Here is a 42913-nt window from a genome sequence, read left to right on the forward strand (position 1 = left end):
GCAGACCACCGCCGCCGGAAGCACCAGAGCGAGCGCCAGCAGCTCCAGCGCTGCGACCTGAGCCGGCGTCGCAGGCGCGACCGGAGCATCGAGCCGAGCGTCGGGCTTGAGCGCGAGAAGGGCGACGCGGGCGGCATCGAGATGCGGCAGCGCGACGGCGCCCGCCAAGGCGCGTGGCGACCCCATCCGATTCAGCCGAGGCGCCGCGAGCACAAGGCTGGCATCGACCGCATGGGCCCTCTCGAGCACTCCGGCCATTGCCGGATCGAATGCCTCGGCTGCGACGACCAACGCGCGAACGTCGCCCGCCGCGATCACAACGGCGCGAGCGGAGCGAACCTCCGCGATGGCGCGCTCCACGGAAAGCCGCCCGGCGTCTTGCGCAAACCCAAGACCCTCAACGATGGACGCCATATTGACCTCTCACAGCGGGAAACACGGGCCGCTCGGCGGCATGAACGATCTGTCGTATCGGCAGGAGCGTAACAAACGGCATGATGACGCGTTCCTGATCGAGCCGTCTCCTTACGCCGGGCGAGGACCGATGGATGACATGACCCTGCGGCCCCGGTCGCACAAGCGAGTGAGTGGATCGCCGGTGAACGACAAGGGAAAGCAGGCGGACTTCCGCCCGTACGTCATCGCCCAGCTCGGCCAGTCCCTGGACGGCCGCATCGCCACCACGTCGGGCGATTCGAAATATATCAACGGCCCGCACGCCCTCGATCATCTGCACGCCCTGCGCGCGTCGGTAGACGCGGTTGTGGTCGGCGTGGGAACGGTCTGCGCCGATGATCCCCTGCTCACGGTGCGCCGCATTGCCGGTACCAGTCCGGCGCGGGTGGTGATTGATCCATCGGGCCGCGTCGATCCCAAGGCGCGCTGCTTTACGAACGACGGCGTTCGCCGGCTGGTCCTGCGGCGGAGCGGGATCGCCACCCCAGTCCCCGCGGGGGTAGAAGTCGTCACGATCGAGAGCGGCCCGGCTTTCGATCCTTCCATCGTCCTTGCCACCCTCGCGCAGCAAGGATTTGCACGTATTCTCGTGGAAGGCGGGCCCACCACGCTGTCGGTTTTCCTCGAAGCGGGACTGATCGACCAGCTTCACGTTTTCGTGTCGCCCGTCATCCTCGGCGCCGGTCGCATCGGCTTGTCCCGCAAGGCGTGCGACACTCTGGCCCAAGCGCTGCGCCCCAAGGCGCAGGTGCATGTTTTTGCCGACGGAGACGTCCTGTTCCGGTGCGATCTGCGGGAAAGCGCCCGCGGTGCCGGTTCGCGCGACGCGCCGTCGCCCGTGGAGGCCAGCCCCGCCGATGACCAGCCCCTCGAATCCTGCGCCCTACGCGCCGCCGGCTAGGCGGATCCACTGGATCATGGCGGTCCTGGTGATCCTGGTGATCCCGCTGGGGTTCGCCATGATGAACATGGATTCCGGCCCCACCCAGGATCGCCTGTTCGACCTCCACAGGTCCATCGGCTTCACCATTTTGTGCCTCGCCGTGCTGCGGGTCGTGGTGCGCATCCTCAATCCGCCTCCCGCACCGCCGGAAGGCATGCCGAAGTCTCTGTGGATCGTCGCGAACACGGTCCACTACGCGCTCTATGTCCTGATCTTCGTGATGCCCGTTCTGGGCTGGCTTGCGTCCAACGCCTTCGGCAGCGCGGTCAGCATCTTCGGGCTCTTCACGCTGCCCAACATCGTCGCAAAGAATGATGCCCTGGCCGATCTCTTCGGTGACTGGCACGCGCGCCTCGGCTTCCTCATGACGGGGCTCGTCGTCCTGCACGCGGGCGCCGGGCTGTGGCATGGCGTGGTCCGCCGCGACGGCGTGCTCTCACGCATGTGGCCGGGTCTGTCGCGTTGATCCTACGGCTTGCGGGCGCGGCCGGCGGCGACGTCCAGGAAACCGCTTGGTTTCGGGTCCCCGTTGCCGTTGACATGCCGGCGAAGCACTCCTACCACTTAACTAGCCGGCCGGTTTGCAATGCATGAGACGGTCCCTCGCGGGACCGTTCATAGGGGATCAAATCGCATGGCCCTACGCGTGTCCGGAAAGAATATCGATGTAGGCGAAGCTCTTCGCCAGCGTCTGACCGAGCGGGTCTCGGAAGTCCTCGGCAAATATTTCGACGGTGGATGGTCAGGACACGTCACCGTCACGAGGGACGGCTCCGGCTACCGATCCGAATGTATGCTCCATCTCGATTCCGGCGTGAACCTCCAGGCGCATGGCAATGCGCAGGACCCGAACGCCTGCGCCGATGTTGCGGTGGAGAAGATCGAGAAGCGCCTGCGCCGCTACAAGCAGCGCCTCAAGGATCGTCACGGGCATGGCAACGGCAATGGTGCCGAACATGCCGCCCAGAGCTACATCCTCAGCGCCGCGCCGGAGACGGAGACCGAGGAGGAACTCGCCGGCTGGAGTCCGACCGTGGTGGCCGAGCAGGTCACGCGCCTGCGCACCCTCTCGGTTGCCGACGCGGTTGTGGAGCTCGACATCACCGGCGCGCCGGTCGTGGTCTTCCGTCATGCCGGCCATGGCCGGGTGAGCGTCGTCTATCGTCGACCTGATGGTCACGTGGGGTGGATCGATCCGGGTTCCGAGGAACTGCACTAGAAGTCGCGACGGGGAGCCTGTTCGCAGGCTCCCCGCGTTGCGTATCGAAGACTGAGGGCCGCCCCGGGATCAGCGGCCGTCTCGGATGAAGGCAATGCCGGGGGGCATGTCCTGAACGCTTTGCCGGTGCGCCCAAGGGGGCGGCCTGGAGCGCGTCGGATTTGCATCGACCCGTACCAACGAACCTCTGCGCTCCCGCTCCCGGCTTGAGCCCGAAGCGGGTTAACGCTAGATGGAGGCCGCAGTGACGACCTCCGGGAGGGGTAGCCCTCCGCGTTTTGAATGGGGACGGGGCAATGCAACGGCGCTTTGGGGGCGCCGCCGGCCTTGACCGTTCCTCGCGTCCGCCGCTTTACCGAGCCTCGGCCGCTCGCCCCAGGGACCTGATCGATGCCGCTCGCCGACCTCCTTGCCCCGGACGCAGTGTTTCCGATGCTACGGGCGAGCAGCAAGAAACAGGCCCTGCAGGAGCTTTCCCATCACGCGGGCCAGCTGATGGGCCGTGACCAGCGGGACATCTTCGATACCCTGCTGCAGCGCGAACGCCTCGGCTCGACGGGCGTCGGCAATGGTATCGCCATCCCACATGGCAAGCTGCCCGGCCTCACCAAGCTATTCGGCCTGTTTGCCCGGCTGGAGAAGCCCATCGATTTCGAATCGCTGGATGGTGCGCCGGTCGACCTCGTGTTCCTGCTCCTGGCTCCTGAAGCGGCCGGTGCAGATCATCTCAAGGCGCTTGCGCGGGTCGCCCGCATGCTGCGCGATCCCGATGTTGTGGAAAAGCTCCGGGCGACGCGGGACGCCGGCGCGATGCACGCGCTGCTCACAGCCGCCTCGGCCTCCAACGCCGCCTGACCAAGCGGGGTCGCAAACAAAAACCGGGCCCTTGCAGGCCCGGCTGGAAAACTTTGCGAGTATGCGCCGCTTCACCCCGACGCTGCGCGTCAGTGAACGCTGACGGTCACCAATTCGTGCTGCATGGCATTTGCCAGCGCGGCCTCGCGGCTGTCGGTGAGCATGATTGGGGTGCCATCTGCTGCGTGCAGCGTGAACAAGGTCATGCCGGCAGCGATCTGCGGCGCCTGCGGGAACAGGGACGGCACATCTTCCGACTTGATGCTGCGCACGTAGGCGATCTCACCGCCGCCGAGGACAGCCAAAGCCTCAGGCGTGATATTCTCCAGGGCCTCGTTTTCGATATCGTGGGTCATCGATCTACTCCTTTACTCCTGGCAAATCCGGCATCCCTCCCCTTCAGGAGCGGGAGACGATGTCGATTCGCTTGGCGTGGCGGGCCGGCTCGGGGCGAACCAGATCCACGGACAGGAGGCCGTGCTTCAATTCGGCACCCAGCACGTTCATGCCCTCTGCGAGCACGAAGGTGCGCTGGAATTGCCGGGCGGCGATGCCCCGGTGCAAGAAAATCCGGCCCTGCACATCCTCGACCTGACGGCCGCGAATGGTCAGCTCCTTCTCCTCCAGCACAACCTCAAGCTGCTCCGCCGTGAACCCCGCTACCGCCAGAGTAATCCTGAGGCGCAGCGGCTCACTGGCGGCTTCGATCCTCTCCACATTGTAGGGAGGATACCCGTCCGCGCTCTTGGCCACCCGGTCGAGCGCCCGCTCGACCTCGTCGAACCCCAGGAGAAAGGGGGACGACAGGGAAGACATCCGCGACATCGGCCAAAGCCCTCGTCAAGCGACTTTGCATTGCCGGGCATGCACCTATCCGGCCATGCCCGCCGGGACCCTTGCGGCATCCCGACCAGCCGCATATGGGGACCGCCGACTGCCCCCGCAAGGCTCGATGCCGATTCCGACTCAGGCGGCGCGGCGCGGGCCCACGGTTTGCCGTGGCGCGAAGCTGTCGGCGTCGGCCGCATGCCACTCGGCGGCATAGGGCGTCTCGTCCGGCGCATCCAGAAGGGCGCCGGATTCGAGGAAGGTGTAGATTCGGTCGAGCGCCTTCACCTCGATGGGGCTGACCCGGTGCCAGACATGATGGGGCAACAGCTCGCGCGGATGCTCCAACCCTGCGGCGGCAACCAGTTCCGCCAGCGCATGGACGCTGTGGCGGTGGAAGCTCGCCACCCGCTCCGCCTTCTCGTCCACCACAAGTCCCCGCTGCAGGTGGGGGTCGTTGGTTGTGACGCCCGTCGGGCAGGTGCCGGTGTGGCAGCGCATGGACATGACGCAGCCGAGCGAGAACATGAAGGCCCGAGCCGCGTTGCACCAATCCGCGCCGATCGCCATGTTCGCCGCCATCGAGAAGCCGGACGTCACCTTGCCCGACGCGGCCAGGCGCACCTCCTGCCGAAGCCCGGTGCCGACCAGCGCATTCCGCATGAGGATCAGGCCTTCGCGGAGCGGCATCCCCAGATGGTCGGCCAGTTCGTGAGGTGCCGCACCCGTACCGCCTTCGGCGCCGTCGACCACGACGAAATCCGGCTGGATGCCGGTCTTCACCATGGCCTTGGCGAGGGCGAACACCTCGCTCGGGTGGCCGACGCACAACTTGATGCCCACCGGCTTGCCGCCGGATAGCTCCCGCAGTTGCGCGACGAATTCCATCATCTGCGCCGGCGTCGAAAAGGCGGAGTGACGCGATGGCGAGATGCAGTCCTCGCCCAGCGGAATCCCGCGGATTTCGGCGATCTCCGGCGTCACCTTGGCGGCCGGCAGCACGCCGCCATGGCCGGGCTTGGCGCCCTGCGAGAGCTTGATTTCCACCATCTTGACCTGATCGTCCGTGGCGCGCTCGGCGAAACGCTCAGGCGAGAAGGTGCCGTCGCGGTTGCGGGCGCCGAAATAGCCGGAGCCCAGCTCCCACACGATGTCGCCGCCGTGGATGCGGTGATAGGGCGAGAGTCCGCCCTCGCCGGTGTCGTGATAGCAGCCGGCGGTCTTCGCACCGAGATTCAGGGCCTCGATGGCGTTGCGTCCCAGCGAGCCGAAGCTCATGGCGGAGACGTTGAGAACCGAGGCAGAGTAAGGCTTTGCGCAGGCGCTCCCGCCCACCGTCACCCGGAACGGCTCGTGCGCCACCGGCGCGGGCGCGAGGGAGTGGGTCATCCACTCGTATTCAGCCGCGTAGGTGTCGAGCTCGGTGCCGAAGGGCTGACGGTCCTCCTCGTTCTTGGCGCGGGCGTAGATGATGGACCGATCCTCGCGGTTGTAGGGCCGCTCGGACTGGTCGTCCTCCATCAGATACTGCCGCAGATAGGGCCGCAGGGCCTCGAAGATCCAGCGCACCGAGCCGATCACCGGATAGTTGCGCAGCAGCGAGTGCTCGGATTGGGTGACGTCGAAAATCCCAACCAGAACAAGGGGAAAGAGCACGCAGAAGACGATGAGCCAAGCCTGATGCGAAGCGAAAGAGAGGAGGAGGCTGATGAGCGCGATCACCGTCACGGCGATGAACACGCTCCACCGCTTCAGCAACGCACGGGTGCTCGAGGACATGAACAATCCATCCGCGCCACCCTCCGGCTGCGGGGATGATTTGTATTCGGGCTTGGTGGCGACGGGCATGGGCGGTCTCCTTCGCCGCCAAGCTAGTCGATTTGGTGCCGGAGGGGAGCACCGGTGCGAATTAAAAGGCGCATCAAATCAAAGGCATGAGTGTGCAGTGCGGCATTAGCCGGCCGGCTCTCCGCCGCACCGCACCCATCTCAGGCCGGGGCGCCGGCGCGGCTGGCGAAGGTCTCGGTGAGGGCGCGCAGGCGCACGATCTGGTCCGGCAGCTCGCGCCAGTAGCGGCGGTTCAGCTCCAGGTTCACGATGGTGCCGGCCGGGAAGGCGCAGCGGCGGGCGACGAGGTTCCAGTCGATGCCGCCCCAGCCGAGGGGCAGATGCAGGTCGCCCTCGCCGAGGCCGGCCCGCTCGGCTTCGTCGATGGCCCAGCTTTCCTGAGGCCTGCCAAAGCTTTCGTGGACATGGACATGGCGGGCGTAGGGGGCCAAAGCTGCGATCTCGGCGGCGAAATCCACCCGGGCGTCGGTGGACCGCAGGAGGGCGTGGCTGACGTCCAGCGTGGCGCGGACGTGGGGGTGATCGATGGCGTCCAACTCCCCGGCGAGGCGCGAGGGCAGCGCCGTCTCGCGCATGGCTTCGTAGCGGAAGATGTTTTCCACGCAAAGGGTTACACCCGCCGCGCCGGCCTTGTCGCCGGCCCGCAGCAGGGCGTTGCGCTGGCGCTCATAGGCCACCGCCACATCATCCTCTCCCCGCACGCAACCGGTGTGGAGGACGAGGTGGGGGGCACCTAGTGAGCCGGCTATGGAGATCATGGCGTCCAAGAGGGCCTCGTGGCGGGGGAGGCGCTCCTTGGGGGACATGAGGTTGATGGCCAGCGGCCCGTGGACCGTGTAGCCGAAGGGGCGGTCGCGGGTGGCGGCGACCAGCCGGTCGAGGCGGTCCCCCCGCACCCGTCCGTCCACCACCAGCGTCCAGGCGAAGGCGGGAAGCTCAACGAAATCAACGCCCAAGCCCTCGGCCTCGTCGAGGGCGGCGGGGAGGTCGTCGAACTCCGGCGACGTGGTGCGGATGGAATAGCCGATGCCGCGGATGGCGGGGAAAGGCGTGCGCGCGTCCATGAATTTATCCCCCTCGCGATTTTTCGAGGGACACTAGCGCAGCCACATGAGGGGGCTGTGACGGCCAGCTGACACCCGGCGTGTCAGCGGCGATATCGGTGCCGTTCGGGAGGGGTTCAGGCGGGGTATCGGTGCCGTTCGGCGCTGTCAGTCCCGAACACCCCCTCCGTTACCATCAAGTTCCCCCTCCACGCTGGCGACGGCCCGCCCATCCTCCGAACCGAAGACGGTGGCGAGGAAGGCATCGAGCCAGCTCACCACCGCGCCGTCGTGCAGCGCCCATCCGGCGAGGTGGGCGTCCCCCGGCTGGGCGCCCTTCCGGGTGAAGCGGTGGGCGCCGCGCTCGATCCAGGTGACCATCATTTCCCGCGTCACCTCGGGATGGAATTGCACCCCGAAGGACGCCCCCGCCCGGAAGGCCTGGTTGGGGAAGACGGTGCCGGTGGCGAGCAGGTCCGCGCCGGGGGGCACGTCGAAGCCCTCGGTGTGCCAGTGGTAGACATGGCCCGGCCACGGCATCAAGGCGGCGCCGGCCGCGGTGGCCTGGAGCGGGTAATAGCCCATCTCGCAGATGCCCTCGGCATGGGGTGCCACCTGCCCGCCCAGCGCCCGGGCGAGGATCTGCGCGCCGAGGCAGATGCCGAGGCTGGGGAGGTTGGCGGCCAGCGCCCGCTCCGTCAGCCGGGTCTCGGCGCGGATGAAGTCGCTGTCGTCATTGGCGCTCATGGGGCCGCCGAAGACGAGGAGGCCCGCATGGTCCGCGAACGTCTCGGGCAGGGGATCGCCCAGCGCCGGGCGGCGGATGTCGAGCGTGAAGCCGCGCGCCTTCAGGCGCTCGCCCACACGGCCCGGGGTGGAGCGCTCCTGATGGAGCACCACCAGCAGGGTTCCCGCACCCAGTTCCGGAGGTTGGCCCACGGCGGCGCCCTCAGGCCGGCGTCTCGCCGCCTTCGCTCTCCTCGCGCACCTCGCGGCGGATGCGGATGCGGTCGCGGGAGCCGACGTTCAGAAGCTCGGCGGCGCGCCAGACGAGGTTGTCCTCGAATTCGGACAGGCCGCCGTCCGCATAGGCCACCTCGAACATCATCTCGACCACCCGCAGCCGCCCCTCGTCGTCCAGCGCCCGGTTGAGCACGCTGGTGAAGGCGTAGAGGTCCACCGCCTCGGCGTCCTTGGCGATGGCCAGCTCCACCAGCTGCTCGGTCTCGCTCTCGTCGAGGGCGAAGCGGCCGGCGAGGATGGTCTTGAGCACGGCCTGCTCTTCCGGGGTCACCGCCCCGTCGATGGACATGACATGGACCAGCAGTGCCGCAGCGGCGAGGCGATAGTCGCTCTCGTCGAAGGCGGCGGCCTCGCGATGGCCTCCGGTGATGTCGGAGATGAAGTCGGAGAGGGTGCGGAACATGCCTCTGGGTCCTAGGGCTCGGGGCGGGGCTCGGGGCTCGGGCTCCTTTCGCCTGTGCCATGCCGATTGCGGCGGTGCAAGGGAGGAGACTGGGCCGACTGGCAGAACGCCCCTCACGACCCCGGAAACAGCTCCACGTGGGTCTCCGCCGTGCGGGCGAAATAGACGGCGCGGCGGCCGGGAAAGGAGACGATGTAGCCGGCGCAGCCGGCCGCCGCGGCCTTCTCGCAGAAGCCGCGATAGGTATAGCCGGGGGCCTGCTGCTGGGCCTCGCGGATCGCTGCCGTGAGACGGCCGGCATCGAGGGCGGGGGCGATGGCCGTCCCGGCCTTGTGGGTGGGCAGTTCCAGGGTGTCGCCGCTCGGCAGGTAATAGGTGGCCGTGGCGCGCCGGAGGTCCACCGCGTAGCTCTCGAACCCGGCGGCGATGAGCGTCCCGACGATCTTGGGGAAGTTCGCGGTGTCGCTCTCGGCGGCGGCGAGGCAGGCCCGGGCCACTTCGGTCTGGTCTTCGGTCATCGGAGGTTTCCTCAGCAGGTCATTCCAGGGGAACCGCGGTCATCCGGCCGTGCTCGGCCACCTGGCGCAGCAGGCGGTCCAGCGTCGCCCGCTCGGCCGCCGTCAGGCAGTCGAAGAAGGCGGCATCGTTGGCGTCGGCGAGGGCGGCCAGTTCCGGCACGAGATCGCGGCCGGCCGCGGTGAGGGCCAGCGTCTGGGCGCGGCCATCGCTGGCGCTGGCGGTGCGCACCAGCAGGGCCTTGGCGATCAGCCGGTCGGCGAGGCGGGTGATGGCCCCGCGGGTCATGCCCATCTCCTCGGCGATCCGGCTGGGGGGGAGCGGTTCGCGGCCATGGAGGGTCCGCATCAGGCTCCACTCGGCCACCGTCACGCCCCGCCCGGCGAGACGCGCCGCGAAGGCGTGGGAGACGTGGTTGGACACGCGCCGCAGCCAGAAACCGAGGTGCCGGGTGAGATCGGGAACTGCAGCGGGGGAAGCCATGGGCGCCTCATTGATTGACTAGGAAACTAACTGAAGTTCTGTTTCCTAGTCAACTATCCCTGACCGGCGACACGCAGAAGCATCGCACCCAAGGGAACCGGCCCGGGCGGATCGAGTTGATAGGCCAGCAGAGACAAGACTTAAGCTTCTGAACTTCAACTTGTCTGTGCGCGCTGGCCAGTCTAGCCGGCGCACCTTTTTCAAGTAGAGGACGGCATGGCCTTGGGCGATTGCGCTCATGGCAAGTGCTTCTCTGCACCTTGAACCGGGCCATAGGGCTAGAACACGTTCCTACGAGGAGGATCACATGAAGATGATGCCGATCTACGCTGCGACCGCGGCTGTTCTTCTTTCCACCACCGCCATGGCGCAGACGGCGGCCCCCACCACGACCGCCCCGCAGGCGACCCCGGCCCCCACCGGCACCATGGGCGCCACCAGCGGCGCGGCTGCGGCCACCGGCGCGGCGCCCACCTTCGTCACCCGCCAGATGGCCGACCAGCACATGGCGTCCAACCTCATCGGCAGCGCCGTGCGCGGCCCGGCCGACGAGAATCTCGGCGACATCAACGACCTGCTCATTGACCGCTCGGGCAATGTGGCGGCGGTGGTGATCGGCGTGGGCGGCTTCCTCGGCATCGGCGAGAAGGATGTGGCCGTGCCGTTCCAGTCGGTCGAGGTGACCCGCGCCGACGGCAAGGACCGCCTGGTGCTGCGCAAGACCAAGGACGAGCTGAAGAACGCCCCGACCTTCACCGAGGCGGACAAGGCCCCGACCACCACCGGCACGGTGAACAACAACAACCGCCCGGCGACCACCCCGCCGGCCACGGCTCCGGCTGCCCGCTGATCCCACGCGGCGGCGGGGAGGCCCAGCCCATAGGGCCTCCCCGGTAGCCCTTGGAAATTCAGCGTTCGCCGGCCCTGGCCCCGTGGCCCGGGCCGGCTTCGTCGCGTCCGGCGACGGGGCCGGAGCGAAATGAACAGGGCCAGCGGCGGTTGATCCCGCGGCAGTTGCGGGGGCAATGTGGCGGCCCGATCGCCACAGGGAGCAGGGATGAACCTGTCCAGTCGAGGCCCCGCCGGCCTCTTCCTGAGAATCATCGCGGAGCCGCGGCCCCTCTGGTGGCGCCTCGCCTTCGCCGGCACCGTCGTCGGGACGGCGCTGGCGCTCAGGCTGGGGCTTATCGCCTGGGTGTTTGAATTCCCGCCCTATCTGCTGCAATTGCCCGCGATCATCGTGGTGGCGCTGGTCTGCGGCGTGGAGCTGGGGCTGGCGGCCATCGCGGTGCTGGTGGCGGTCAACGCCGCGCTGGTGCCGGAAGGGCCCACCGGCGGGGTGGCCGTGCCCGCCCTCGCCTCGCTTCTCTCCTTCGCCATCAACGCCCTCGCCGTCTGGGGCATTGCGGGGCTGATCCGCACCATCCTGCGCCGGCTCGATTCCGCCCATGCCGCCCTGCTTTCGGCGGCGACCGAGCAGACCGCCGTGGTGGCGACGCTGGAGGCCCTGCTGGCGCACGCCCCCGTGGGCTTCGCCTTCTTCGACGCGCAGCAGCGCTTCATCCGGGTCAACGAGATGCTGGCGCGGATCGACGGCATCCCTGCCCGCGAGCACGCCGGCCGCTCCCTCACCGACATGCTGCCCCAGCTCGCACCCGCCGTGACGCCCGCGCTGGAGCGCGTACTCGCCACCGGCGAGGTCATCGCCGACGTGGAGCTGGAAGGCGCGACGCCCGCCGCCCCGGGCATCTGGCGGCATTTCCTCGTCAGCTATTTTCCGGTGCGCACGGGCCAGGTCATCAATCTCGTGGGCATGATCGTGGTGGAGATCACCGAGCGCAAACGCGCCGAGAAGGCCATCGCCGCCAGCGAGCAGCGCTATCGCCTGCTGGCCGAGGCGCTGCCGAAGATGGTGTGGACCTCCTCCCCGACCGGCACCGGCGACTATTACAACCGCCGCTGGACCGACTACACCGGCGTCGAGCCCCCGCCCGGCGAGGTGGTGGAATGGCACGCCTTCCTTCATCCGGAGGAGAAGGGCGGGGTGATGGAGGCGTGGAAGGGGAGTCTGGCCAGCGGCAATCCCTTCTCGCGCGAATGCCGGTTCCGCGCCAAGGACGGCAGCTATCGCTGGTTCCTCTGCCGCGCCGTGCCGGTGCGCGACGAGGACGGCCGCGTCGATCGCTGGTACGGCAGCTGCACCGACATCTCGGAGATCGTCGCCGCCCGCGAGGCGCTGTCGCGCACCAACGAGGACCTCGAACGCCTCGCCGCCGCCCGCACCGTTCAGCTCGCCGAGGCCAACACTCTGCTCAAGCAGGAGATGGAGGAGCGCCTGCGGGCCGAATCCCAGCTGCGGCAGGCGCAGAAGATGGAGGCGGTGGGACAGCTCACCGGCGGCATCGCGCACGATTTCAACAATCTGCTCACCATCATCATCGGCAACATCGAGGCCGCCGAGCGCCGGGTGCCCGCCGACCCCAAGGACACCCGCACCCAGGAGATCAAGACCGAGGAGATCCGCCGCTTTCTCGACTATGGCCGGCAAGGCGCGCTCCGCGCCGCCATCCTCACCCAGCGCCTGCTCGCCTTCTCCCGCCGCCAGCCGCTCGATCCCCGCCCCACCGACGCCAACCGCCTCGTCACCGGCATGTCCCACATGCTGCGCAGCGCGCTGGGCGAGCGGGTGATGGTGGAAACCGTGCTGGCCGGCGGCCTGTGGCGCACGGAGATCGACCACAACCAGCTGGAGAACGCCATCCTCAACCTCGCGGTGAACGCCCGCGACGCCATGGTCGAGGGCGGCAAGCTCACCATCGAGACCGCCAACGCCTATCTGGACGAAGCCTATTGCGCCGAGCACGAGGATCTGGAGCCCGGGCAGTATGTGGCCATCTTCGTCAGCGACACCGGCATGGGCATGTCGGACGACGTGCGGGCGCGCGCCTTCGAGCCGTTCTTCACCACCAAGGGGCCGAAGGACGGCACCGGGCTCGGCCTCAGCCAGGTCTACGGCTTCGTGAAGCAGTCCGGCGGCCACGTGATGATCTATTCCGAGCGGGGCGAAGGCACGACGGTGAAGCTCTACCTGCCACGGCTGGAGGAGACGGCCGGCCTGCCCGAGCCCGCCCCCGCGCGCGCCGAGGGCGAGCCCCGCGCCGCGCCGGCCATGGTGCTGATGGTGGAGGACGACGACCAGCTCCGGGCCATGGGTGCGGCCACCCTGCGGGAGGCCGGCCATACGGTGATCGAGGCCGCCGATGCCTCCGCCGCCCTCGACGCCCTGTCACGCGGCAGCCGCCCCGACCTGCTGTTCACCGACGTGCGCCTCGGCGATGGGATGGACGGACGGGGCCTCGCCGACGAGGTAAAACGGCGGGCGCCGCGGACGCGGGTGCTGTTCACCACCGCCTATGCCCGCAACGCGGTGGTCCATCAGGGGCGGCTCGATCCGGGCATGAAGCTCCTGACCAAGCCCTACAGCCAGTCGGAGCTGGTGGCGAAAGTGAATGGAATGCTGGACGAACCCGCCCTCAGGGGGGCCGTCCTCCTGGTGGAGGACGAACCCTTCGTCGCCATGGTGGCGAGCCAGATCCTGGAGGACCAGGGCTTCAAGGTCACCATCGCTTCCCACGGCGAGGCGGCGCTGTCGCATGCCCGCACCGCCAAGGAGGACATCGGCCGCGACGCGCTGGTGCTGGCCATCGTGGACATCGGCCTGCCGGACATGCGCGGCGACGAGGTGGTGCGCCGGCTCGGCGAGATCGCGCCGGAACTGCCGGTCATCATCGCCACCGGCTATGCCACGCAGGATCTGTCCCAGGTGTTCGGCGGCCGCCCGGACGTGGGGGTCATCTCCAAGCCCTATGACGGGGCGACGCTGGTGGCGGCGCTGGAGCGCCTCGGCTTCCGGCCGAAGGACTAGGACCGCTCCCCCGAACGAAAACGGCCGGCGGGAAGATCCCGCCGGCCGTTTTTTTAAGACGGCATCCGAGGCGCCGCGTGATGGGCGCCGCTCAGCGGCGCAGCAGGATCTGGCCGAGGATGACGCCCACGCCCGCGGCGATGGCGCAGGCCTTGATGGGCTGCTCGCGAATGCTCTCGCGCAGGCTGACGACCTGATCCTCGGCCCAGTCGCCCATCTCGCCGGCGGCGCTCTCGGCTTCGCCCTTGGCGCCCCTCACGGAGTGCTTGGCGGTCTTGCCGAGGGTGTCCAGCAGCTTGGTGAAATCGGCCCTGAGCTGGTCGAGGTCGGACTTCACGTCCTTGAGGTTGGCCTCGGCGGCGGAGCCCGAGGCGGAGGCGGCGGGGGCGGTCACGATCTGCGGCTTGTCGACCATGGTTGTCTCCGGCAGGGTTTGTCACGCGCGGTGGGAGCAGCCGCCGATCGGGGCTCGCTCCGGGTCCGCTCGGGAGTGTAACGACCGACACGGCAATTGCGTGCCCGGGAAAGTTCGTAGTCCGCGCGATTTCCGCGAAGAGGTGTCCAGGCGCTGCGCGCGGCTTGCTTCAAGCGCTGCGCGCGGCTGCTTCAGGCGCTGCGCGCGGCTTCGGGCTCGGCGCGGGCCTCGTGGAAGAACAGGGCCTGCGCCACCGTCGCCTTCACCGTCTCGGTGAGGAACGGCTTGGTGATGAGATAGGTGGGCTCCGGCCGCTCGCCGGTCAGCAGGCGGTCGGGGAAGGCGGTGATGAAGATGACCGGCACGTTGAAGCTGCCGAGGATCTCCGTCACCGCCTCGATGCCCGACGAGCCGTCGGCAAGCTGGATGTCGGCCAGTACCAGGCCGAAATTGCCGCCCTGCGCCAGCTCCACCGCCTTGGAATGGGTGGGGGCGACGCCGATCACCTCATGCCCCAGCTCGGTGACGAGGGTCTTCAGGTCGAGGGCGATCACCCATTCGTCCTCGATGATGAGGACACGGGTGGCGAGCTGGCGGTCGATCTCGCGCTGGGCCGCCACCACCTGGGCCTCCACGTCGGAGAGGGTGGTCCCGAGAATGGTCGATGCCTCGGCGAAGGAGAAGCCCTCCATGGCGGTGAGCAGCAGCGCCACCCGCGAGCCGGGGTCCATGGCCTGGAGCCGGGCATCGGCGCGCGAGGGCACCTGACCACCGGAGGACTGGCGGTTCCAGGTCTCGTGGAACGCCTTGTAGAGCGCGACGCGCGGCGAGACCGCCGGATCAACCGCGACCTTGCCGTCGAGAATCGCCTGGAGCGTGTTCTGAACCAGGAGGTCGCCGGCCGCCTGCGATCCCATCAGGGCGCGCGTGTAGCGGCGCAGGAACGGGAGCTGCTTGATGAGCGGATTGGAAGCCATGCGAGAATTCCCTGCCAATCTGGAACGGGCCGAAGGTCTTATGGCCTGTTTTGAGCCACGTGTGTGTCGGGCCGAGTTTAAGCCAACGCCCGGTAACGCTTGCGTGCGCGACAAGTTCCCCTTGCGTGGAACCGAGGCGGCGCAAAACGCATTATAGTCGGACCCGAGCCGAACGGGAGCGGCACGGTGGACGCGCGTCCGAGGGCACCCCGCTCCGGACAGGAGCGGAAAGGAACTTGGCCGAATCCCTGCGGGCCACGCTTTTTTCAGGCGAGCCCCATGGGAACGTTCCTCGCCTGGAGCGTTCATCCAGGGTCGTGGGACGGGCGTAACCCGCAGGATGGCGCTTCGGCGCGGTGCTTGCGGTCGCGATCCCGGCAGCGGACCGGCGACGGGTGCCCACAGGCGCTCCTTGGAGTTGTGTAGCGGAGCGACGATGGATCTGGAACGGGCACAGGCCGCCAAATCCCGCGAAGAGGGATCGCGCCCAAGCGACTCGCGCGGGGAGCAGTCCCGTTATGACGCCGGACTCCGCCAGGGGGAGCGCGGCTCCTTGTTTGCCTCCGCAACCGCGCGGCCCCGCAGCCTGTTCGACAGCGTGCGCCGCCGGCTCATCCTCATGGTGCTTCTGGCGCTCACGCCCATCGCGACACTCAACATCATTCAGGGCGTGATGCAGCTGTCCGCCGCGGAGGAGGACGCCCGGCAGAACCTGCTCCGCCACGCGCTGGCCGCCGCCGCCTCGCAGCAGAGCGTGGTGTCCTCTGCGGAAAACGTGCTCTACGCCCTGCAGAACGTGGACGAGGTGCGCAGCTCCGGACCCACCTGCCGGGCGACGCTGCGCGGGGCAACCGTTTCCCTGCCGTTCGTTGCCAATATCGGCGTGGTCGATGAGACGGGACGGGTCACGTGCTCCGCTTTGCCGGTGACCGATACCGACATGAGCGATGACGCCTGGTGGCTGTGGGCGGTGCGGCAGCCCGGCTTCAGCCTGTCCGGGCGCGTGCGCAGCACCGCCACCAACAAGGACGTGCTGGTGGGCTTTCTCCCCCTGCGCGATGCGGCGGGCCGGCTCGAGGGCGGGATGGCGCTGGGCATCGAGACCGGCTGGCTGGACAATCTGCTCCGCCAGCAGGTGCCTCCGGCCGATGGCGTGGTGGCGGTGTTCTCGGCGTCGGGCGAAGAGCTCGTCTCAAATGCCCGCACCCTCAGCGGCGCGCTGTTCCAGGCCGCCCCCTTCGCCGCACCGGACAACGCGCTCCGGGAAAGCACCGACCCGTCGGGGCGGCGCTGGACCTACGCCACCACGCCGCTCGGACGGGAGGGCATGGTCGTCGCCTATGCCTCGCCCTCCGACCGCCTGTTCGGCTGGACGCTTGTGACGGTGGCGGCGAGCTTCGCCCTGCCGGCGCTGGTCATGGTCGCCTCGCTGATCGCCCTGTGGGTGGCGGTGGACCGCATCGTGCTGCGCTGGCTGCTCTATCTGCGGCGGGTCACGGCGGTCTACGCCCAGGGCCACTACGGCTTCCGCCCGACACGGCTCGATGCCGCGCCGAGCGAATTCCGCATGCTCGGCCAGTCGGTAGAGAACATGGCCTTTGCCGTGCGGCAGCGCGACGCGCGCCTGCGCGAAAACCTCGCCGAGAAGACCGCGCTGGTGCGCGAAATCCACCACCGCATCAAGAACAGCCTTCAGGTGGTGGTCAGCCTGCTCTCGCTCTACGGCGGAGGCATCGGCAAGGGCGAGGACCGGCGGCGCTTCGACCAGCTGCGTACCCGCGTGAACACCCTCGCCCTGGTCCACCGCATCCTCTACGAGGCGAGCGACGGCTCGCAGGTGCGGCTGCGCGAGCTGCTCGGGGAACTCGCCTCGCTGATCGAGGGCTCCTCGGACAAGAATCTGCGCCTGATGGTGGAGGCGGAGGAGGCGCGCCTGCCCACCGACATGGCCGTGCCCCTCGCCCTCATGGTGGTGGAGCTGGTGCTCGGGCTGAACCTCAGGCCCGGCAGCACCTCCCTCGGCCTGCTCATCAGCGGGACGGTGGATGCCGACCGCCTGCGTCTCGTCCTCACCGGCGCGGCCGACGCGCCGGAGGAGCCCTCCGGCCTCGCCGGCGGCTTCGCCGCCCAGCTCGGCGGCACGCTGAGCCGCGACCGGTCCGGGGAGGCGCTGGTGATCGTCGGGGATTTCCCTTGTCCCTCAATCGCTTCCCCCGATACCACAGACGCCGGCGGCCCGACCGGCACCTGAAGCGCGACGAAAGCGCGATTTCCTCGGAACCACAGCCCTCCCCGCTTCGTTACTGCTTGGACCGTCCTGGCCACCCCACCGGCCGGAGGGCGGCTTATTGGCTTCAGTGCGGGCCGTTTCCGCTCCGGCACACAGCGCCGGACAGACCGGCCGGGTGCCGCGATGAGCGGCCGATCGCAGTCGGAGGAACAGGGCAGATGGACAAGGCGCGAACCAAGGGCACCTCCCAGCGCGGCTTTGCGGCGATGGACGCGGAAAAGCAGCGGGCCATCGCGCGCAAGGGAGGCGAGAGCGTCCCGGCCGAAAAGCGCAGCTTCTTCCAGAACCGCACGCTGGCCGCCGAGGCGGGCCGCAAGGGCGGGCAGAGCGTCGCCGACGACCAGCGCAGCTTTTCCCGCGACCGTACCCTCGCCTCGCAGGCGGGACAGAAGGGCGGTCAGAAGAGCGGCCAGACCACCGGCACGGGAACCGGCAACGGCGGCGCCTGATCGCGCCGTCCCTCGGGGCGTACCGGATTCCGCCGTCCGCAGCGCTGTTGCGGACGGGAACCGGAAGCGCAGCCGCAGCGTTAGGCTCAGGTCACGCTGAAAGTCGCCCCACCCGGATCGCCCGGGACTGGCTTTCGCGGATGCCCGCCACCGCCTCCGCCCGCAAGGGTGAGCCGGACGCGGACATCGCCGCCACATAAAGTCACGATTGCCGGAAAGAATAGGCCGCCTGATGGACCTGCCCGCGCCGAGCGAAAGGACCCGCCAAGAGATGGACGCTGCCGCCCTGCGCACGCAGGTGCTGGAGTTCCTGCCAGCGGTGCGCGCCTTCGCGCGGTCGCTGACGCGCAACCGCACGGAAGCCGACGATCTCGTCCAGGAGACGCTGCTGAAAGCGCTCTCCAACATCGACAAGTTCGATCCCGGCACCAATCTGCGGGCGTGGCTGTTCACCATCCTGCGCAACACTTATTACACCGAGATCCGCAAGCGCCGACGCGAGAACGACGGCATGGCCGCGCTCGCCCAGCAGGACACCAACATCGGCCCGAGCCAGGAATGGTCGGCCACACTCACCTCCCTCAAGGACGCCCTCGCCCGGCTGCCCGACGACCAGCGCGAGGCGCTGGTGCTGGTGGGCGCGGCAGGCCTCTCCTACGAAGAGGCGGCCGAGGTGTGCGGCTGCGCGCTCGGCACCATCAAGAGCCGCGTCAACCGCGCCCGCGCCAAGCTGCTGGTGCTGATGGGCGCGGAAGCCACCGCCGACGTGGTGGAAGGCGACGCGGTCGCCCTCTCCGCCGCCCGCAGCTAGAGCCGCAGCGGCCGCCCGGCGCGGGCGGTTCGACGGAAATCCGTGGCAATCCCGCAAGATCGGTCGAGCGCGTCACCCCTGCGCGCGCTTATCTGGTGCCGCCACGGAGACAGGACGATGAAGGCGGCGGCGCTTCGAGACCACCACGCCCGGTTGCTGCGGGTGCTCGATCACATCGACCGGCATCTGGACGACCATCTGGACCTCGACGCGCTGAGCGCCGTCGCGGCCTATTCCAAATATCACTTCCACCGGCAGTTCACGGCGACCTTCGGGCTGTCCGTCCATCGCTATATCCAGCTCGCGCGCATGAAGCGGGCCTCCTACCGGCTTGCCTACCGGGAGGCCCAAAGCGTCACCGAGATCGCGATGGATGCCGGCTACGAGGCACCCGATGCCTTCGCCCGCGCCTTCCGGCAACGGTTCGGGCAATCGCCGTCCGCGTTCCTGAAATCTCCCGACTGGGAGCCGTGGCTTGCGGCCTTCGGGCCTCTCGACGATGCGAGGAGCAAGCGCATGCAGGACACCTTTACGACTGACGACGTGACGATCCGCGACGTGGCCCCCACCCCGGTGGCGATCATGGAGCATCGCGGCGATCCGGAGCGGCTCGGCGCGACGATCCAGCGGTTCATCGCATGGCGCAAGGCTGCCGGCCTGCCGCCTCGGACCAATCCGACCTTCACGGTCTGGCGGTCCGAGCGGCGTCCAGCCGCGCCGGCGGACTACAGCGTGGACCTGTGTGTCGGGATCAGCCAGCCGATCGAGACGGACGGTCCCGGGATCAAGCTCGGCGAGATCCCGGGCGGACGCTGCGCCGTGCTGCGGGTGGTCGGCAACACCGACAATCTGGAGCCCGCCGCGCTCTATCTTTATCGCGAGTGGCTTCCGGCCAGCGGCGAGGAACCGCGCGACTTCCCGATCTATTGCCAGCGGCTGAGCTTCTTCCCGGAGGTGCCCGAGCACGAGACGGTCGCGGACCTGTTCCTGCCGCTGAAATAGCGCCTTCGGACGGCGGGCCTGCCGCCCCGGGGGCGGAATCCAAACTGAGACACCGGCGGGCCAGGGTGCTTGACAGGCGGGCCCGGCCGTCGCTTGGTTCGGCCATGACATCTTTCGTCCGGAAGGACGTCGCCCCGAACACAGCCGCCGAGGCGCGGCGCGAGGCGGACGAGCCCCATTCCCCCGTGGTGCGTTTCGGCACCGGTGCCCCGCTCAGGCTGGATGCGGGCGTCGAGCTGAACCACCTGCAGATCGGCTACCAGACCTACGGCGAGCCCAATGCCGCCGGCACCAATGCGGTGCTGGTGTGCCACGCGCTGACCGGCGACCAGCATGCCGCGAGCCTCAATCCCGTCACCGGCAAGCCGGGCTGGTGGGAGACCATGGTCGGCCCCGGCAAGCCCATCGACACCGAGCGCTTCTTCGTCATCTGCGCCAACGTGCTCGGCGGCTGCATGGGCACCACCGGCCCCGCCTCCACCGATCCTTCGACCGGGCGGCCCTACGGTCTCGAGATGCCGCTCGTCACCATTCGCGACATGGTGAACGCGCAGGCCATGCTGCTCGACCATCTCGGCATCGAGAAGCTTCTGTGCGTCGCCGGCGGCTCCATGGGCGGCATGCAGGTGCTGCAATGGGCGGCGAGCTATCCCGAGCGGCTGTTCGCGGCCATGCCGATTGCCACCGGCGCGCGCCACTCGGCGCAGAACATCGCCTTCCACGAGGTGGGCCGGCAGGCGGTGATGGCCGATCCCGACTGGCGCGGCGGGCGCTATCTGGCGGAAGGGGTGACGCCCCATCGCGGCCTCGCGGTGGCGCGCATGGCGGCGCACATCACCTACATGTCGGACCAGTCGCTGCACAACAAGTTCGGCCGCCGGCTGCAGAACCGCGAGATGCCCACCTTCGGCTTCGATGCCGATTTCCAGGTGGAAAGCTATCTGCGCCACCAGGGCGAATCGTTCGTGCAGCGGTTCGATCCCAATTCCTATCTCTACGTGACGCGGGCCATGGACTATTTCGACCTCGCGGCGGACTACGGCGGCGTGCTGGCCAATGCCTTCCGCGGCTCGAAGACGCGCTTCTGCGTCGCCTCCTTCACCTCGGACTGGCTGTTTCCCACCGAGGAATCCCGCGCCATCGTCCATGCGCTGAACGCCTCCGGCGCCAGCGTCTCCTTCACCGAGATCGAGAGCGACAAGGGCCACGACGCCTTTTTGCTGGAAGAGCCGCAATTGTTCGCCATCGCTCGCGGCTTCCTCGACAGCGCGGCGCGCGCCCTGGGCCTTCCGGCCGGGAGGGGTTCGTGAGCATCGCCTTGCGCCAGCCGGTGCTGGATGAAAGTGCCGTTCGCGATCAGGGCGGCCGCGTCGACCTCGTGGTGGTGGCCGAGATGGTCGCTCCCGGCTCGCGCGTGCTCGACGTGGGCTCCGGCGATGGGGCGCTCCTCGAACTCCTCGCCACCACCCGCAATTGCGACGCGCGCGGCATCGAACTGTCGCGCGAGGGCGTGAATGCGGGCGTGGCGCGCGGCCTCGCCATCATCCAGGGCGATGCGGACGTGGACCTCGCCCATTACCCCGACGACGCCTTCGATTACGTCATCCTCTCCCAGACGCTGCAGGCCACCCGCCGGCCGCGCTGGGTGCTGGAGCAGATGCTGCGCATCGGCCGCCGCGCGGTGGTGTCCTTCCCCAATTTCGGCCACTGGCGCTCGCGCCTCGACCTCATGGTCAACGGCCGCATGCCGGTGACGGACAACATGCCCATCGCCTGGTACGAGACCCCCAACATCCACTTCTGCACCATCCGCGACTTCGTGGCCCTGGTGGAGCTGCTGGACGCACGCATCGAAAAGGCCGTGGCGCTGGATTCCTCCGGCCACCGCGTGCGGGTGAACATGCCTTGGTGGGTGTGGAACCTACTCGGCGAGCAGGCGGTGTTTCTGCTGACGCGGAAGGTGTGAGGGGGCGTCACTGCCAGCCCGAGTGATCGGCGGCAGCCTCGATAGCGTTCAGAATATCCTGCTCTGCGGGATCGTTGGCGACCGAAGCCGACTGGCGGCGGCATTCCTCGGCGGAGCCGGGCAACTCTCCTTCCGCCCCGCGGGAGACCGCGGGGCTTGGTGGCTCGCTGGGGTCAAGGTCGCGGGCGCGCATCAATCGCTGTTCTCCGTCAGAAGAAGAATTGCGGGATTGAGGCTGTATCGCACGCGGATCATCCCGGTCCAGTCGACGAGACCATCCAGCGCGGGCGCGGCGGCGGCAATCCGATTGAGATTCTTCTCGGTCGCGTCGATCGGATAGACGCTCTCCGTCAGGAGATGCCGCGACCAGTCGCAATCCAGCCCCAGTTCACCCAGCGCCTTCACATAATTGGCCAGTCTCGACGGGAGGATATCGCTCTTGTTGAAGCGCCCGTCTTCCGCGAAGTAGTTGGTGCGCGCAATCGCATCCAAGGCCGGCTTGATACCTAGGCGCGGCTCCAGCCGCGTGGCGACCATGGACACATGCTCGCACAGAATGCCGCCGGCCTGATGCTTCAGCGCGAGCCATTCCCGTCCCGGCCGCAGGACGGGCACAAGCTCCGTGAAGGCAAGAACCGGAACCACCTGAAGGTCGTGCTCCGGATTGTCGCGGGCCGTCCCCTTCCACCAGAGCGGACCGAAGACGTCGTCGCTGTCCGAAAAGAGCTTCGTCGGCACGGAAGGCGCGCGAGACAATGCGCCACCGAAGGGCCACAGGCGCAATGGCCCCCCATCCAGGCGATGAGGCGCCAGCATCTCCTCCGTGACAATCATCCGGGATTACCCCTCACCCCGCCGGCACCCCGCCGGGCACCAGCACGGGTTCCAGCGCCGGTTCGGCGATGCGGCTGGGGCGGCGGACGGCGACGGGGCGGTAGAGCTGCTTGGTGGCTTCCACCACCAGCACGCCGGAAAAGGGCAGCGACAGGCGCGCGCCGATGCGCTCCCACGCCACCGCCGTATTCAGGAACCAGCGGCTGGGCGGGGCATAGAGCGCCTCGTCCCACCCCACGGGGGTGAACAGGGCCTCGCGCAGCAGGCTCACCACCTGTCCCCGCGAGAAGGGGCGGCCGTTGCCGAAGGGGGTGGTATCGAGCCGCGCCCACACGCCCCGCCGGTTCGGCACCACCGCCAGCAGCCGACCGCCCGGCGCCAGCACGCGCCAGACCTCGCGCAGCATCTCGGCGGCGTTGGGGGTCATCTCCAGCGCATGGACGATCACCACCCGGTCCATGCTGGAGGTGGGAAACGGCAGCAGAGTCTCGTCGGCGAGGGTGGCCAGCGTCGGCGCGGCGGAGGGCCAGCGCACCACGCCCTGCGCCGCCGGCATCACCGCGAGGCAGCGCTCGGCCTCCTCGCGGAACACGCCGAGATAGGGCGTGGGATAGCCGAGGCCCAGCACGCGCATCCCCGTCACATTGTCGAAGCGGGCGCGGATGGCGCGGCCGAGCAGGCGGCGCGTCATGATCCCGAGGGGCTGGGCGTAGAAATTGCGCAGGTCGACGACGTCGAGAAACATGCACCCTCGCTGTGGACAGCGGCCGGCCGGCCACACTTCCGCTCGCTCCCTTAATAGAGGATCATGCGCGCCGGGTCCGCAACCCGAGCCGCCGTCCATCCTCCCGGAGATCGACACCGTGCCGGCCGACATCCGCCTGATCCCCTGCCTCGGCGACAATTACGCCGTCCTCATCCACGATCCCGTCACCGAGGCCACGGCGGTGGTGGACGTGCCCGAACCGGGGCCGGTGATGACGGCGCTGGAGAAGGAAGGCTGGACCCTCACCCATATCTTCGTCACCCACCATCATGCCGACCACACCCAGGGCATCCCGGCAGTGAAGGCGCGCTATGGCGCCACCGTCGTCGGCCCCAAGTCCGAGGCGGACAAGATCCCCGGCCTCGACGTGGCGGTGGTGGACGGCGATCCCGTCGCGGTGGGCTCGCTGGTGGGGCGCGTGCTGGAGACGCCCGGCCATACCGCCGGCCCCGCGTCCTATTTCTTCGAAGGCGAGAAGCTGCTGTTCGCGGGCGACACGCTGTTCACGCTCGGCTGCGGCCGGGCGCTGGAATGCGAGCCGCCGGTGCTGTGGCATTCGCTGCAGCGGCTGCGCGCCCTGCCGGAAGACCTCGATGTCTATTCCGGCCATGAATACACCCTCGGCAACGCCCGCTTCGCCCTCTCCGTCGATCCCGACAATGCGGACCTCGCCGCCATGTACGCCAAGGCGCAGGAGCAGCGCGCCAAAGGCGAGCCCACCATGCCCTCCAAGCTCGGCGACGAGCTGAAGGCCAACCCCTTCCTGCGCGCCGACGATCCGGCCATGGCCGAGCGCCTCGGCATGGCGGGGGCGGACCCGGCCGAGGTCTTCACCGCGCTGCGCGAGCGCAAGAACAGCTTCAAGGGCTGAGGGATGGGCGACGCCACGCTTCAGGGGCTCACCGCCGAGGCGGTGATTGCCCTGCTCGCGCTTCAGCCCCATCCCGAGGGTGGGTTTTTCCGGGAAACGTTCCGCGAGACGGCACCGGATGGCGGGCGCGGGGCCTCCACCGCCATCTATTTCCTGCTGCGCGCGGGAGAGCGCTCCCACTGGCACAAGGTGGATGCGTCCGAAGTCTGGCACTGGCATGCCGGCGCGCCGCTCAGGCTCCGCATCGCCGACGCCGCGGGCAAGCGCGACCTGCTGCTGGGGCCGGATCTTGCGGCCGGAGAGCGGCCGCAGGGCGTGGTACCGCCCTTTGCGTGGCAGGCGGCGGAAAGCCTCGGCGCCTGGACGCTGGTCGGCTGCACGGTGGCGCCGGCGTTCGATTTCGCAGGATTTGAACTCGCCCCGCCCGGCTGGGAGCCGGGCCAGCCTTAACGGCCCGCCCTCACACCATCGCGCAGAGGGCTTCCATGCGGGCACACACATCGCCGAGGCTCGGCGGGTTGGCGCCGCTGCGCTGGGCCATGAGGAAATCGGCGAGATCGCCGGCTTCCTGCTGGCGCAGGAACTTCACCACGTCCTCGACGCTGGACACCCGCGTCTCGGCGTCTCCGATCACGATGCGCAGAGAGGTCGGGGTATTCAGAGGAAGGCTCTGGCCCATCATCGTCTCCGTTCGTCGGTTGCCGCCTCCCGGACGGAGGCCAGCAACATCAGCCGCATAGTAAACGCGGCCTTATGGCGACGGTTCCAGCCCATGGCGTGATCGTGCGCAAATTCCTCACGCGCCGTGGGCGATGAGGTCCGGCAGGCGGCGCGTCAGGGTGCGCAGCACGCTCTGGGAGCCCTTGGACATCACGTCGAACACACCGTCATTGGCGCTGTCCGTGCCGAAGCCGTCATGGAAGAAGCGGAAATGGGTGCCGCCCGTGGGCGTGGGCGTCAGCGTCCAGGTCACCAGCGTGTCGATATAGTGGCCGAAGCCCTTCAGTTCCTCGTGCCCGCCCTTCCAGGTGAAGGACAGCTCCTTTTCGGGAATGCAGCTCTTCACCTGGCACTGGAATTCGCCGTCCCACCGCTCGATGGGCCGGCCCCAGATGGTGAATTTGTGCCCCTCCAGCGGCTGGATGTCGTTGGGAAAGAACCACACGGCGAGCCATTCGGAATCGGTGATGGCGCGCCACACGACGTCCACCGGCTGGTCGAACTCGGCTTCGGTGAGAATGGAGCGGGTTTCGACGACATCCGACATGGAAGGATCTCCAAAAGCCATCAATGAAACGGGCGCGCGGGCCTGTGTCGGCTGAAGCAAAAAATGGACCCGGAGCGCGATCCGATCAGACCGGGCTCGGTCTGATCGGTGAATCGCCCTCCAACGTGAAGCTGGAGCAAGCACTTTCCCCTCGGGCCGCTCAGCAGGCCGAGGGGAAAGTGCTTTAGGCGGTTTGCGACAGAGGCTCCCGCCCTTCCAACGCGTCCGCGAAAGCCAGCGCGAAGGCGGCCCGGTCGGCCTCCTCCGGGAAACGGATGTCCACGCTCCACTCGGTCGTCACCGTCCCGCCCGGCCAGTCACGCGCGGCGCGATGCCAGTGAAGGGCGGGCCAGCGCGCGTTGCGTTGGGTCTCGCCGGCTTCGTCGCGCCGGGCCGGGCGGCCCAGCGCCTCATTGAGCCACGCCATCACCTCGGGTCCGAAGGCGAGAGCGAAGGCGACGCCATGGCGGATGCTGCGCGGCGGGGCGCGCAGCAGCGTCTGGCCGATCACCGCATAGGCGGGCGGGCCATCGTCCAGCGCCAGCTCGCGCATCACCAGCAGGCGAAAGCCGCCCGCGATGGGGAGCGCCGGCACGGCGGCGATGGCGGTGGGATCGTCCGCGCTCATGCCCCGCGCTCCGCCGCTGGCACCGTTCCTGCTACGCCGATGCAAAGCCGGAAACCGACGGAGGCGGCGTGACCAAGGCGGACTACATTCCCGAGCTGAGCGAGGTGCGCATGGAGCGCCGCGCGCCGGAAACGCCGTTTCAGCTCGACACGGAAGATCATCTCTACGTCCATGGCTGCCTCCGGCAGGTGGAGGCGGCGTTCGGCCTCGATGCGTTCCCCGGCGTGCCGTTCGACGCCATCCCGGGCCGGGCGCTGATCCACCGCTTCATCGTGTGGTGGCGGACCCTGGAGCCGGAGACGCCGGGGCAAGTGGAAGCCCATGCCCAGCTTCCGGGCGCCATCCGCCTGCTCGATACGGTCTCCGCCTTCCTGGAGGAGCGGGCCGGACGCGGCTGAGCGAAGGGCATCGCGCGGGGCATGGCCTACGCCTTCGCCGCCCCCGGCTCCGGCGGGGCGCGGTCGGCGGCCTTCAGGGCATCGATGGCGGCGAACAACGCGAGCCGCCCGTCCGCCTCCGCCGCCTCGGGCGTGTCGCCGACGCCGAGGCAGCCGGGCACGTCGGCAAAGCTCACGACAAACCCGCCGCCATCGTCCTCCGGGATGGGCGCGACGGCCGAGGGATAGGCGGCGATGTCGGCCACCGCGCCGGGGGCGAGCGCCTTGTAGCGCACCGGCGCGCCGCCCTCGTCCATGCGGTCCACCATGGCGACGAAGGCCCGCACATGGGCCGCGCGGATGGGGTTCTTCATGGGCACCGCCACGCAGTTCGGCACGGACGGATGGGTGAAGACCACATGGGTCCCCGTCACCTTGCGGAACTTGATGGCATATTGGGAGGCGGTGATCTCCAGATCCGCCGGCCGCCGCGCGTCGCCGGGGCTGGCCCGCAGGGCCTCGAGCCTCTTGTTGTGCATGACGATGAACCCATCAAAGAACGAAGCGTTGGGAAAAAACGCGGGAACTGGAAAGGTTTCAGTGTAGGCCTGCCGCGAAAGGCGGCAAGCCGAAATGGTGGGCAGGGAGAGGGTTGAGGAGCGGGAAAGATCATGTGGCGCGCGCTCCCCGGACAAGCGACACCGCAGATGGAGCGCTGATCCGGGGTCCAGCGCAAGACTCCCGCGCAGCGGGGCAATGCCTGAAAGCGCTCGGGCGAAAAGCGCCTTCGGCAAAACGTTGCGCTGGGCCCCGGCTCACATTCCGCTGACGCTCCATGTGTCCGGGGCGCGAGGTTGGTTCACCAGCCCCGCCTTGCCTCCCCCGCCCGCGCAGGTGTAAGCCTCGATCCTCCCGTCCTTTTTCAGTCTGCCATTGCCCGTGTCCCTCACCGTCTGCACCTGGAACATCAATTCCGTCCGCATCCGCCTCGACATCGTGCGCGCCGCCGTGGAGCGGTTGCAGCCGGATGTGCTGTGCCTGCAGGAGACCAAGTGCCAGGACGACAAGTTTCCCCTCAACGCCATCCGCGACATGGGCTTTCCCCACATCGCGCTGAACGGGCAGAAGGGCTGGCATGGGGTGGCGACGTTCTCCAAGCGCCCGTTCGCGCAGGTGGAGAAGGGCAATTTCTGCGGCAAGGGCGATGCCCGCCACATCGCGGTGACCCTCGATGGCGCCCATGCGCTCGGCCAGCCGCTCACCATCCATAATTTCTACGTGCCGGCGGGCGGCGACGTGCCGGACCCGGAGCTGAACCCCAAGTTCGCCCACAAGCTCGCCTTCCTCGACGAGATCACCACCTGGGCGCCGCTGAAGGCCCATGCCGCCGGCAGCGCGCACGCCATCGTGGTGGGCGACCTCAACATCGCCCCGCTCGAAACCGACGTGTGGAACCACAAGCAGCTGCTCACCGTGGTCAGCCACACCCCGGTCGAGGTGGAGCGGCTTGCCGCGTTTCAGGCGTCCGGCCCGTGGGTGGACGTGATGCGCCGCTTCGTGCCGCCGCAGGAGAAGCTCTTCACCTGGTGGAGCTACCGTTCGCCCGACTACACGGCGAACGACCGCGGCCGCCGCCTCGACCATGTCTGGGCGTCGCAGGGCCTTGCGCCCGCCGCCCGCGCCATGACCGTGCTGAAGGACGCACGCGGCTGGGAAAAGCCGTCGGATCACGTCCCCGTGGCGATGACCTTCGCGTAGAGGCCCCTCAGGGCTTCGCGGGCGATGGGGCGGGGGGCGTCTGGGGCGTTTCCGCCGGCCCGCCGAGGCCGGGAATGCCGAGGGCGGCGCCGATCTTACCCTTTGGCACCTTCATCACCTGGGTTCCGGGCGGCAACTGGAACTGCTTCTGGTCCTGCGGTGCGCGGGTGAGGGATGTCGCCTCGAACACCACCTGCCTGGTGCCCTTGATCTCCACCGCCGTGCGCAGGGCAATGCCATCCGGCGTGATGCAGGCGGTCGTGGGCCCGAGGGCCGATTTCATCTGCGGATCGACCTTCCACAGGTCGCACGCCTCGCCCGCCACTGTGTCCTCGCCCACTCGGAGGCCGGTGCCGGTGAGGGCGCCGAGCACGTATTCCGGCGGCAGCTCGATCTCCACCGCCATGTTGGGCAGGTTGGGCGTGCGCACGACCATGCTGCGCGCGTTCAGATCGATGACGCCCACCATGCTGCCGGGGATGTTGGGCTTCTGGATCTCCACCCGCATCTTGCCCTGGCTGTGGGCGATATCGATGGTGCCACCCCGCTTGAGGTCGGCCTTGAGGGCAAAGTCGGTCGTGGGCAGGGGCACAGGATCGGCGCGGGCGGGAGAGAGCGTCGGCAGGCTGAGGGCCAGCACCCCGACCGTAAGGGCGAATACCGGCACTGAAATACCCGCGACAGCACGGCGGCGGCCGCATCCGCCCGCTTGGCGCCGGCAATCATTACCCATCGTCAACTCCTCCGCCCCACCCGTCATAGCAGAAGGGCATGTCCGTTGGGCAAGGGCATGTCCGCCCGACACGCCTTTCCAAACGCCTCAGGGAATGCCCCAGAGGCACCTGCTGCAACGGTATGGCGCAGCAGACGCGACCCGGGCCGCCGGCGCAACCCACCCGCGTGGGCGGGTGGCGCAGGACTGGCGAAAATCGCGCTCGATCAAATATCCGGAGGGTTGGTTGTCGTAATGCCTTCTTGGAGGGGCGCGAGCATCACACCCCAACCAAAGGGCTGCCGGGCCGGGGCGATTCGCCACAGGTGGACGGGTGGACAGGCGGCCGCGAAATGCGCCGGGAAGAAGCAGCGAGGCCGTGTAGGATGACGCGAAAAGGAGGGCGCGCCAGAATGATGCCGGAAGGGCCAGCGCAGGAGGGCCGCGAGGCTGAAGGACGCGAGCCCGGCGCACGCGAGCCGGAGAAGCGCGACGCGGGCAAGCCCGTGCGGACGCCGCGCGCGGCCGAGCGGCGAGCGCAGGCGGCCGAAACGCCGGTCCTGACGCCCGCCTCCGCCGCGCCCGCGCCTGCGCCTTCCAGTCCGGCGGCATCCCTCCCCGCCATGTCCCTGCCGGCCATGTCCCTCCCCGGCGTGCCCCTGCCCGGCGTGTCCCTGCCCGCCTCGTCATTGTCGGCGACGCCCCCGGCGGCGCCAGCGCCGACGACCAGCCCCCTGCCGGAGACCGGGCCTGCCCGCGCCCCCATATCCGGTCCCTCGCCCGCCCCCCTGCCGGAACCCGCGCCCGCGGTCGCGGCCGCCGCAGCTGCCTCTCCGCCCGTGGCTGCGCCCCCCGCCCCGCCGAGCCTGGGCGCGTCCCCGTTTGCCGCGCCGGGTGGCCGGGGCGGGCGGCGGAGCCTCGCGCTGGTGGGCGCCATCGCCGCGGTGGTCATCGGCGGCGCTGCCGCCGGCGTGCTCGATCCGCTGCTGGCGATCGTCCTGGCGGCGCTGCTGGTGGCGCTCTGGCTGTCGCTGCGGACGGCGCCGCCGGCGCCGCTTCCCGTGGTGACGCCCCTGCCCCCGCCGCAGCCGCCCCCGTCGCGGGATTCGCAGGCCTGCGCGGTGGTGGCGGCGCTGCCCGAGCCGGCGCTGCTGCTCTCGGCCGCCGGCAACATCATCACCGCCAACCAGCGGGTCGCCCTGGCGCTCGGCCCGACGCGGGTGGGCGATCCCCTCTCCTTCGTGGTGCGCGTGCCGGAGGTGCTGGACGCCGTGCGCGCGGCGGCGGCGGACGGCGTGCCGCGGCGCGTGGAGTTCGCCGAGCGCATCCCCCTCGACCGCTGGCTGGAGGCCCATGTGGTGCCGCTCCGGCTGCACGTCTCCCCCGAGCGCGCGCCGGACGCGGTGCTGCTGACCTTCCGCGACCTCACCCAGCAGCGCCGGGTGGAGCAGATGCGGGCGGATTTCGTGGCCAACGCCAGCCACGAGCTGCGCACGCCCCTCGCGTCCCTCTCGGGCTTCATCGAGACGCTGCAGGGCCCGGCCCGCAACGACACGCCGGCCCGCGAGCGCTTCCTCGCCATCATGTCGGCGCAGGCCCGGCGCATGTCGCGCCTCATCGACGATCTGCTTTCGCTCTCGCGCATCGAACTGAACGCCCACGTCCAGCCGCAGACCAAGGTGGATCTCGGCGCCATCATCGCCCACGTCTGCGACACCCTCTCGCCCCTCGCCCGCGACCGCGGGGTGGAGCTCGAGCAGGTGCGCGAGTCCGGCGACCTGGAAATCCTCGGCGACCGCGACGAGCTGATCCGCCTGTTCGAGAATCTGGTGGAGAACGCCCTCAAATACGGCGCCGCCGGCAAGACGGTGGAGGTCCGGCTCGCCCGCGAGAACGGCACCGCCGTGGTGAGCGTGCAGGACTTCGGCCCGGGCATCGCGCCGGAGCACCTGCCGCGCCTCACCGAGCGCTTCTACCGGGTGGACGTGGCGGCCAGCCGCGACCAGGGCGGTACGGGGCTCGGGCTCGCCATCGTCAAGCACATCGTCGCCCGCCACCGTGGCCGGCTCACCGTGGAAAGCGAGCTGGGCCGGGGCGCAATCTTCTCCGTGCGCCTGGATACTTTGCCGAACCCGGAACAAATGTTAGAAAAAGCAAAGACCTAGGCTGTCATGCCCGTGTCACGCACGCGTCATAGAACCTTGGCGCGCCGGGGCTAAGAGTCCTGAGCCCAGAGTTGCCCCGGCGCCTGCCGGAGCGGCAACCGATTTGGCAAGGAGAGATATCGTGAAGCTCACCACCGCTCTCGGCGTGATCGCCGTAGCCGGCTCGCTGTTTGCCGGCAGCGCCCAGGCTGTCGATTTCACCGGCGCTGGCGCGTCCTTCCCCGCCCCCGTCTACCAGTCCTGGGGCGCGAAGTTCAAAGAGAAGACCGGCGCGACGCTGAACTACCAGTCGATCGGCTCCGGCGGCGGCCAGAACCAGATCATCAACCGCACGGTGGACTTCGGCGCCTCCGACGCGACGGTCCCCGGCGAGAAGCTCGCCGCCAACAACCTGCTGCAGTTCCCGACCGTGATCGGCTCGGTGGTCGCCACCGTCAACCTCGACGGCATCACCACCAACCAGCTCAAGCTCACCGGCCCGGTGCTCGCCGACATCTATCTCGGCAAGATCACCAAGTGGAACGACAAGGCCATCGCCGAGCTGAACCCCGGCGTGACCCTGCCCGCGAACGCCATCGTCCCGGTCTATCGTTCGGACTCTTCGGGCACGACCTCCATCTTCACCGCCTACCTGTCGGCCGTCAGCCCCGACTGGAAGTCCAAGGTCGGCTCTGCCACCTCGGTCCAGTGGCCCACCGGCGCCGGCGCCAAGGGTAACGAGGGTGTCACCGGCACCGTCAAGAACACCAAGGGCGGCATCGGCTACGTCGAGTTCATCTACGCCGCCGCCAACAAGCTGGTCGTGACCCAGCTGCAGAACAAGGCCGGCAAGTTCGTCAGCCCCGAGGTCGCCGGCTTCCAGGCCGCCGCCGCCTCCGCCGACTGGAAGGGCGCCAAGGACTTCGCCGCTTCCATGATCGACGCCCCCGCCCCCGAGGCCTGGCCGATCGTCTCCCCCACCTACATCCTGCTGCCGAAGAACCCGACGAACGTCGAGGCTTCCCGCGAAGTGATGAAGTTCTTCGAGTGGGCCTACACCAAGGAAGGCGCCGACATCGCCGAGAACCTGCACTACATCCCGCTGCCCGCGGCGGTGGTCGAGCAGGTGAAGGCCGCCTTCAAGGCCGAAGTGAAGGGCCCGGACGGCAAGCCCGTCCTCTGATCCCAGATGATCGCGCCGCCCTCCCCAAAGAGGGCGGCGCTTTTCCTTACGGTGACAGGTCCGGTAGCGCACGCATCGACAAGCCGGGGCAGGGGATAAAATGGACGCGACGGTGGAAGGCATGCGGTCTGGCTCGGCAGAGCCCATCAGCAAGGCCAAGGGGACGGGGCGGATCGCCGATCCGATCTTCATCGGCCTCCTCTGGGCGAGCGGCATCTTCGTCCTGATCCTGCTCGGGCTCATCATCGCCGAGCTGTTCAAGGGCGGCCTGCCGGCCCTCCAGCACTTCGGGCTGGACTTCATCTGGTCGTCCGCCTGGAACCCGGTGACCGAGAATTTCGGCGCCCTGGTGATGATCTACGGCACGCTGTTCTCCGCCATTATCGCGGTGATCGTGGCGCTGCCGCTCTCCTTCGGCATCGCCTTCTTCCTCACCGAGATCGCGCCCCAGCCGCTCAAGCGGCCCATCGGCGTCGCGGTGCAGCTGCTCGCCGCCGTGCCGTCCATCATCTACGGCATGTGGGGCTTCTTCGTCATCGTCCCGCTGATGGCAGCCTATGTGCAGCCGCCGCTGATTGACATCTTCGGCGACATCCCGGTCATCGGCGCCCTGTTCGCCGGCCCGCCGCTCGGCTCCGGCATGCTCACCGCGGGCCTCATCCTCGCCGTGATGATCCTGCCCTTCATCACCGCCATGTTCGTCGAGACGCTCGAGAGCGTGCCGCCCATGCTGAAGGAATCGGCCTACGGCATCGGCGCCACCACCTACGAGGTCTACAAGAACGTCTCCGTGCCCTACGGCAAGACCGCCATGGTGGGCGCCATCATGCTCGGCCTCGGCCGCGCGCTGGGCGAGACCATGGCCGTGACCTTCGTCATCGGCAACGCGACGCGCATGTCCGCCTCCCTGTTCGCACCGGGCGCGACCATCGCCTCCACCATCGCCAACGAATTCCCCGAGGCCCCGATCGGATCGCTGAAGCTCACCTCCCTGCTGCAGCTCGGCTTCATCCTGTTCGTGATCTCCTTCATCGTCCTTGCACTGTCCCGGGCGCTCGTGCGCTCGCGGCTCGACTGACCGGGGGCTCGAACGTCATGGCTTCCCTCGCTGCGCGCCGCGCCGTCGACAAGACCGTCAAGGTGGTGTCCACCGGCTTCGCCGTGTTCGCCCTGTTCCTGCTGGGCTGGATCCTGTGGACCCTGCTCTCCCGCGGCCTGCCCGCGCTGGGGACGAACGTCTTCACCCAGGTCACCAAGCCGCCGGGCCAGGGCGGCGGCCTGCTCAATGCCATCGTCGGCTCGCTGATCCAGATCGGCATCGCCATGGCCATCGGCGGTCCCATCGGCATCTTCTGCGGCACCTTCCTCGCCGAGAACGGCAAGGGCACGAAGCTCGGCGCCGCCGCGCGCTTCGTGAACGACATCCTGCTGTCGGCGCCGTCCATCCTGGTCGGCCTGTTCATCTACACTTTGCTGGTGGTGCCGCTCGGCGGCTTCTCCGGCTGGGCCGGCGCCATCGCCCTCGCCATCCTGGTGATCCCGGTCATCGTGCGTACCACCGAGGACATGCTGAACCTCGTTCCGGTGGGCCTGCGCGAAGCCGCCTTCGCCCTCGGCGCACCGCAGTGGAAGGTGGTCATGTTCATCACCTGGCGCGCGGCCCGCGCCGGCATCGTCACCGGCGTGCTTTTGGCCATCGCCCGCGCCGCCGGCGAGACCGCCCCGCTGCTGTTCACCTCGCTGGGCAACAACGCCATGTCGACCGACCTGTCGAAGCCCATGGCCAGCCTGCCCATCGCCATCTACCAGTTCGCCGGCAGCCCGTTCGACGACTGGGTGGCCCTCGCCTGGGCCGGCGCGCTGCTCATCACGGTGGGCGTGCTGGTGCTGAACGTGGCCTCCCGCCTCTTCCTGGCCCGCAGCCACTGATTTCAGGGCGCGGGCCAAGGCCCGCAGCCTTCCGCCCTTTCCGCAATTCCTCCGAAGCACGGCATACGCCCAAGCGAGGACAAGATGACTTCAGCCGTCGATCCCACCTTCAATCTCGCCTCCGCCGTCGGCGCCAAGCCCGACGCGCCGCCGGCCCCCGCCAAGATCAAGGTGGAGAACCTCCAGTTCTACTACGGCAGCAACCATGCGCTGCGGAACATCAACTTCGAGGTTCCGGAGAAGCGCGTGACGGCCATGATCGGCCCCTCGGGCTGCGGCAAGTCCACGCTGTTGCGCGTGTTCAACCGCATGTTCGACCTCTACCCCGGCCAGCGCGCCGAGGGCTCGGTGCTGTTCGACGGCGTGAACATCGTCGGCAAGGAGCTGGACCCCACCATCGTGCGCACGCGCATCGGCATGGTGTTCCAGAAGCCCACGCCCTTCCCCATGTCGATCTATGACAACATCGCGTTCGGCGTGAAGCTGCACGAGAAGCTCTCCAAGTCGCAGATGGACGAGCGCGTGGAATGGTGCCTGCGCAAGGCCGCCATCTGGGACGAGACCAAGGACCGCCTGCACACCTCGGCGCTCGGCATGTCCGGCGGCCAGCAGCAGCGCCTGTGCATCGCCCGCACCATCGCGGTGAAGCCCGAGGTGATCCTGCTGGACGAGCCCACCTCGGCGCTCGATCCCATCTCCACCTCGAAGATCGAGGACCTGATCGACGAGCTGAAGCAGGACTTCACCATCGTCATCGTCACCCACAACATGCAGCAGGCCGCGCGCTGCGCCGACATGACCGCCTTCTTCTATCTGGGCGAGCTCATCGAAATGGCGCCCTCGGACGTGATCTTCACCAATCCGAAGGAGATCAAGACGCGCGACTACATCACCGGCCGCTTCGGCTGACCGATTGAAGGATCACTGAGATGCCGGATCATATCGTCGCCTCCTTCGACCAGGAGCTGAAGGAAATCGGCCGCAAGGTCGTCGAGATGGGCGGGCAGGCCGAGCGCCTGGTCGCCGACAGCGTCGCCTCCCTCATCCGCCGCGACAGCGCCCTCGCGCAGAAGGTCGTGCTGCTCGACGCGACGGTGGATCAGGTGCAGCGCGAGATCGAGGACCGGGCCATCCTGGTCATCGCCAAGCGCCAGCCCGTGGCCATCGACCTGCGCGAGATCGTCGCCGCCATCCGCATCGCCAACGACCTCGAGCGCATCGGCGACCTCGCCAAGAACGTCGGCAAGCGCGTCATCGCCATCGAGGGCGAGTACCATCCGGCGAAGCTGGTGCGCGGGGTGGAGCACATCTCCGACCTCGTGCTCGAGCAGCTCAAGGAGGTGCTCGACGCCTACGCCGCCCGCAACGAGGCGAAGGCGCTGGAAGTGTGGGGCCGGGACGGCGCCATCGACACCATGTACACGTCCCTGTTCCGCGAGCTCCTCACCTACATGATGGAAGACCCGCGCAACATCTCGGTGTGCACGCATCTCCTGTTCTGCGCCAAGAACATCGAGCGTATCGGCGACCACGCGACCAACATCGCGGAAATCGTCTACTACATGGTGACGGGCCAGAACCTGCCGGAGAGCCGCCCGAAGGCGGACGCCTCCAGCGACACCACCCTGCCCTTCCCGGGCCGCACCACCGTTCAGAGCTGATCGCCAAAGGCGACCCGCACACGCTGAAGACGGGGCGCAGAGCCCCGATAGTGACGGATAGAGCAAAGTGCCGGCGCGTATTCTGATCGTCGAGGATGAAGAGCCGTTGACCCTCCTGCTCCGGTACAATCTGGAGTCGGAGGGCTACGGCGTCGAGAGCGTGGGACGCGGCGACGAGGCCGAGACCCGGCTGCGCGAAAGCGTGCCGGATCTCATCATCCTCGACTGGATGCTGCCCGGCCTTTCGGGCATCGAGCTGTGCCGGCGCCTGCGCACCCGGCCGGAGACCGAGCGCCTGCCCGTCATCATGCTCACCGCCCGCGGCGAGGAGACCGAGCGGGTGCGCGGCCTCGCCACCGGCGCGGACGACTATGTGGTGAAGCCGTTCTCGGTGCCCGAGCTGCTCGCACGCGTGCGGGCGCTGCTGCGCCGGGCCAAGCCCGAGCACGTGGCAACCCTCCTGCGCGCCGGGGACATCGAGCTCGACCGCGAGACCCACCGGGTGCATCGCGGCGGGCGCGAGATCCACCTCGGCCCCACCGAGTTCCGCCTGCTCGAATTCCTGATGCAGAGCCCCGGCCGCGTCTTCTCCCGCGAGCAATTGCTGGACGGCGTGTGGGGCCAGGACGTCTATATCGACGAGCGCACGGTGGATGTTCACGTGGGCCGCCTGCGCAAGGCCATCAACCGCGGCCGCCAGTCCGACCCCATCCGCACCGTGCGCGGTGCCGGCTATTCCTTCAACGAGATGTTCGCCCGCGCCCATTGAGCGGGGGATCAGGGCTGGGGCGGAGCGAAGCGCTCACCCCGTGCGCACGCCCAGCAGCCCCAGCGCCTGCTTCGCCGCGCGCTCGCCGGAGAGCCAGGCGCCGCCCACCGTACCCCAGAGGGTCTCGTGGGTGTGCTCGCCGGCGAAGACGAGGCGGCCGCCCACCGTCTCGGTGAAGGCGCGGCGCATGTTGCCGAAGCCCGGCAGGGCGCAGGAGAAGGCGCCGAGCGCCCACGGCTCCTTGCTCCAGCGGGTGGCGAACACCTTGGTCACGCGCGCCGCCGCATCCGCCCCGAACTCGCGCGTCAGCGCCGCCTTCACGAAGGCGGCGGCGGCCTCGGGCGGGCTGTCGGCGAGGCCGGCGGCCACGTCGCCGCCCACCTCCAGGCTGTAGAGATCGGTGCCGCCGATGCGGGCGCGCAGGGCATAGGCGCGCGGCCCGTCGGCGCGGAAATAGATCAGTTCGTCGGCGCCGAGATTGCCGGGATTGCGCGGCATGCGGAAACCGATGTGGTCGAAGGCGCCGAGCGTGATCTTCTCGATCGCCGTGCGATAGCGTGGCGGCAGGTTCGGCCCGATGCGCAGCTTGCCGGCGGCGATGACGCTGGGCGGCACCGCGACGATCACGGTGCGCCCGGTCACGCTGCCCTTGCTGGTCTGCACCGAGACGAGGCGCGGGCTGAGGTCGATGGATCGCGCCACCACCTCGAGCCGCACCGTGAGCGGCCGGGCGAGCTGCGCCACCAGCGTGCCCACCCCCTGCCGGCAGATGTCCTCGCTCTCGCGCTCGTCGGCGCGGGACACGTCCACGGTGGAGACCTGATCCAGCTCCTTGGCGCAGTTGAACGGGCCGAGGACGAAGCGGGCGCTCGGCCCCCACGGCCCGAGGTCCGGCAGGGCGCGGGAGGCGGCCATGTCGCGGTTGGCGTCGCCGGCGGCGACGATGGCCCGCTCGCCCCGGCGCACGGTGGCGACGAAATCCTCGTAATCGGTATCGCCCGCCTCGCGCCCGTTCACATAGAGCCGGCCGCCCTCCGGCGCGCGATAGATGTCGAGCCCTTCGGCCCGGCCAAAGGCGGCCATGGGGCGTGCCGCCGGCATGTTGAGGCGCGGCGCGCCGAGGTCGAACGGCACGCCGAACTGGCTGGTGTCGGTCACCGTGCGGCCGCCCACCTGCTTGCCGGCCTCCAGCAGCACATAGCTGCGCCCGGCCTCGGCGATGCGCCGCGCGGCGGCGATGCCGGCGGCTCCGGCGCCGATGATGATGACATCCGCCTCGATCTGCTGGCCGAGCGCGCGCGAGGTCGCGAGGCTCAGGCCGGCGAGCGGCGCAGCCGCCAGCGCGGCACCACGGGCCAGCAGCGCGCGGCGGGAAAGGGAAAGGCGATCGGGTCCGGTCACGGGCGGAACGCTACCATGGGGCGCAGAGCGGGGCGAGAGGGCGGGCCGCCCTCAGCGGTAAACGCGCGACAACACGGACTTTCTGGTGTTTTCCGCTCCAACCTTCGCAAAATTGTAAGCCGGCATGTGGATAAAGGGGCGCGCGGACGGGCCGCCCCGCTCGCGCTCAGGAAGGGCGGGGAGACCCATGAAAGACCCGGTTCAGAAGACCATCGGCTACAGGCTCACCCACACGGCGCGGCTGCAGAAGGCGCTGTCGGCCCGTCTCCTCGCCGGTCTCGGGCTGTTTCCGGGGCAGGAATCGGTGCTCAAGCTGCTGTGCGAGGCGGACGGCCGCACCATGGGCGATCTCGCCTCGGCGCTGCGGGTGCGTCCGCCCACCGCCTCCAAGACCATCGCCCGCCTCACCACCCAGGGCCTCGTGGAGCGCCGCGCCACCGACGGCGACGGCCGCCTCGTGCGCGTCTTTCTCACCGATGCCGGGCGCGAGCGCGGCGCCTCCATCGACACGGTGTGGGACCAGCTGGAGACCGAGATGGTGCTGGGCCTCGACAGCAAGGAGAAGAAGCGCCTGCGCAAGCTCCTGCGCAAGGTGGAGAAGAACCTCGCCCTGCGCCTCGGCGCCGATGGCGGCCTCGACGATGAGGCCGAGCCCGGCGACGAGGACGAGGACGCCTGAGGGGCGTCCGCCCCCTCGCGCCACCGGCCTTGCGCCCGGCGCATGGAGCGCTGCGCCACCATGCGCCTGACCGCCCTTTTCTCCCGGCCCGTCCCGCGCTATGCGTTGGCTGATCGGTTTTTCAATCGATTAAAGCCACACACCGGCAAAAGCCGCCGCGCCAACGGAAAAAACCTCAGAACGCCGGCCGGATCCGGCGCCGCACCGGGGGAAACATGTCCAACGCCATCGATCTCAAGGACCGCTTCGCCATCGTCACCGGCGGCGCGCAGGGCATCGGCCGCGCCGTGGTGGAGCGCTTTCTCGCCTCCGGCGCCCGCGTCGCCATCTTCGATCGCGACACCGACCTCGTGGTGAAAACCGCCGACGAACTGGGCCGCGCCCGCGTGATGCCCGTCACCGTCGACGTCAGCCGCCTCGCCGACGTGGAGCGCGCGGTGGCCGAGGTGCATGCCGAATTCGGCCGCATCGACATCCTCGTGAACAATGCCGGCGTCGCGGGCGCGAACCACAAGGTGTGGGACTATCCCGAAGCGGAATGGAAGAAGGTGATGGCCATCAATCTCGACGGCCCCTTCTTCTGCTGCCGCGCCGTGGCGCCGCACATGATCGCGCAGAAATACGGGCGCATCGTCAATGTCGCCTCCATCGCCGGCAAGGAGGGCAACCCTAACGCCTCCGCCTATTCGGCCTCGAAGGCGGGCGTGATCGCCCTCACCAAGTCGCTGGGCAAGGAGCTGGCCGAATTCGACATCGCGGTGAACTGCGTGACGCCCGCCGCCGCGCGCACCGCCATCTTCGACCAGATGAGCCAGCAGCACATCGACTACATGCTCTCCAAGATCCCGCGCGGGCGCTTCGTGCAGGTGGACGAGGTGGCGGCGACCATCGCCTTCGCCGCCTCGGCCGATTGCTCCTTCACCACGGGCGCGGTGTTCGACCTGTCCGGCGGCCGCGCCACCTATTGAGGACCGCCATGCGCGCGCCGGGAGACAGTCACGTCACGCCCGCCCCGGCGCCGCTGGTCGGCATCGCGCTCATGTGCCTCGCGGTGATGAGCTTCGCGCTGACCGACACCACGGCCAAATGGCTTAGCGCCCACATCAATGTGCTGATCGTGGTGTGGGCGCGCTATGTCATCCACTTCGCCTTGTCGCTGGTGGTGTTCAACCCGTGGACCGTGCCGGGGCTGATGCGCACCAAGCGGCCGGGGCTGCAGATCGTCCGCTCGGCCCTGCTGTTCGCCACGACGGCGCTGAATTTCACGGCCCTCCAGTTCCTGCAGCTGGACCAGACCGTCTCCATCATGTTCTCCATCCCCTTCTTCGTGGCGCTGTTCGCCGGGCCGCTGCTGGGGGAGCGGGTGGGGCTGGAGCGCTGGCTCGCCATCATCGTGGGCTTCGCCGGCATCCTGCTGGTGGTGCGACCAGGGGCGGGCGGCATCCATCCGGCCGCTATCCTCTCGCTGGTGGCGGCGGCGACCTACGCCCTCTATTCCATCACCACCCGCATGCTGGCGCGCACGGACGCCAGCAAGACGACGCTGTTCTACACTGCGCTCGTCGGCTCGGTGGTGGCCAGCATCCCGCTGCCCTTCGTGTGGGAGACGCCCCGCGACCCGGTGGTGATCGGCGCCATGGTCGGCCTCGGTGCGGTGGCCGGCGCGGGCCATTTCGTGCTGATCCTCGCCCATGCGCGGGCCCCGGCGGCGACACTCGCGCCCTATATCTACACGCAGATCCTGAGCATGATCGCACTCGGCTGGCTGGTGTTCGGCCAGGTTCCGAGCCTGTGGACGCTGGCCGGTGCCGCCATTGTCATCGCCTCGGGCGCCTATCTTCTGGTGCGCGACGCGCAGATGCGGCCCCACTGAGCGAATAAAGCGAAAGCCTTCTCTGTTTCGTCAAATTGCACCTTATGCTGGGCCTCACTCTTCCCAGCTCGCAGGATCATCATGAGCGCCGCCCGTCTTCTCGTCGTCGAAGGAAACACCGCGGAGGCCCGCGCGCGGCAGGTGGCTTTCGGCGGTCAGGCGGCGAGCGAGGGCTATGCGCAGTTGCTGCGCGAGCTGTTCCCCGGTGCGGTGACGGTGGACATCTGCTACCCCGCCGATGCCGGCGCGAACCTGCCCGACGCGGGGGGCCTCGAAGGCTATGATGGCATCGCCATCACCGGCTCCTCGCTGAACATCTATCACGGCGGCCCCGAGATCACGCAGCAGATCGAGCTGATGCGGACCGCCTTCACCACGGACGTGCCCGTCTTCGGCAGTTGCTGGGGCCTGCAACTGCTCACCGTGGCGGCGGGCGGTGCGGTGCGGCGTAATCCGCGCGGGCGGGAGGTGGGCTTCGGCCGGCGCATCCGCATGACGGCGGACGGCGCCGCGCACCCCATGTTTGACGGAAAGCCCGCCGTGTTCGAGGCCATGACCGTGCATCTCGACGAGGTGGAAACGCTGCCCGAGGGGGCGCGTCTGCTCGCCAGCAACGACCATTCCGTGGTGCAGGCGGCGGAGATTCCGGTGGGGCGCACCATGTGCTGGGGGGTGCAGTATCACCCCGAATATCCCTTCCGCGAGATGGCCGCCATCTTCCGCCGGCTCCAGCCCTCGCTGGTGGCGGAGGGCTTCTTCCCGGACGAGGAGGAAGAGGCCGCCTTCATCGCCGACCTGGAGCATTTCGAGCGCGAGCCCGGCAATGCGGCGCTGGCCTGGCGTCACGGCATCGATGGCGCGGTAATCCGCAAGGATGTGCGCACCCTCGAGATCGCAAACTGGATCACCCACCAGGTGCTCCCCGGCCGCGCCCGCCGCAATCGGGGCTGAGCCCCTCCATCGCGACCTTGGCAATTGTGCCTGACCCGCGTTGCGGCGAGACTTGCCGCAACGGCGGAGCCGATGCGGATGCTGAGCCGCCGGTTTGGGAGGGGCACCATGAAAACCATTTTCGCTGCAGGGCTGCTGCTGGCGGCCGGAACGCTCGCGGCGCAGGCCGCCGACGCGCCGCGCGTCGTCGGAAACTGGGCCAGCAACGGCGATTTCGCCGCCGCCCGCATGGGCAAGGGACCGTTCTTCGACCCGTCCAAGCTCACGCTCTACAAGGACGAGAAGGTCATTTCCTACCGGATCGAGATGCAGGACGGGCGCGCGTTTGCCGGCGTCGTCATCGGCACCGGCGGCAAGGAGGCGCCCTTCGCCGGCGTGTTCCAGATGGACGGGAAGAGCTTCATCTTCTCCGATTCCTTCGGCTCCGGCTTTGGGACCGTCGATGGAACGAGCATCGAGCTGTGCTGGGCCGACAGCCTGCCGGACTATGTGTCCGCCGCCTGTGGCACCTTCACGCTTTCCGCGAAATAGCTTCCGCCGCGGGCCGACGGACGCCCAGCCGCGCCGACAGCGCCTGCGCATCCTCCGGCGCATGCCTTTTGTCCGTATTGTCGAAGAAGACGAAGACGTCCCGGGGCTGTGCCGGCGCGGGCGTCTTCGAGATCATCCGGGCCTTGGGCGCCGGGCGTCCTCGGGTCCAGGCGCGGACCCGCCTGGCCCAGAGGTCGAGCGCATCCGGCTCGTAGCGGCTGCGATAGAGTTCGGAAGAGCCGTGCAGCCGGCAGTAGACGAAGTCCGCCGTCAGATCCATTCGGCAGGGCCACTCCACCGAATCGGCAATCACCAGGGCGACCTCGTGGGTGCGCAGCAGCGCGACGAAGTCTTCGGTGAGAAAGCTCTCATGGCGGATTTCCACGGCGTGGCGGAGGGGACGCACAGCATCGGTTTGCGTCAAAGCCCGGCCGTCGAGCCGTGCATCGTGTCCGCGGGCGAGGCGGGCGGCCTGTTCAGTGTCCCGGGGCAGGCGCTGGAGGAACGCTTCCATCCGCGCGTCGAACGGCAGGTTGGGCGGGAACTGCCAGAGGAGGGGACCGAGCTTGTCCTTCAGGGCCAGCACGCCGGATGCGAAGAAATTGGCGAGCGGCGTCTCGATGTCCTCCAGTCGGCGCAAATGCGTGATGTAGCGCGGCCCCTTGAGGGCGAAGAGGAAGTCGTCGGGCGTCTCAGCGGCCCAGCGGGCGTAGGTGCGCGGCGTCTGCAGCCGGTAGAAGGAGCCGTTGACCTCCAGCGCGCGGAACATCGACGCGGCATAGGCGAGCTGGTGACGCGCCGGCAGTCCGGTGGGGTAAAAGTGGCCCGCCCATGGCGCATAGGTCCAGCCTGAAAGTCCGATTCGCACATCCATGCGCCATCAACGGCGAGAGCCGCTGAAGGGTTCGGTTCGTCGCGATGGCTTGTGCCGGGTAATCGGAGGCTGGACATCAGTGCGGCGCACCTGGACCGGCCAAGACGAGGGCGTCGATCAGCCGCCAAGCCAAGGACCCAGCAGACGCGCAAAAGCCCCCGCCTGCATTTGCAGGTCGGGGGCTTTTGGGATTGTGGATAGGGCATTATGCGCATGTGCTTTGCAGGCCTGGCAGCGACCTACTCTCCCGCGT

General features: G+C 68.7%; 49 protein-coding genes (1 of these 49 cut by a window edge). 28 read left to right on the plus strand and 21 right to left on the minus strand.

Features of this window, described 5'->3' with window-relative positions:
* On the minus strand, positions 1-414 hold the start of the coding sequence (ribA, locus tag ACT535_RS23595) for a GTP cyclohydrolase II RibA (protein WP_476366241.1). The gene continues 699 nt to the left of window position 1, outside the view; 414 of the gene's 1113 nt are visible here — the first part of the coding sequence; it begins with the start codon at positions 412-414; its stop codon lies off the left edge, out of view.
* Between ribA and ACT535_RS23600 the strand changes: the two genes are divergently transcribed.
* The 4 genes from ACT535_RS23600 to ptsN all read left to right on the plus strand — a co-directional run bounded on the left by ACT535_RS23600 (position 404) and on the right by ptsN (position 3473).
* Entirely contained in the window at positions 404-1357 is a 954-nt protein-coding gene (locus ACT535_RS23600; protein ID WP_476366242.1) for a RibD family protein, read from the plus strand. The genes ribA and ACT535_RS23600 overlap by 11 nt on opposite strands.
* 16 nt (positions 1358-1373) lie before the next feature.
* Entirely contained in the window at positions 1374-1865 is a 492-nt protein-coding gene (locus ACT535_RS23605; protein WP_476366243.1) for a cytochrome b, read from the plus strand.
* 168 nt (positions 1866-2033) lie between these two features.
* Complete coding sequence (gene hpf / locus ACT535_RS23610; RefSeq protein WP_168457115.1) at positions 2034-2618, plus strand: ribosome hibernation-promoting factor, HPF/YfiA family; 585 nt, start codon at positions 2034-2036, stop codon at positions 2616-2618.
* A 390-nt stretch (positions 2619-3008) separates the two neighbouring features.
* Positions 3009-3473 (plus strand): PTS IIA-like nitrogen regulatory protein PtsN, encoded by a 465-nt coding sequence (gene ptsN, locus ACT535_RS23615; RefSeq protein ID WP_168457114.1) that lies wholly within the window; start codon positions 3009-3011, stop codon positions 3471-3473.
* 89 nt (positions 3474-3562) lie between these two features.
* On the opposite strand, the gene ACT535_RS23620 is transcribed toward ptsN, so the two are convergent.
* From ACT535_RS23620 to ACT535_RS23655, 8 genes are all read right to left on the minus strand, one after another.
* Positions 3563-3829 (minus strand): BQ00720 family protein, encoded by a 267-nt coding sequence (locus ACT535_RS23620; protein ID WP_168457113.1) that lies wholly within the window; start codon positions 3827-3829, stop codon positions 3563-3565.
* 43 nt (positions 3830-3872) lie between these two features.
* Complete coding sequence (locus ACT535_RS23625) at positions 3873-4298, minus strand: Hsp20 family protein (RefSeq protein ID WP_168457112.1); 426 nt, start codon at positions 4296-4298, stop codon at positions 3873-3875.
* Positions 4299-4439: 141 nt separating this feature from the next.
* Positions 4440-6080, minus strand: coding sequence for an FMN-binding glutamate synthase family protein (locus ACT535_RS23630; RefSeq protein WP_168457670.1), 1641 nt, complete (start codon positions 6078-6080; stop codon positions 4440-4442).
* Between the two features lie 209 nt (positions 6081-6289).
* Complete coding sequence (locus ACT535_RS23635) at positions 6290-7213, minus strand: sugar phosphate isomerase/epimerase family protein (RefSeq protein ID WP_476366244.1); 924 nt, start codon at positions 7211-7213, stop codon at positions 6290-6292.
* Between the two features lie 147 nt (positions 7214-7360).
* Complete coding sequence (locus ACT535_RS23640; RefSeq protein WP_476366245.1) at positions 7361-8131, minus strand: glutamine amidotransferase; 771 nt, start codon at positions 8129-8131, stop codon at positions 7361-7363.
* Positions 8132-8141: 10 nt separating this feature from the next.
* Positions 8142-8618, minus strand: coding sequence for a tellurite resistance TerB family protein (locus ACT535_RS23645; protein WP_168457109.1), 477 nt, complete (start codon positions 8616-8618; stop codon positions 8142-8144).
* A 113-nt stretch (positions 8619-8731) separates the two neighbouring features.
* Entirely contained in the window at positions 8732-9136 is a 405-nt protein-coding gene (locus tag ACT535_RS23650) for a DUF1398 domain-containing protein (RefSeq protein ID WP_476366246.1), read from the minus strand.
* Between the two features lie 19 nt (positions 9137-9155).
* Positions 9156-9617, minus strand: coding sequence for a MarR family winged helix-turn-helix transcriptional regulator (locus tag ACT535_RS23655; RefSeq protein ID WP_476366247.1), 462 nt, complete (start codon positions 9615-9617; stop codon positions 9156-9158).
* 307 nt (positions 9618-9924) lie between these two features.
* Between ACT535_RS23655 and ACT535_RS23660 the strand changes: the two genes are divergently transcribed.
* Positions 9925-10467 carry a PRC-barrel domain-containing protein gene (locus ACT535_RS23660; protein ID WP_168457106.1) on the plus strand — a complete coding sequence of 181 codons (543 nt, stop codon included), beginning with the start codon at positions 9925-9927 and terminating at the stop codon, positions 10465-10467.
* Between the two features lie 207 nt (positions 10468-10674).
* Positions 10675-13542 carry a response regulator gene (locus tag ACT535_RS23665; protein WP_476366248.1) on the plus strand — a complete coding sequence of 956 codons (2868 nt, stop codon included), beginning with the start codon at positions 10675-10677 and terminating at the stop codon, positions 13540-13542.
* A 91-nt stretch (positions 13543-13633) separates the two neighbouring features.
* Here the strand turns inward: ACT535_RS23665 and ACT535_RS23670 are convergent, their stop codons facing one another.
* Together ACT535_RS23670 and ACT535_RS23675 are read right to left on the minus strand one after the other, a co-directional pair.
* Positions 13634-13957, minus strand: a complete 324-nt coding sequence (locus ACT535_RS23670) for an ElaB/YgaM/YqjD family protein (RefSeq protein ID WP_476366249.1) — start codon at positions 13955-13957, stop codon at positions 13634-13636.
* A 191-nt stretch (positions 13958-14148) separates the two neighbouring features.
* Positions 14149-14934, minus strand: coding sequence for a response regulator (locus tag ACT535_RS23675; protein WP_168457103.1), 786 nt, complete (start codon positions 14932-14934; stop codon positions 14149-14151).
* A gap of 553 nt (positions 14935-15487) precedes the next feature.
* On the opposite strand from ACT535_RS23675, the gene ACT535_RS23680 reads away from it, so the two are divergent.
* The 6 genes from ACT535_RS23680 to metW all read left to right on the plus strand — a co-directional run bounded on the left by ACT535_RS23680 (position 15488) and on the right by metW (position 21452).
* Positions 15488-17185, plus strand: a complete 1698-nt coding sequence (locus ACT535_RS23680; RefSeq protein WP_476366250.1) for a sensor histidine kinase — start codon at positions 15488-15490, stop codon at positions 17183-17185.
* A gap of 197 nt (positions 17186-17382) precedes the next feature.
* Positions 17383-17673 carry a KGG domain-containing protein gene (locus tag ACT535_RS23685; RefSeq protein WP_168457101.1) on the plus strand — a complete coding sequence of 97 codons (291 nt, stop codon included), beginning with the start codon at positions 17383-17385 and terminating at the stop codon, positions 17671-17673.
* 271 nt (positions 17674-17944) lie between these two features.
* Positions 17945-18484, plus strand: a complete 540-nt coding sequence (locus ACT535_RS23690; protein ID WP_168457100.1) for a sigma-70 family RNA polymerase sigma factor — start codon at positions 17945-17947, stop codon at positions 18482-18484.
* Between the two features lie 117 nt (positions 18485-18601).
* Positions 18602-19486: an AraC family transcriptional regulator gene (locus tag ACT535_RS23695; RefSeq protein ID WP_476366251.1), complete on the plus strand. Its 885-nt coding sequence runs from the start codon at positions 18602-18604 to the stop codon at positions 19484-19486.
* Between the two features lie 104 nt (positions 19487-19590).
* Positions 19591-20796, plus strand: coding sequence for a homoserine O-acetyltransferase MetX (metX, locus tag ACT535_RS23700; RefSeq protein WP_168457098.1), 1206 nt, complete (start codon positions 19591-19593; stop codon positions 20794-20796).
* 2 nt (positions 20797-20798) lie between these two features.
* Positions 20799-21452 carry a methionine biosynthesis protein MetW gene (metW, locus tag ACT535_RS23705; RefSeq protein WP_476331376.1) on the plus strand — a complete coding sequence of 218 codons (654 nt, stop codon included), beginning with the start codon at positions 20799-20801 and terminating at the stop codon, positions 21450-21452.
* 7 nt (positions 21453-21459) lie between these two features.
* Here the strand turns inward: metW and ACT535_RS23710 are convergent, their stop codons facing one another.
* From ACT535_RS23710 to ACT535_RS23720, 3 genes are all read right to left on the minus strand, one after another.
* A complete protein-coding gene (locus ACT535_RS23710) occupies positions 21460-21645 on the minus strand; it encodes an antitoxin MazE-like protein (protein ID WP_476366252.1) in 186 nt (61 codons plus the stop codon).
* Positions 21645-22235: a hypothetical protein gene (locus ACT535_RS23715; RefSeq protein ID WP_476366253.1), complete on the minus strand. Its 591-nt coding sequence runs from the start codon at positions 22233-22235 to the stop codon at positions 21645-21647. Before ACT535_RS23715 ends, ACT535_RS23710 begins: the two co-directional genes overlap by 1 nt.
* Positions 22236-22299: 64 nt before the next feature.
* Positions 22300-23031, minus strand: coding sequence for a methyltransferase domain-containing protein (locus tag ACT535_RS23720; RefSeq protein WP_168457097.1), 732 nt, complete (start codon positions 23029-23031; stop codon positions 22300-22302).
* Between the two features lie 118 nt (positions 23032-23149).
* On the opposite strand from ACT535_RS23720, the gene gloB reads away from it, so the two are divergent.
* Together gloB and ACT535_RS23730 are read left to right on the plus strand one after the other, a co-directional pair.
* Positions 23150-23923, plus strand: coding sequence for a hydroxyacylglutathione hydrolase (gene gloB, locus ACT535_RS23725; RefSeq protein ID WP_476366254.1), 774 nt, complete (start codon positions 23150-23152; stop codon positions 23921-23923).
* A 3-nt stretch (positions 23924-23926) separates the two neighbouring features.
* Complete coding sequence (locus ACT535_RS23730) at positions 23927-24373, plus strand: cupin domain-containing protein (protein ID WP_476366255.1); 447 nt, start codon at positions 23927-23929, stop codon at positions 24371-24373.
* 10 nt (positions 24374-24383) lie between these two features.
* Here the strand turns inward: ACT535_RS23730 and ACT535_RS23735 are convergent, their stop codons facing one another.
* The 3 genes from ACT535_RS23735 to ACT535_RS23745 all read right to left on the minus strand — a co-directional run bounded on the left by ACT535_RS23735 (position 24384) and on the right by ACT535_RS23745 (position 25818).
* Positions 24384-24602, minus strand: coding sequence for a hypothetical protein (locus tag ACT535_RS23735; RefSeq protein WP_168457094.1), 219 nt, complete (start codon positions 24600-24602; stop codon positions 24384-24386).
* Between the two features lie 117 nt (positions 24603-24719).
* Positions 24720-25190: an SRPBCC family protein gene (locus ACT535_RS23740; protein ID WP_168457093.1), complete on the minus strand. Its 471-nt coding sequence runs from the start codon at positions 25188-25190 to the stop codon at positions 24720-24722.
* 184 nt (positions 25191-25374) lie between these two features.
* On the minus strand, positions 25375-25818 hold the full coding sequence (locus tag ACT535_RS23745; protein WP_476366256.1) for a hypothetical protein: 444 nt from the start codon (positions 25816-25818) through the stop codon (positions 25375-25377).
* A gap of 68 nt (positions 25819-25886) precedes the next feature.
* Between ACT535_RS23745 and ACT535_RS23750 the strand changes: the two genes are divergently transcribed.
* Positions 25887-26216 (plus strand): hypothetical protein, encoded by a 330-nt coding sequence (locus tag ACT535_RS23750; protein ID WP_476366257.1) that lies wholly within the window; start codon positions 25887-25889, stop codon positions 26214-26216.
* A gap of 26 nt (positions 26217-26242) precedes the next feature.
* Here the strand turns inward: ACT535_RS23750 and ACT535_RS23755 are convergent, their stop codons facing one another.
* On the minus strand, positions 26243-26734 hold the full coding sequence (locus tag ACT535_RS23755; RefSeq protein WP_476366258.1) for a type II toxin-antitoxin system HicB family antitoxin: 492 nt from the start codon (positions 26732-26734) through the stop codon (positions 26243-26245).
* A gap of 400 nt (positions 26735-27134) precedes the next feature.
* On the opposite strand from ACT535_RS23755, the gene ACT535_RS23760 reads away from it, so the two are divergent.
* Positions 27135-27953, plus strand: coding sequence for an exodeoxyribonuclease III (locus ACT535_RS23760; protein WP_476330947.1), 819 nt, complete (start codon positions 27135-27137; stop codon positions 27951-27953).
* A 7-nt stretch (positions 27954-27960) separates the two neighbouring features.
* Here the strand turns inward: ACT535_RS23760 and ACT535_RS23765 are convergent, their stop codons facing one another.
* Positions 27961-28620, minus strand: coding sequence for a hypothetical protein (locus ACT535_RS23765; RefSeq protein ID WP_476366259.1), 660 nt, complete (start codon positions 28618-28620; stop codon positions 27961-27963).
* Between the two features lie 458 nt (positions 28621-29078).
* Here ACT535_RS23765 and phoR point away from each other — a divergent pair, with 458 nt between their 5' ends.
* The 7 genes from phoR to phoB all read left to right on the plus strand — a co-directional run bounded on the left by phoR (position 29079) and on the right by phoB (position 36351).
* Positions 29079-30830 carry a phosphate regulon sensor histidine kinase PhoR gene (gene phoR / locus ACT535_RS23770; protein ID WP_476366260.1) on the plus strand — a complete coding sequence of 584 codons (1752 nt, stop codon included), beginning with the start codon at positions 29079-29081 and terminating at the stop codon, positions 30828-30830.
* A gap of 121 nt (positions 30831-30951) precedes the next feature.
* Complete coding sequence (gene pstS, locus ACT535_RS23775; RefSeq protein ID WP_476366261.1) at positions 30952-31992, plus strand: phosphate ABC transporter substrate-binding protein PstS; 1041 nt, start codon at positions 30952-30954, stop codon at positions 31990-31992.
* Between the two features lie 100 nt (positions 31993-32092).
* Positions 32093-33070, plus strand: coding sequence for a phosphate ABC transporter permease subunit PstC (gene pstC / locus ACT535_RS23780; RefSeq protein ID WP_168457088.1), 978 nt, complete (start codon positions 32093-32095; stop codon positions 33068-33070).
* Positions 33071-33087: 17 nt separating this feature from the next.
* Positions 33088-33921, plus strand: a complete 834-nt coding sequence (gene pstA / locus ACT535_RS23785; protein WP_210254303.1) for a phosphate ABC transporter permease PstA — start codon at positions 33088-33090, stop codon at positions 33919-33921.
* 84 nt (positions 33922-34005) lie between these two features.
* On the plus strand, positions 34006-34830 hold the full coding sequence (gene pstB / locus ACT535_RS23790; RefSeq protein ID WP_168457087.1) for a phosphate ABC transporter ATP-binding protein PstB: 825 nt from the start codon (positions 34006-34008) through the stop codon (positions 34828-34830).
* 20 nt (positions 34831-34850) lie between these two features.
* Positions 34851-35582 carry a phosphate signaling complex protein PhoU gene (phoU, locus tag ACT535_RS23795; protein WP_168457086.1) on the plus strand — a complete coding sequence of 244 codons (732 nt, stop codon included), beginning with the start codon at positions 34851-34853 and terminating at the stop codon, positions 35580-35582.
* 67 nt (positions 35583-35649) lie between these two features.
* The gene (gene phoB, locus ACT535_RS23800; protein ID WP_476330923.1) at positions 35650-36351 is read left to right on the plus strand and encodes a phosphate regulon transcriptional regulator PhoB; all 702 of its coding nucleotides are present in this window, start codon (positions 35650-35652) and stop codon (positions 36349-36351) included.
* Positions 36352-36384: 33 nt separating this feature from the next.
* Here the strand turns inward: phoB and ACT535_RS23805 are convergent, their stop codons facing one another.
* Entirely contained in the window at positions 36385-37752 is a 1368-nt protein-coding gene (locus ACT535_RS23805) for an FAD-dependent oxidoreductase (protein ID WP_168457084.1), read from the minus strand.
* Between the two features lie 187 nt (positions 37753-37939).
* Here ACT535_RS23805 and ACT535_RS23810 point away from each other — a divergent pair, with 187 nt between their 5' ends.
* The 5 genes from ACT535_RS23810 to ACT535_RS23830 all read left to right on the plus strand — a co-directional run bounded on the left by ACT535_RS23810 (position 37940) and on the right by ACT535_RS23830 (position 41786).
* Positions 37940-38431, plus strand: coding sequence for a MarR family winged helix-turn-helix transcriptional regulator (locus ACT535_RS23810; RefSeq protein WP_476366262.1), 492 nt, complete (start codon positions 37940-37942; stop codon positions 38429-38431).
* Positions 38432-38646: 215 nt separating this feature from the next.
* Positions 38647-39399: an SDR family NAD(P)-dependent oxidoreductase gene (locus tag ACT535_RS23815; protein ID WP_476330917.1), complete on the plus strand. Its 753-nt coding sequence runs from the start codon at positions 38647-38649 to the stop codon at positions 39397-39399.
* Between the two features lie 8 nt (positions 39400-39407).
* Positions 39408-40304 (plus strand): DMT family transporter, encoded by an 897-nt coding sequence (locus ACT535_RS23820; protein ID WP_476366263.1) that lies wholly within the window; start codon positions 39408-39410, stop codon positions 40302-40304.
* Positions 40305-40385: 81 nt separating this feature from the next.
* Complete coding sequence (locus ACT535_RS23825; protein WP_476366264.1) at positions 40386-41255, plus strand: type 1 glutamine amidotransferase; 870 nt, start codon at positions 40386-40388, stop codon at positions 41253-41255.
* A gap of 108 nt (positions 41256-41363) precedes the next feature.
* Complete coding sequence (locus ACT535_RS23830; RefSeq protein WP_476366265.1) at positions 41364-41786, plus strand: hypothetical protein; 423 nt, start codon at positions 41364-41366, stop codon at positions 41784-41786.
* Here ACT535_RS23830 and ACT535_RS23835 read toward each other — a convergent pair.
* Positions 41767-42660 carry a DUF72 domain-containing protein gene (locus ACT535_RS23835; RefSeq protein ID WP_476366266.1) on the minus strand — a complete coding sequence of 298 codons (894 nt, stop codon included), beginning with the start codon at positions 42658-42660 and terminating at the stop codon, positions 41767-41769. The two genes, ACT535_RS23830 and ACT535_RS23835, sit on opposite strands and share 20 nt — an antisense overlap.
* Between the last annotated feature and the right edge of the window lie 253 nt (positions 42661-42913).

The organism is Xanthobacter sp. DMC12 (assembly GCF_056314105.1).

Excerpts from the sequence above, each read along its gene's own strand:
- ACT535_RS23600 (WP_476366242.1), top strand. The coding sequence starts at position 404 with ATGGACGCCATATTGACCTCTCACAGCGGGAAACACGGGCCGCTCGGC.
- ACT535_RS23605 (WP_476366243.1), top strand. The coding sequence starts at position 1,374 with ATGGCGGTCCTGGTGATCCTGGTGATCCCGCTGGGGTTCGCCATGATG.
- hpf (WP_168457115.1), top strand. The coding sequence starts at position 2,034 with ATGGCCCTACGCGTGTCCGGAAAGAATATCGATGTAGGCGAAGCTCTT.
- ptsN (WP_168457114.1), top strand. The coding sequence starts at position 3,009 with ATGCCGCTCGCCGACCTCCTTGCCCCGGACGCAGTGTTTCCGATGCTA.
- ACT535_RS23620 (WP_168457113.1), bottom strand. The coding sequence starts at position 3,829 with ATGACCCACGATATCGAAAACGAGGCCCTGGAGAATATCACGCCTGAG.
- ACT535_RS23625 (WP_168457112.1), bottom strand. The coding sequence starts at position 4,298 with ATGTCGCGGATGTCTTCCCTGTCGTCCCCCTTTCTCCTGGGGTTCGAC.
- ACT535_RS23630 (WP_168457670.1), bottom strand. The coding sequence starts at position 6,080 with ATGTCCTCGAGCACCCGTGCGTTGCTGAAGCGGTGGAGCGTGTTCATC.
- ACT535_RS23635 (WP_476366244.1), bottom strand. The coding sequence starts at position 7,213 with ATGGACGCGCGCACGCCTTTCCCCGCCATCCGCGGCATCGGCTATTCC.
- ACT535_RS23645 (WP_168457109.1), bottom strand. The coding sequence starts at position 8,618 with ATGTTCCGCACCCTCTCCGACTTCATCTCCGACATCACCGGAGGCCAT.
- ACT535_RS23650 (WP_476366246.1), bottom strand. The coding sequence starts at position 9,136 with ATGACCGAAGACCAGACCGAAGTGGCCCGGGCCTGCCTCGCCGCCGCC.
- ACT535_RS23655 (WP_476366247.1), bottom strand. The coding sequence starts at position 9,617 with ATGGCTTCCCCCGCTGCAGTTCCCGATCTCACCCGGCACCTCGGTTTC.
- ACT535_RS23660 (WP_168457106.1), top strand. The coding sequence starts at position 9,925 with ATGAAGATGATGCCGATCTACGCTGCGACCGCGGCTGTTCTTCTTTCC.
- ACT535_RS23665 (WP_476366248.1), top strand. The coding sequence starts at position 10,675 with ATGAACCTGTCCAGTCGAGGCCCCGCCGGCCTCTTCCTGAGAATCATC.
- ACT535_RS23670 (WP_476366249.1), bottom strand. The coding sequence starts at position 13,957 with ATGGTCGACAAGCCGCAGATCGTGACCGCCCCCGCCGCCTCCGCCTCG.
- ACT535_RS23675 (WP_168457103.1), bottom strand. The coding sequence starts at position 14,934 with ATGGCTTCCAATCCGCTCATCAAGCAGCTCCCGTTCCTGCGCCGCTAC.
- ACT535_RS23685 (WP_168457101.1), top strand. The coding sequence starts at position 17,383 with ATGGACAAGGCGCGAACCAAGGGCACCTCCCAGCGCGGCTTTGCGGCG.
- ACT535_RS23690 (WP_168457100.1), top strand. The coding sequence starts at position 17,945 with ATGGACGCTGCCGCCCTGCGCACGCAGGTGCTGGAGTTCCTGCCAGCG.
- ACT535_RS23695 (WP_476366251.1), top strand. The coding sequence starts at position 18,602 with ATGAAGGCGGCGGCGCTTCGAGACCACCACGCCCGGTTGCTGCGGGTG.
- metX (WP_168457098.1), top strand. The coding sequence starts at position 19,591 with ATGACATCTTTCGTCCGGAAGGACGTCGCCCCGAACACAGCCGCCGAG.
- ACT535_RS23710 (WP_476366252.1), bottom strand. The coding sequence starts at position 21,645 with ATGCGCGCCCGCGACCTTGACCCCAGCGAGCCACCAAGCCCCGCGGTC.
- ACT535_RS23720 (WP_168457097.1), bottom strand. The coding sequence starts at position 23,031 with ATGTTTCTCGACGTCGTCGACCTGCGCAATTTCTACGCCCAGCCCCTC.
- ACT535_RS23730 (WP_476366255.1), top strand. The coding sequence starts at position 23,927 with ATGGGCGACGCCACGCTTCAGGGGCTCACCGCCGAGGCGGTGATTGCC.
- ACT535_RS23735 (WP_168457094.1), bottom strand. The coding sequence starts at position 24,602 with ATGGGCCAGAGCCTTCCTCTGAATACCCCGACCTCTCTGCGCATCGTG.
- ACT535_RS23740 (WP_168457093.1), bottom strand. The coding sequence starts at position 25,190 with ATGTCGGATGTCGTCGAAACCCGCTCCATTCTCACCGAAGCCGAGTTC.
- ACT535_RS23745 (WP_476366256.1), bottom strand. The coding sequence starts at position 25,818 with ATGAGCGCGGACGATCCCACCGCCATCGCCGCCGTGCCGGCGCTCCCC.
- ACT535_RS23755 (WP_476366258.1), bottom strand. The coding sequence starts at position 26,734 with ATGCACAACAAGAGGCTCGAGGCCCTGCGGGCCAGCCCCGGCGACGCG.
- phoR (WP_476366260.1), top strand. The coding sequence starts at position 29,079 with ATGATGCCGGAAGGGCCAGCGCAGGAGGGCCGCGAGGCTGAAGGACGC.
- pstC (WP_168457088.1), top strand. The coding sequence starts at position 32,093 with ATGGACGCGACGGTGGAAGGCATGCGGTCTGGCTCGGCAGAGCCCATC.
- pstA (WP_210254303.1), top strand. The coding sequence starts at position 33,088 with ATGGCTTCCCTCGCTGCGCGCCGCGCCGTCGACAAGACCGTCAAGGTG.
- pstB (WP_168457087.1), top strand. The coding sequence starts at position 34,006 with ATGACTTCAGCCGTCGATCCCACCTTCAATCTCGCCTCCGCCGTCGGC.
- phoU (WP_168457086.1), top strand. The coding sequence starts at position 34,851 with ATGCCGGATCATATCGTCGCCTCCTTCGACCAGGAGCTGAAGGAAATC.
- ACT535_RS23810 (WP_476366262.1), top strand. The coding sequence starts at position 37,940 with ATGAAAGACCCGGTTCAGAAGACCATCGGCTACAGGCTCACCCACACG.
- ACT535_RS23815 (WP_476330917.1), top strand. The coding sequence starts at position 38,647 with ATGTCCAACGCCATCGATCTCAAGGACCGCTTCGCCATCGTCACCGGC.
- ACT535_RS23820 (WP_476366263.1), top strand. The coding sequence starts at position 39,408 with ATGCGCGCGCCGGGAGACAGTCACGTCACGCCCGCCCCGGCGCCGCTG.
- ACT535_RS23825 (WP_476366264.1), top strand. The coding sequence starts at position 40,386 with ATGAGCGCCGCCCGTCTTCTCGTCGTCGAAGGAAACACCGCGGAGGCC.
- ACT535_RS23830 (WP_476366265.1), top strand. The coding sequence starts at position 41,364 with ATGAAAACCATTTTCGCTGCAGGGCTGCTGCTGGCGGCCGGAACGCTC.
- ACT535_RS23835 (WP_476366266.1), bottom strand. The coding sequence starts at position 42,660 with ATGGATGTGCGAATCGGACTTTCAGGCTGGACCTATGCGCCATGGGCG.